The following is a 51198-nucleotide window of genomic DNA, read 5'->3' on the forward strand; positions in this document are numbered from 1 at the left end:
CTGGTCAACTTCCTGGTCATGTTCGGCGTTATCGAGGTGGTGTACCGCCCGCTGCAGCGCATCTTCCACATTGGTGCCGATGCCCTGACCGCCGCAGGTGAGGCCCTGACTGCCATGGGCATCAGCTTTACCACCGTGACCCGCGACACCAACATCATTGCACAGGTCATTGCAGGCGAGAGCACCGTTTCCTCCTGCTTCACCCCGGATCAGGTGGCTACCATCACCGAGTTCGGCCAGCACATGGATTTCTTTGGCATCGACCTGACCCGTGTGCCCCAGTACAGCCTGGCTGCAGAGAACTTGCCCCTGCTGATCCTCCCGGTCCTGGCGATCGTGACCATGTTTCTGTCCACCCACATCAGCATGAAGGCCAGCGGCCAGGAGATGCAGGGCAGCATGAAGCTGACCATGTATATGATGCCGCTGATGTACGTCTTCTTCTGCTTCACCGTGCCCAGCGCTTTCTCTCTGTACTACGTTGTTTCCAACATCCTGATGACCGTGCAGAGCCTGTTGATGAAGAAGATCTACGACCCTGAGAAGATGAAGGCAGAGGTCGCCGCCGAGATGGCTGCCCGCAAGAAGGAGCAGAAGCGCGGTGTAAAGAGCACCACCATCAAGGTCACGGATGAAAAGACCGGCGAGGTCGTGGAGAAAAATATCTCCGCCAGCGAAATGAACAAGCGCCGCCTGGAGTATGCCCGCAAGCTGGATGAGGAGCGCTATAAGGACGAGCGCACCGTTCCGCTGAGCGAGCTGGAAAACAAGAAGGAGGATTGACGGTTATGATCCGTACTCAGGAAGCGACCGGCAAGACGGTCGATGAAGCCCGCGCAAAAGCCTGCGCCCTGCTGGGCGTGCAGGCCGACGACCTGAATGTGAGCTATGAAGTGCTCGAAATGCCCCAGAAAACCGGTTTTCTGGGCCTGAAGACCACCCCCGCCAAGGTGCGTGTGAGCGTGGAAGAGCCCGATGCCCCGGCCGCTCCCGTGGTGGAGGAGAAGGTGGAGCCTGAGGTGAAGCCTGTTGTGGAGGAAACTCCCGCTGAGGAACCCAAGGCCGAGGAGCCTGCCGCTGCCCCTGTGGCAGAGGAGGCCGCTCCTGCTGAGGAGACTGCTGACCCCGCCGCAGAGGGTGAGGAGCCGGAAGTTCCCATCAACATCGAAGAGAACGCCAAGGTCAAGGCCGCTGTGGACTACCTGAAGGAAGTCATTGCCCTGATGGGCGTGGAGAATGTCACCTTCAGCGCCGTGCAGAAGGGCGAGGCTACCATCATCCGTCTGGATGGCGAGAAGCTGGGTGCCCTGATCGGCCGCCGCGGCGAGACCATGGAGAGCCTGTCCTATCTGGCAAGCCTGGTGGCCAACCGCCTGGAAGGCGATTACATCAAGCTGGGCCTGGATGTGGCCGGCTACCGCGATAAGCGTGAAAATGACCTGACCGTGCTGGCACAGCGCATTGGCAACAAAGTGCGCAAGACCGGCCGCAGCTTTGCCATGGAGCCCATGAACCCCTACGAGCGCCGCATCATCCACTCTGCCATCGGCAAGATGGAGGGTGTGCGCAGCGAGAGCAAGGGGGAGGGCCGTGACCGCCGTGTGGTCATCTACTCCACTGCTCCCGATGCCCAGACCGACAACACCTACGGCGAGCGCCGCCCGCGGGGCAATGGCCGCCGCCCCGGCGGCAACCGCAATGGCGGCTTCCGCGGCGGACGCGGCAGCAGCCCCCGGAATGGCGGTCCCCGGAATGGACGTCCCGCAGGCAGCCGCGGTCCCCGTCCTTCCAGCGTGCCCGAGCGCACCTATGCTCCCCGTGACGCAGAGACTGCCGCACCCGTGGCACCCAAGCGCACCGAGCGCGTGGATGATTTTGCCGATTTCAGCTTCGGCAAGATCGAGCTGTAAATCCTGCTGAGTTTTGCACAATGCAGCCCCCTTCCGGTGGAAAACTGGAAGGGGGCTTTTTGTCTCTTTCCTTTTTCGTCGCTTCGTGATACAATAATTCTGATTTGAGAGCGGAGGGAGAGCACCAACATGGAACATTCAACGATCGCGGCCATTGCAACCGCGCCCGGCGCAGGCGGCATTGCCGTGGTGCGTCTTTCCGGCCCGGAGAGCTATGCCGTGGCGGCAAAGGTGTTCTGCCCGGCCAATCCCGATAAGCGGGTGGAGGAGGCCAAGGGCTACACCGCTCTGTTTGGGCATTTCATGGAAGGGGAGGAAGCCTTTGACGAGGGCGTGGCCCTCTTCTTCCGGGCTCCCCACAGCTACACCGGCGAGGATGTGGTGGAGCTTTCCTGCCACGGCGGCAGTGCGGTGGCCCGGCGGCTGGTGGAAAGCTGCATCGCAGCCGGTGCCGCCCCCGCCGCCCCCGGCGAGTACACCCGCCGCGCCTTCCTCAACGGCAAGCTGGGGCTGACCCAGGCCGAGGCCGTTATGGACCTGATCTCTGCCGATGGCAGACAGGGTGCGGCGCTGGCCAATGCCTCCCTGAACGGCGCGCTGGCGAAGAAGATCGGGGCTGAAAAGGATGCCCTGACCGCCCTGCAGGCCCATCTGACTGCCTGGGTGGATTTCCCCGAGGAGGACGTTCCCGCGCTGGAGGATGCCCAGCTGGTATCCACCCTGACTGCCGTGAAGGGAGAGCTGGACACCCTCATCCGGAATTATGATGCCGGTGCAGTCCTGCGGGAGGGTGTGGACTGTGCCATCGTGGGGCGGCCCAATGCGGGCAAGTCCACCCTGCTCAATCTGCTGGCCGGGTTCGACCGGGCCATCGTCACCCCCGTGGCGGGCACCACCCGGGATGTGGTGGAGCAGGCCGTCCGGCTGGGGGACATCCGGCTGAACCTGTTCGATACGGCCGGTCTGCGGGAGACCGAGGATGCGATCGAGGCCGAGGGCATCCGCCGCAGCTGGAAAAAGCTGGAAGAGGCGGGGCTGATCCTGGCGGTGTTCGATGGCTCTGAGCCCCTGACCCGGGAGGATCTTGCGTTGGCGCAGCGGTGCGCTGGCCGCCCGGCCATTGCACTGGTCAACAAAGAGGACAAGCCCACTCAGTTTGACGCAGAGATCATTGCAGGCGATTTTGCCATGGTGCTCCCGGTCTGCTGCCAGGAAGAGGGGAGCCGCAGGGTGATCGCTGCAGCCGTTGCCCGCCTGCTGGGCACCAACAACATCGACCCCCACGCTGCCAGCCTCTCGGGCCAGCGCCAGCTTGCCGCCGCCACCCGCGCGCGGGATGCAGTGGCCGGTGCGCTGGATGCGGTCAGCGGCGGGTTTGGGCTGGATGCTGTATCGGTCTGTGTGGACGATGCGCTGGATGCCCTCTGTAACCTCACCGGCGAAAATGCGTCGGAGAATGTCATCAATGAAGTGTTTGAGCGGTTCTGTGTGGGGAAGTAACGGAGGGCAGCCCGTCTGGCAGCTTTCTCCTCGGACACGAAACGGGCCATTCCATCGCCCGCCCTATTGCCTGCGGCAACAGGGTCCCACCCCAGCGGACGGTCCTCGGAGAAACTTCCAGCCGCTCTGCCGGGTAACAGCAGATTGAACCATAGAGGAAAGTATAGGAAAAGTATGAATCATCTTGGAGATTACGATGTGATCGTAATAGGCGCGGGCCACGCTGGCATTGAAGCGGCCCACGCTGCTGCCACGCTGGGTGCCAAAACGGCGGTGTTTACCATGAGCCTGGATGCCATTGGCAACATGCCCTGCAACCCCAGCATCGGCGGAACTGCAAAAGGAACGCTGGTACGAGAATTGGATGCGCTGGGCGGTGTGATGGGCCTTGCGGCGGATGCCACCTACCTGCAGAGCCGGATGCTGAACAAGGGCAAAGGCCCTGCCGTTCATGCCCTGCGCGTTCAGACCGACCGCAAGCGCTACCACGAATATATGAAGCACGCCCTTGAACTCACGCCCGGCCTTGCCATCCATCAGGCCGAGGTGGTGGGCATTGAGGTGGAGAACGGCCATGTCAAGGGCGTAGTGACCCAGCTGAACGGGGAGTACAGCGCAAAGTGTGTGGTCATTGCCACGGGCACCAATCTGGGCGGCAAAATTTTTGTCGGTGATGCGTGGTATGCTTCCGGCCCTGACGGGATGCACGCCGCCAATGCCCTGACCGAAAGCCTGAAAGCCGCCGGTCTGCCTCTGCGACGGTTCAAGACCGGTACCCCTGCCCGCGTCCACCGGAGAAGCATCGACTTCTCCAAGCTGGAATGCCAGCCCGGCGACCCGGACAGCGAGCTGCAGCCCTTCAGCTTTCTGACGGATGCACCCATGCACAACAAGGTCGAATGCTGGATCGCCTACACCAACCCTGAGACCCACCGGATCATTCTGGACAACATCCAGCGCAGCCCGCTCTATGGCGGCATGATCGAGGGGGTTGGCCCCCGGTACTGCCCCTCCATTGAGGACAAGGTGGTGCGCTTTGCGGGCAAGGACCGGCACCCCATCTTTGTGGAGCCCTGCGGCGAGAACACAGAGGAGATGTATCTGCAGGGTGCGTCCAGCAGCCTGCCTGAGGATGTACAGAACGCCTTTTACCGGAGCATTCAGGGGTTTGAACACATTGAGATCATGCGCCCGGCCTACGCCATCGAGTATGACTGCGTAGACCCGACCAGCCTGGAAGCCACGCTGGAGAGCAAGGTGGTGCGGGGCTTGTATGGTGCAGGCCAGTTCAATGGCACCTCCGGCTACGAGGAAGCCGCCGCGCAGGGTCTGCTGGCCGGTCTGAACGCTGCCCGCAGTGCAAAAGGGGAGAGCCAGCTGATCCTGGAGCGTCAGACCAGCTATCTGGGCACGCTGGTGGATGACCTTGTCACCAAGGGGGTCATGGACCCTTATCGCATGATGACCAGCCGGAGCGAGTACCGCCTGACCCTGCGGCAGGACAACGCCGATCAGCGGCTGACCCCCATTGGCCGGGAGTATGGTCTGGTGCAGGATGACCGCTGGGCAAAATACCAGCACACCCAGAGCATTCTGGAAGCGGAGCGCCGCCGCCTGCACGAGACCCATCTGCGCACTGCTGACCTGCGCGCTGCCATGGAAGCAGCCGGGCTGACCCCTGCCGCGGAGGGCGGCATTGCCGAAGAGCTGCTCCGCCGCCCCGAGATCAGCTATCCGCTGTTGGCGGGTGTGATCGGCTGGGGCGAGGGCATCACCCCCATGCTGGCCGAGCGGCTGGAGACCGAGATCAAGTACGCAGGCTACATTGCCCGACAGGATCGGATGATCCGTGACGTGGCCCGCCACGAAAAGACCCTGATTCCCGCAGATTTCGAGTATGCGGACCTGACCGGCCTGACGCTGGAGGCCCGTGAGAAGCTGACCCGCATCCGCCCGAAGAATCTGGGGCAGGCGGGCCGCATCCCCGGCGTTTCGCCCTCCGATGTGGCGCAGCTGAGCATTGCGCTGGCTGCTGCAAAACGATAAATGGGGTCGCCCTCTCCGTCAGTGCTTTGCACTGCCACCTCTCCCAAAGGGAGAGGCTCTGGCGGTTTGATCAGAACGTAGAATCAACCCTGCCAATGGCTCCCCCTTTGGGGGAGCTGGACGCGAAGCGGCCTGAGAGGGCGAGGATGGTAAGAAAGAAGGGTTACTTTATGGAATTGGTTCTATACAAAGGCCGCCCTGCCGATTGTACGGGCCGGCTTGAAAAAGAGATCCGCACCTATGATCTGCTGGACGCGCTGGGGCTGGAATACTGGCGCACTGACCATGCCTTTCTGCGGGCCGACACCATGGAGGACTGCGTGGTCATTGATGACTGCCTGGGTGCCACGGTCTGCAAGAACCTGTTCCTTTGCAACCGGCAGAAAACGAACTTTTACCTGCTGATGATGCCGGGGGACAAGCCCTTCAAGACAAAGGAGCTCTCCCATCAGCTGGGCATTTCCCGCCTGAGCTTTGCCTCCCCGGAGGATATGGAGCAGTATCTGGATTGTACGCCGGGCTCCTCGTCTGTTATTGGGCTGGCGAACGACAAGGAAAACAAAGTCCAGCTTCTCATGGATGAGGATGTGGTCAAGGGGGAGTTTCTGGGATGTCACCCCTGCATCAACACCTCCTCGCTCAAGCTGTACACGAAGGATGTTCTGGAAAAGTTCCTGCCGGCGGTACACCATGAGCCTGTTTATGTTGTTTTGAATGGAGACTGAGTTCTCTTTTGCGTGCCAAAAGAGAACCAGAAAAGCACCCGCTGCTTTCGAGGCGCGGGAGGCACGAACCAGGGGTTGCTCGCCCCTGGTGACCCCAAAGAAGAAGGCTTCAAACAAAAATGCTGGAGATTCGTGCATTCGCACGAAAATCTCTTGACCGCATTTTTGTTCTGCGCCGATTTGAAATCGAGAACGAGAGGTGCGAAATGATCGATAAAGCGAGACTGGAGCAAAAATGTTCCATGTGGAACATTGCGCTGACCGGGGACCAGCTGGACCAGCTGGATGCCTTTGCGCAGATCTTGGTGGACTACAACCAGAAGGTCAATCTGACCGCCATTACCGACCCGGAGGGCATTGAGGACAAGCACTTCCTCGACAGCCTGCTGTTTGCCAGCCAGCCCGAGGTAGCAGGGAAGATGGTGGACGTGGGTGCCGGTGCCGGATTCCCAGGCATCGTGACAAAGATCTACAAGCCCGAGCTGGAGCTGACCCTGATGGAGCCCACCGGCAAGCGGGTGGAGTTCTTGAAGTATGCCTGCGCTCAGCTGGGCCTGACCGGGGTGGAGTTTGCCAAGGAGCGCGCCGAGGAAGCCGCCCGCAAAGCATGGCGGGAGCAGTTTGATCTGGCCTCTGCCCGTGCGGTGGCGGCTCTGCCCATGCTGGCCGAGTACTGCTTACCGCTGGTCAAGGTGGGTGGCAGCTTCCTTGCCATGAAAGGCGCTTCCGGCGAGGAGGAGCTGGCTGCAGCCCGCGGTGCCATCCGGAAGCTGGGCGGCGAGTACAAGGAGACCCGCACCCTGCATCTGCCGGGCGGCGATACCCGGACCCTCATCCTCTGCAAAAAGATTTCGCAAACTCCGACAGCCTACCCCAGAAACGGTGGAAAGATCGCAAAGTCTCCGCTGAAATAACGCAAAACCGCAAGATAAATGCCAAGCCCTGCCGAACGATTCTTCTGGCAGGGCTTTTTGATTTCTGGTACACTGGAACTGCAATGAGCGATTTTTCCACCGTTTCCCGGGAAACAGTGGAAAACTGTGTCACATTTCAGCGAAAGGGGAAAGAATCATGTTTGAATGGAAGAAATCTGCCGGAAAGATCTACACTCTGCCTGTGGAAAGCATCCGTCCCTCGCCGTTTCAGGCTCGGACTGTTTTTGATGAAAAGGAGCTGGCGGGGCTGGCCCAGAGCATCCGGGAAAACGGCCTGTTACAGCCCATCTCGGTGCGGAAGGTCGAGGGTGGTTACGAGCTGGTGGCAGGGGAGCGGCGGCTCCGCGCCTGCAAGTTGGCCAGGATGGAGACCATTCCGGCCATCCTCTGCGACTGCGGCGACCAGCGGACTGCGGCACTTGGTCTGCTGGAAAACATCCAGAGGGAAGACCTGAACCCCTTTGAGCAGGCACAGGGGCTGCGGGATGTGATCGCCCTTTGGGACTGCACCCAGGCCGAGGCGGCCAAGCGGCTGGGCATGGCACAGCCCACCCTTGCCAACAAGCTGCGGCTGCTGCAGCTGACCACCGACCAAAGGCAGTTCGTGCTGGACAATGGCCTGACCGAGCGCCACGCCCGGGCTGTCCTGCGCCTGCCCGAGAACCGGCGGAGCGAAGCCCTTATCACCATTGCCAAGCGGCGGATGAATGCCCGGCAGACCGACCTGTACATTGAGCAGGTGCTCAATGCCGCCGCCCCGGGCAGACACCGCATCTCCATGGTCAAGGATGTGCGCATCTTTGTCAACACCATCGACCATGCCATCCGGCTGATGACGGACAACGGTGTGCCTGCCACGGCCCACAGGGAAGAGCGGGACGGCTATATCGAATACACAGTGCGCATTCCAACCGCAGCCGCGCAAAGATAAAACGCATCGCAATTTTCACAAAAAATGCAATTCCACAGGGTTTTTACGCAAAATAATCAGGAAACAGGTTCAAAAAGCCGCGCTGATGTGCTATACTAGTCTTTAAAGGGGCTTTGCTGGCGGGAAAACAGCGGGGCCCGGCCTCGAATGTTCCACGTGGAACAAATAATTTTCCCGGGAGGAAACAAAGAGCGTGGCTAAAATCGTTGCAATTGCAAACCAAAAAGGCGGCGTGGGCAAGACCACCACGGCCGTGAACCTTTCGTCCTGCGTTGCGGCTCTGGGCAAAAAGACGCTCATCGTCGATCTGGACCCGCAGGGCAATACCACCACCGGTTACGGCATTCCCAAGCGGAGTGTCGATGTGGGTACTTATGAGCTGCTGATCGGTGAGGCGGAGGCAAAGGATGCCATCCGCAAGACCGAGTTCCGCACCGATGTCATCGGTTCCAACACCCGGCTTGCGGGTGCGGGTCTGGAAATGATCGATCTGCCGGGCCGCGAAAGCCGCCTGCGCAAGGCGCTGGCCTCGGTGCAGAAGGACTACGACTTCATCTTTGTGGACTGCCCGCCCAGCCTGGATCTGCTCACCCTGAACGGTCTGTGCGCCTGCGACAGCGTGCTTATCCCCATCCAGTGTGAGTATTACGCACTGGAGGGCCTGTCGGAGCTCATCAGCACCCTCAAGACCATCCGCAAGAAGTACAACCCCTATCTGGACATCGAGGGCGTGGTGTTCACCATGTTCTCCGGGCGGTTCAACCTGACGCTGCAGGTGGTGGATCAGGTCAAAAAGTATTTTGGCTCCAAGGTCTACAAGACCACCATCCCGCGCACCATCCGGATCTCGGAAGCGCCCAGCTACGGCCAGCCCATCAATTTTTATGAGCCCAAGGGCAAGGGCAGCGAGGCCTATATGGATCTCGCCATTGAGTTCGTAAAGAACAACCGCCCGCATGAACCGGCACGCCGCCGCACAAAAGGGAACAGTGCCCCCGCCGAGCAGAAAAGCGCACTGGAACAAGTGAAGCAGGGGGAAGCGTAACCTATGGCAAAAAAAAGAGGAGGACTGGGCCGGGGCCTGGAAAGTCTGTTTGAGGACACAGCCCCCAGCTTTGAGTCCGATAACCGGATCGAGACACTGCCCCTGCGGGAGATCGAGCCGGACCCGGCCCAGCCCCGCAAGACCTTTGATGAGGAAACGCTGGCAGAGCTGGCGGCCAGCATCTCAGAGCACGGTTTGCTGCAGCCCATCGCGGTGCGGCCCCACGGGGTAGACCGCTATCTCATCGTGGCCGGTGAGCGCCGCTGGCGTGCCTGCCGGATGGCGGGCCTGACCGAGGCACCCGTCGTCGTGAAGGATGTCACAGATGAGCAGGCCATGGAGCTGGCGCTGGTGGAAAACCTTCAGCGCGAGGATCTGGACCCGGTGGAAGAAGCACTGGGCATCCGGGAGCTGATGACCCGCTGTGACCTGACCCAGGAGCAGGCCGCCCGCAAACTGGGCAAGAGCCGCAGTGCACTGGCCAACAGCCTGCGTCTGCTCAACCTGCCCGAAACGGTGCTGGAGCTGCTGAAGGGCGGTTTCCTCACCACCGGCCACGCAAAGGTGGTGCTGGGCCTGCCCACCCCGGAGCTGCAGGAGCAGGCGGCACAGATCATTGCCGACCATGAGCTGAATGTCCGGCAGGCAGAGGCCCTGTGCAAAAAGCTGGCCAAGCCCCCCAAAGAGCCTGTGGAGCCCGCCCCGCGCGGCACCCTGCCTGTGGAGGTGGAGGAGAGCCTGAAGCAGGCGCTGGGCAGTGAGGTCAATGTGGCCTACCACGATGGCAAGGGCAAGCTGACCGTCCACTTCTACTCGGATGAGCAGCTGAAGGCTTTTGCAAACTTATTAGGGCAATATCAGGTTGAGGATTAAACCTCTCCGTCATTGTTGTTGCCCAGTAGGAGAGGCATTGGCAGCCGATGAAAGCTTTTCGTATACGCCAGAGGCTCCCCTATTAGGGGAGCTGGCGGGCGCAAGCCCGACTGAGAGGTTGTACGAAGGCAAGCCTGCCCGAGAAGAAAAACATAGCGATCTAAGGCGGCACGCCGCCTTTGAACGGCATGGGAAAGGGCCCACCCGCCCCATGCGAACCGAAATAGAGTAAGGAGAGTAAATCATGCTTGATATCAAATTTGTCCGTGACAACCCGGATGCTGTCAAGGAAAACATCAAGAAGAAGTTCCAGGATGCCAAGCTCCCTCTGGTGGATGAAGTCATCGAGAAGGACGCAAAGTACCGCGAGTGCCTGAAGGAAGTTGAGAGCCTGAAGGCTGCCCGCAACAAGCTGAGCAAGGCCAACGGCCCCCTGTTCGGTCAGCTGAAGAAGTGCACCGACGAGGCCCAGAAGGCCCAGCTGCAGGCACAGATCGATGCCAACAACGCCGCCGTCAAGGCCGATGCGGACAAGATGGCAGAGCTGGAAGCCGAGGAAGCCAAGCTGGCTGACCGCATCCAGGAGATCATGTACACCATCCCCCAGATGATCGACCCCAGCGTGCCCATCGGCCCCGATGACACCTACAATGTGGAGGCTCAGCGCTTTGGCGAGCCTGTGGTGCCCGATTTCCCCATCCCGTACCACACCGAGATCATGGAGAGCTTTGACGGCATCGATATGGACGCTGCTGGCCGCGTTGCCGGCAATGGCTTCTACTACCTGCTGGGCAACATTGCCCGCCTGCATGAGGCTGTGCTGGCTTATGCCCGCGACTTTATGATCGACAAGGGCTTCACCTATGTCATTCCTCCCTTTATGATGCACGGCAACGTGGTGCAGGGCGTGATGTCCTTCCCCGAAATGGATGCCATGATGTACAAGATCGAGGGCGAGGATCTGTACCTGATCGGTACCAGTGAGCACACCATGATCGGCCGCTTCATCGACCAGACCCTGGACGAGGCTACTCTGCCCCTGACCCTGACCTCCTACAGCCCCTGCTTCCGCAAGGAGAAGGGCGCACACGGCATCGAGGAGCGCGGCATCTACCGCATCCACCAGTTCGAGAAGCAGGAGATGATCGTGGTCTGCCGCCCCGAGGAGAGCGCCGACTGGTACGAGAAGCTCTGGAAGAACTCCGTGGAGCTGTTCCGCAGCATGGAGATCCCCGTGCGCCAGCTGAACTGCTGCTCCGGCGATCTGGCTGACCTGAAGGTCAAGAGCTGCGATATCGAGGCCTGGAGCCCCCGCCAGCAGAAGTACTTTGAGGTCTGCTCCTGCTCCAACCTGGGCGATGCACAGGCACGCCGCCTGCACATCCGCGTCAAGGGCAAGGACGGCAAGACCTATCTGGCCCACACCCTGAACAACACCTGCGTGGCTCCTCCGCGTATGCTGATCGCCTTCCTGGAGAACCATCTGCAGGCCGATGGCTCCGTGACCATCCCCAAGGTGCTGCAGCCCTACATGGGCGGCCTGGAAGTTATGGTTCCCACCCACAAGAAGGGCTGAGCCTGAGCTTTTCCACAAAGCACTCATAAAATGTTGAAAACCCCGCCGTCCGCGTGATGCAGACGGCGGGGTTTTGTTGTGTAGAAAAACAAAAAGAAAAAAGCTCCTGATTTTTCAATCAGAAGCTTTTTGGTGACCCGTACGGGAATCGAACCCATGTTACAGCCGTGAAAGGGCCGTGTCTTAACCGCTTGACCAACGGGCCTCAAAAACACAGAGCTTCGCTAAAACCTCCGACATCCATCATCCACTACTGCGGACGACCGTCCCCCTTATCTTAGCGAAACTCTGTAACGTGGTAGCGGTAACTGGATTTGAACCGGTGACACTTCGGGTATGAACCGAATGCTCTAGCCAACTGAGCTATACCGCCATATTTATTTTGTGCACTTGAACAGTGCTTTATTATTATATCCAATCGACCGCGATTTGTCAACAATTATTTCGCAAAAATTCAAAAATTTCTGAAATATCTCCTTTCATGGCGTAAAAAAGACGCTGTAACAGAAAAAAGTTACAGCGTCTTGCGTAAATCATTCCCGATATTTCTCCATCATTTCCTTGAACAGCACAGCCGGAGAGGGCGGCGTATAGGTAATGGCGTTGGCACCCGCCGCAATGGTGGCGGAAATGCTCTCGCCGGTCTTGCCGCCGCTGGCGATGATGGGCACATCCGGGAACTGCTCCCGGATCTTTGCCACCACCCGGGGCGTGTCGGTGCTGCAGGCCACATTCAGGATGGATGCCCCGGAATCAATGCGGCTCTGGATGTTGGTATCCTCTTTTGTCACTGTGATGATGACCGGGATGTCCACCACCCGCGAGACCGCCAGCAGGTTCAGGTCAGAGATGGGGGAATTGAGCACCACGCCCATGGCACCCTGGCTCTCCACGTCGCGGGCAAGGTTCAGGGTGCGCACGCCGTGGGTGGTGCCGCCGCCCACACCGCAGAACACCGGGATGTAGGATGCCTTGATGATGGCATCGCTGATGGCCTGCTGGGGCGTGAAAGGATAGACCGCGAACACCGCGTCCGCGTCGCAGTTGCGGATGATGGCAAGGTCGGTGGTGAATACAAAGCTTTTCAGCCGCCGCCCGTTGATTACGATGCCGCTGGCGGCATACACCTCCTGGGGCATTTTCAGGATGTTGTGGCGCAGGCGGCTCTCTACGTTGGGGGAAGTTTTCTTTTCAGCTGCCATGGGCAAGTCCTCCGTTTCTCCATTGTTTCAAATAGGAACTATATTATAGGAAAACAGGGGAGTTTATGCAAGAAACATCCTGTGAACAGTCTGCAAATAAAAATCGACCCTCTCCGTCCGTGCTTCACAGCACCGGAGAGGGTCGTTCCTTTAATGTGTTCTAACGTATTCTAAAATATCCTCAGGCACGCCGGCCAGTGCATCGGCTCCGGCAGCAGTCAGCTCTGCGCGGCCCCGGAAGCCCCACAGCGCTCCCATGGCAGGCAGACCGGCATTGTGCCCGGTCAGGATATCTACATCGCTGTCGCCCACAAACAGGGTGCTGGCAGGGTCTGCGTGCAGGTCCTGCATCAGGCTGTAAACACCGGTGGGGTCGGGCTTGGTGGGCACGCCCGGGCGGCTGCCCCGTACCAGAACAAACCGACCTGCCCCGAAATAATGCTCGATGATCTTGCCGCACAGCGGGTCAGCCTTGTTGGAGAACACCGCGCACTGCACGCCTGCGGCGTTCAGCGCGTCAATGAGGGCAGCAATGCCCGGGTAAGGCGCGGTCTTGTCCTCCTTGTGGGCATCGTACCGGGCGGTAAACTCCGCCAGCGTAGCGGCCAGCTGCTCCGGTGTGCGGGCATCGGCGGGCGAAAACCGCTCCACGAGCTTCGGGATGCCGTTGCCCACCATGTGCTTGAACTGCTCCACCGTAAACTCCGGCCACCCGTGCTGTGCGCACACCCAGTTGCCTGCATCAGCCAGGTCGTCGATGGTGTTCAGCAAAGTGCCGTCCAAATCAAATAATACCGTATGAATCATAACAATTTTACTTCCCCTAAGAACAAATAGCTTTATCTTTATGCCAAGGACTCCCCCTATTGGGAGAGCTGTCGCCGATCGGCGGCTGAGAGGTTTAATTCGTTTCCATAAATCTGAAAAATTTCTCCGCATCCCGCAGCGGTACGCTCCTCACCTTGAGCTTTACCCAGCCGGGAAAGGTCAGGGTCAGATTGGTGCGGCCCACACTGGCAGCCCAAGGGCTTTGTGCTGCGGTCAGGCAAACATCCGGGTGAAACACACAGATGCAATGCAGGTAGAGTCCCTGCTGCCGCCGCAGGGTCATGCGGCCCTCCCGCAGCCAGAGGCCCTCCCGCCGGTAGCCGGCTGCGGCTCCGGCCAGCAGTGCCCCAAAGAAGAAGGTGGGGATGAGCAGGGTCACGGTCAGCTGGGGCAGCACTGTGGCCGAGACCAGCGTCAGCAGGAGGCAGAGGGCAAAGGGAATGCCTGCCGGTGCAAAAAAGATGAGACTGCGCTGCTCGGTGCGGGCCAGCAGGTCGGGCGGCATCCGGAACTCCGGCAGCAGCTCCCGGAACAATGCCTCCTCGCCGCTGTGGTAGACGAACAGCGGCAGCTCGGGGGAGCAGCCGCCCGCCGTTACAAAGACCGGCCAGCGTTTCATCAGCCGGGCGGCGGGGGAGATGCGGACATCTGCAAAGCTGATCTCGCTTGTCCGCACCCGGCACTCGAAGTGCTCCAGCCAGCCGCCCCGGCTGCCGATCTGGTCGGCCGTGTGCCAGACAGTGTAGTGCACGGTCTGAGCAAAGCTGCGCATCAGGCTGGCCCCCAGCAGAAAGCCTGCAGCCGCCAGCAGCCATGCCGCGCCTGCAGGGAGCCACCGCGCCGCGAATCGGGCCAGAAAGCTCACCTGGATCTGGGCAAAAACGGCAGGGTTCCAGTCCGGAACATCCCGGGTCTGGTGCACGGCCAGCACGAACAGGGCCAGCGTGGAGAGGCCGTTGGCCCCCAGAAAACCCAGCGCCGCCCGCTCTCCTCCGGCGGGCCGGTGCAGGGTAGGCTTTACCAGAGGCATCAGCTGGTCTGCCACCGCCTCGGCATCGGCTTTGGGCAGGCAGACCGAAAGGGTGTGCTTTTGCGCCGCGCCCACTGGGTAAAGGGTCAGGCGGCTTGCCCCGGCCATCCGGTAGAGCAGGGGCCGGTCGATGGTCAGTGCCGCCAGCATCTCGCCCCGTAGGGCACGATTCAGCCGGATGCCCAGCCGCCAGTGCAGATGAAAGACTCCGGTGTCATCCATGCTCCAGCTGCTCACACGCAGGATGCCCCAGCTCACTGCGCAGAGCAGAAGGAACAGCAGCGCATCCTGCCGCAGCGCCGTGTACAGGGCTGTCCAGTTCCGCTCAAACAGCACCTGAACCAGCGGCAGCAGATAGACCACCAGCGTCTTGCGCAGAAACCGCAGAACGGTAAAGGGGTGCAGGCGGCGTTCGTTCATCGAATCTCCTCCGCAAGGACATGGGTGAGGGCAGAGGCCTGCTCTGCCGGGACCGCCGGTAAAATAAGCCGCGTGCCCGGTGCCGTGATGACGACCACAGATCCCCCTGCCAGCCGGAGCAACGGCGTGCGCAGCTGGAACAGCCCTGTTACGGCCCTGCGTCGGATCGCCCGCCGCAGCGGGAAGACGATGCCGGAGTACACCGTCAGGGTCTCCGCGCCCAGCGCAGCGGCATAGCTGCAGGCGCGCTGGTACACCACCGCCACCAGTGCGGCCCAGAGCAGGCAGAACACCACCCCGGCGGGCATGCTCTGCCAGAACACAAAGGGAGCCGCCAACAGGCCCGGGATGGCGGCCCAGCAGCAGAGCACAGCCCGGCCCCGGGGCGGGATGATGAGCGCCGTGCGGCGCAGCTCCCGCTCCGTCACTTGCTGTTCAGCTCCCAGGCATCGGTCAGCAGGTGCAGGGTATCGTCCTGCGTCAGCACCAGGATGCGGTCCCAGGGCAGCAGAACGGTGTTGCCGTGGGGGATGATGAACTCGGTGTCGCGGGTGATGCTGACCAGAATGGCATCGCCGGGAATGGGCACATCCATGATGGCCTTGCCCGCAAACTTGAAGTTCTCAGGCAGCAGGATCTCGTTCAAGCTGGCTGTGCCGCCGCCCAGGCTGAGCAGCTGGCGGATGGTATCCGTCTCGATCTCTCGCTCCAGAATGTGGCTCAGGTTGTCGGTGCCGCAGACCACGGTGTCCACGCCTAAGGTGTGCAGCAGCTCCCGGTTCTTGGGGTTAGAGGCCCGGGCCACGGTGCGGTCCACGCCGAACTCCCGCTTGGCAATCTGGCAGGCCACGAGGTTGTCCTCGTCCGAGCCGGTCACGGCCACAAAAGCGTTGCAGCTGCCAACATCGGCGGTGCGCAGGGTGTCCACGCTGATGGAATCGCCGCAGATCACGGGGATGTCCAGCGAATCTGCCAGCATCCGGCACTGGGCCTCGATGGGTTCAATGATGACCACCGAATGGTGGTTCGTCAGCAGGCTCTGGGCCAGATACCGCCCAACACGCCCGCCGCCTGCAATACAAACTTTCATATTGATACCTCACATTACTTTGGGTAAAACTAATTTGGGATAAAACCTCACTTCGCCAGCGCACGGAACACGGCCTGTTCTGTCAGGATGGTGGGGCAGATCGTGTCCAGCTCGTAGGTCTTGTGGTAGAGCACCTGCAAATGCGGGTCAGAGACGCGGCAGATGACCTTTTCGCGCCGGAAGATGTTCTTTGCGATCTGTGCAGCCATCAGGTTCACGGAGTCATCCTCGCACACAGCGGCCACCGCGTCGCAGTTCTCCACGCCGCCCTGCTTGAGGATGTCGGGATCGGTGGGGTCGCCCACAAGGGCTGTGCCGCCAAAGGAATAATCATCAAAGCTGTCCAGCCGCTTGAGCTGCTCGGGGTCCTTTTCGATCAGGGAAATATCATGGCCGATGCGTTCCAGATCCCGCACCAGTGCCGCGCCCACCTGGTCGCAGCCGATCACCAGAATATTCATGGATGTCACCTCATTGTTCAAAATCTGTTTTTATCTGGCCCGGCATTCCGCGTCAGAAGGAAACACAGGGAAAAGCGTTGTGTCCAGTATAGCATATTTCCCGCGGCAGATAAATACAGAAAAAGCAGACAGTGCTCCTGTATAAAATTTGTGATTTTTCGTGCGCAGGCTCTCAGAATATGATATACTGGAAAGCGAACCCAATCTGAATGTGTGCAGAGCGCCTGTGCCGCTTTGCAGGGAGGAGAACCCATGTTTCTTGAAATACTGAAAGCCATCCTGATGGGCATTGTGGAGGGCATCACCGAGTGGCTGCCCATCTCGTCCACCGGCCATATGATCCTGGTGGAGCAGGTGGTCAAGTTCAACGCCAGCGAGGAGTTTATGTCCATGTTCCGCGTGGTCATCCAGCTGGGTGCCATTCTGGCCGTGGTGGTGCTGTTCTGGAATAAGCTCTGGCCCTTCGGCCTGCGCCATGGCCGCGTCTGCTCCAAACCTGCCGTCTGGCAGCTCTGGTTCAAGGTGGTGGCCGCCACCATCCCGGTGCTCATCATCAGCCCGCTGGACGACTGGTTTGAGACCCGCTTTTACAATTACATCACGGTCGCCGCCATGCTGATCCTGTACGGTGTCCTCTTCATCCTTGTGGAGAACCGCCGCACCGCCCCGCATGTCACCCGGCTGGAACAGATCACCTACCGCGAAGCCTTCATCGTCGGCGTGTGGCAGATGCTGGCCATCATCCCCGGCACCTCCCGCTCTGGTGCCACCATCGTGGGCGGCCTGCTGCTGGGTCTGTCCCGTGCCTGTGTGGCCGAGTTTACCTTCTTCCTCGCCATTCCGGTTATGGCGGGCGCGTCCCTGCTCAAGGTGGTCAAGTTTGTTCTCTCCGGCGCTGCGATGACCGGCACCGAGATCGCTGTCCTCGTGGTGGGCTGTGTGGTCGCCTTTGTGGTCAGCCTTGCCGCCATCCGCTTCCTGATGGATTACGTCAAGCGCCATAACTTCAAGTTCTTCGGCCTCTACCGCATCGTGCTGGGTCTGATCGTCCTGGCTGTGGCCGCCATCACCGCCATTGCGTAAATCCCTCCCGAACCCCCCAGCCGCCCGCCCGGGCGGCTTTTTTGCGCCCTGGGGCAATTGCACCGGCCCCGGCCTTGTGCTATACTGGAGCCATAAAGAGAGAACCCGGCAGCGGGAAAGTGCCGCGCCTGAAATTGTCAAAAACGGAGGAGATCCCTATGGAAGCATCGACTGTATATTACACCGACTTCCGGTGTCCTGTGGGCACCAGCCTGACCGAAAAACTGCGCCGCCTGTGCATTGCGGCGGGCATCAAGAGCATTGATATGGACGGCAAGTTCGTGGCCATCAAGATGCACTTTGGCGAGCTGGGCAACCTGGCTTTCCTGCGCCCGAACTACGCCAAGGTAGTGGCAGACCTGTGTAAGGAGCAGGGGGGCCAGCCCTTCCTGACCGACTGCAACACACTGTACCCGGGCAGCCGCAAGAATGCGCTGGAGCACCTGAGCTGCGCGCAGGAAAACGGCTTCTGGCCCATGACCACCGGCTGCCAGATCATCATTGGCGATGGCCTGCGCGGCACCGATGAGCTTGAGGTGCCCGTGCCCAACGGCGAATACTGCAAGACCGCCAAGATCGGCCGCGCCATTATGGATGCCGACATCTTCATCAGCCTGACCCACTTCAAGGGCCACGAAGCGACTGGCTTCGGCGGAGCCATCAAGAACATCGGCATGGGCTGCGGCTCCCGTGCGGGCAAGATGGAGCAGCACTCCTCCGGTAAGCCCGCCGTGCAGGAGGAGCTCTGCCGCGGCTGCCACCGCTGCGCCAAAGAGTGCGGCTCCGATGCCATCCGCTACAACGAGAACAACAAGGCGGTCATTGATTACGAAAAGTGCAAGGGCTGCGGCCGCTGCATCGGTGCCTGCAACTTCGATGCCATCTATTCCATCGACAGCAGTGCCAACGAGGAGCTGGACCGCAAGATGGCAGAGTACGCCGCCGCCGTCTGTGCAGGCCGCCCCTGCTTCCACATCAGTCTGGTGCAGGATATCAGCCCCAACTGTGACTGCCACGGCGAGAACGATGCCCCCATCCTGCCGGATATCGGCATGTTCGCCTCCTTTGACCCCGTGGCGCTGGATCAGGCCTGTGCCGATGCCTGCCTGAACGCACAGCCCCTGCCCAACAGTCAGCTGGGCCAGAACCTTGCAAAGCCCGGCTGGAACTGCCACCACGACAACTTCAAGGATTCCAACCCCAATGTCGAGTGGAAGGCAACGCTGGATCAGGCCGAAAAGATCGGTATGGGCACCCGCCAGTACACCCTGAAGAAGATCTGAACATAAAAATAAGCCCGACAACGTCGGGCTTATTTTTATGTCTCTTGCATTCAGGGGCAGACGGAACGATCAATACTCGCTGGAAGCCGGGACCAGTACGTCAATGACATCGGCCAGGGCTTTCCAGTTTTCCTCGGAACAGCCGGGCAGCTCTTTGGCATCCAGACCGGCATCCTCGATGCGGCCGGTCATGCTGTCCTTGTCGGTCAGCAGGGTCTCGGCATCGGCCTTGATGAGCGGCCAGGCATCGGCAAAGCTCTGCTGGTCATCGGCGCTCAGGCTGTCGAACCACTGGGTATAGGCATCTTTGATGTCGCTGACCGGCTGGATGCTCATGTTGCAGCCATCGGCCCATTTCAGCAGGGAAGCCGCCGCGATGACGGATTTCAGCGAGCAGCCGGACACGCCGGGGCCCCAGCCAAGGCAGGGGGCAAAGGCATCGTCCGGGTCAGAGAGGGAGAACAGGGAGTTCTCGCCTGCGTCCAGCGGGCCCACCTTGCCAGTGTCGGCGGTCACGGTGGAAGAGGGGATGCTCTCGCTTGCAGAAGCGGAAGAGCTGGAAGCGGCAGTGCTGCCAGAAGAGGTGCTGCAGCCCGCCAGCACGCCGCACAGCAGGGCGGCGCAGACCAGCAGGGAAAGAATACGCTTGCGAATCATAGGAAAGCCTCCTTTTATCGTGTTCCGGCCCATCTGCCGGAGAAACTGCTCTGGTACATTTCTAGTATACTGTTCTGCCGGGCTGTTGTCAATCGGCGTGCGCAGGACGATTTTTCACCCCGGCTGTGCAAACTATACAAACTTTTGTCGTTTTTTTCTCAGTCGGGCGGGATTGACATTTTTTGCGCTGGCGCGTATAATCCGGCCATGGTCAAACTGGGAGAAACGGGTGAAGAACCGGGAAAAGGGGGAGAAACGGATGCAGAAATTTCTGCGGCGGCTGGAACGCTTTTCACAGTCGCTGCTGTCGCCGCTGTCTTATCTTTCGGCGGCGGGCCTGCTGCTGGTGCTGGGAGCGCTGCTCACCAGCAAGCCCCTGTGTCAGGCGCTGCCGGTGCTGCAGTGGGCTCCGCTGCAGCTGGTGGGTCAGCTGCTCTACAACGGGATGATGGTGCTCATCAACAACCTCAGCGTCATTCTCTGCGTGGGGGTGGCAGCCGTGCACGCCAAAACCGAAAAGCAGGATGCCGCCCTGCTGGCGCTGATGGCCTACCTGGTGTTCCTCACAGCCAACCACACCGCGCTGGAAGCGCTGGGACTGCTTGCCCAGCCGAACGGGATGACCGGCCTTGCGGGCACGGGCCAGACCACCATTCTGGGCATTCAGGTGGTGGACACCGGCGTGGCAAGCGGCATCGTGCTGGGCTTTGCGGCGGCGTGGCTCTTCAACCGCACCTGCGAAAAGCAGTTTTATGGCATGATCACCCAGCTTTATTCGGGTCTGCGGTGGTCGTTTTTGTGGCTGTCGGCGCTGGCGGTGGCACTGGGGCTGGGGTTCTGCTTCGTCTGCCCGCCGCTGCAGCGGGCGGTCAGCGCCCTCACGGGCTGGATCGCGGCTTCAGGGAACGCGGGTGTGTTCCTTTACGGCTTTCTGGAACGGCTGCTCATCCCCACCGGCCTGCATCACCTCATCTATATGCCCTTCCAGTTCTCCTCGCTGGGCGGCAGCCTGACTGTGGGCTCTGTGACCTACACAGGTGCTTACGCCGTCTGCATGACTGAGTACACCATGGGCCTGCCCCTCTCAGACGGCATCGTCTGGATGTACACCGGCTTCACCAAGACCTTTGGCTATCTGGGCATTGCAGCGGCCTTCATCTTCACGGCCCGCAGGGAGAACCGTGCCCGTACCGCCGCCGCTATGATCCCGCTGGCGGTCACGGCCTCGGTGGCCTCCATCACCGAGCCCATTGATTTTCTGTTCTGCTTCGTTTCGCCCCTGCTCTGGGTGGCTCATGCGGTCATTACGGGCGGCTTTATGGTGCTGCTCCATGTCCTGCACGTCCGGGCCTTTACCTCCAACCTGCTGGGGTCGCTGGTGTTCAACCTGAGCGCCGGGGAGCAGCTGCAGAACATGCCGCTGCTCTATCTGCTGGGCCTTGCGGAGATCCTGACCTACTTTGCCGTGTTCAGCGTCCTCATCAAAGCAAAGGATCTGCCCACCCCGGGCCGGGAAGCTGCCCTCTCCGCAGACCAGTCCCCGTACGCCGACCCGCAGGAGGTGTGCCGGTTCATCGCCGCGCTGGGTGGGCCGGAGAACATCGCCCAGCTGGGAAACTGCTTCACCCGCCTCCGGCTCACGGTGCGGGATGCCTCGCTGCTGGATATGGGGGCTCTGCTCTCCCTGCCCCATAAAGGTCTTGTGGTGCAGGGCACCCGGGTCCAGCTGGTCTGCGGCCTGCACGCCGCCCAGCTCCGCCATGCGCTTGAACAGCAGCTTGCCGAGATGGCCCCGGTGTGATTGCTTTTTGATAAGAGAAACGGTATAATTGTGGCGAAACCTCTCAGTCGCCTGCGGCGACAGCTCCCCTAACAGGGGAGCCAAGAAAGGTGGCATTGCGAAGCAATGACGGAGAGGTTTAGCAATGGGCAACCTGAAAATAAAGGAGAACATAAAATGCAGAATAACACCTTTTCCGTCGAAGGTCTCTTCGATTTCCTGAACGCCGGTGTCAGCGCCTTCCACTCCACGGCTGCGGCTGTGAAGATTCTGGAGGAGAACGGCTACCAGAACTGCCCCGAGAGCGCAGCCTGGGAGCTGGTGCCCGGCGGCAGATATTACACCACCCGCAACGGCTCTGCCGTGCTGGCATGGCGGATGCCCAAGGGCGAGCTGACCGGCTGGCATGTCACCGCCAGCCACAGCGATTCTCCCACCTGGCGCATCAAGCAGCTGGACGGCGGCAAGGACGCAGTCTTTGCCAAGGCGGAGACCGAGGGCTACGGCGGCATGATCATGCCCACCTGGCTGGACCGTCCCCTGAGCGTGGCGGGCCGCATTCTGGTCCGCACGGAGAACGGCATCCGGAGCCTGCTGGTCCACCCCGACCGGGCGCTGGCTGTCATCCCTAACCTCTGCATCCACTTCAGCCATGACCTGAACAACGGCATGAAGTACAACCCTCAGGTGGATCTGCAGCCCATCTTTGGTGAGGCAGGCTCCACCCTGCGGGACGCTCTGGCTGAGGAAGCCGGGGTCAAGGCTGAGGACATCGTGGACGCTGACCTGGTGCTCTGCACCCGCGAAAAGGCCGAGCGCGTGGGCCTGAAGGGCGAATACTTCATGTCCGGCCGCATCGATGACCTGGAATGCGCCTACACCACCCTGTGGGGCTTCCTGCAGGGCCGCGGCGAGGAGGAAGGCCGCGGTGATATGTGGGTCATGTTCGACAACGAGGAGGTGGGCTCCTCCAGCCGGCAGGGCGCACAGGGCACCCTGATGGCCAACGTACTGGCCCGCATTGAGGAAAAGCTGGGGGTCACCCGGGAGCAGAGCATCCGTGCTTGCACCAACAGCCTGCTGTTGAGCGCCGACAATGGCCACGCCACCCACCCCAACCACCCCGAAAAGAGCGATCCCGCCAATGTGGCGGTCATGGGCGGCGGTGTGCTGCTGAAGTACAATGCCCGCCAGACCTACACCACCAGCGGCTTTACCGGCGCTGCCTTTGCCGAGATCTGCAAAAAGGCCGGTGTGCCGGTGCAGGTGGCCGCAAACCGCGCGGATGTTCCCGGCGGCTCCACGCTGGGCAACCTGCTGGGCCACCAGATTCTGATCCCCATGGTGGATATCGGTCTGGCACAGCTGGCCATGCATTCCGCAATGGAGACCGCCAGCTGCAAGGATGCCGAGTACATGGCAAAGGCCATGGCCGAGTTCTATAACACGCCCATCTCCCAGCCTGTGGACGGCGAGTGGAAGCTGGGCCTGTGAGCGCTGTGACCGGGCGCTTTGCCCCCAGCCCCAGCGGGCGGCTGCATCTGGGCAATCTGGCCTGCAGCCTGCTGGCCTGGCTCAGCGCCAGAAGTCAGGGCGGGCGCATCGTTCTGCGCATTGAGGATCTGGATGCCGAGCGCTGCCCTCGCAAATATGCCGACGCACTGGAAGAGGACCTGCGCTGGCTGGGCCTTGTCTGGGATGAGGGCGGCAGCAGCGGCGGCCCCAACGGCCCCTATTACCAGAGCGAGTGCGCCGCCATCTACACCGAGAGCTATAACAAACTGGAAGCACAAGGCCTTGTTTACCCCTGTTTCTGCTCCCGTGCCCAGCTCCATGCCGCCAGCGCACCCCACACCTCCGACGGCAATGTGATCTATCCCGGCACCTGCCGGGGGCTGACGGCGGAGCAGATCGCCGAAAAGCGCAAAAAGAAAGCCCCGGCCTATCGTCTCATGGTGCCCGATGAGGACATCACCTTCACCGATGGCTGTATGGGCCCCCACACCGAGAACCTGCTCCGCGACTGCGGGGATTTCTACCTCCGCCGCGCCGATGGCGTGTTTGCCTACCAGCTGGCTGTGGTGGTGGACGATGCCCGGATGGGGGTCACAGAGGTGGTGCGGGGCGCGGACCTGCTCTCTTCGACCGCGCGGCAGCTTTATCTTTACCGTCTGCTGGGCCTGCCCGCCCCAAAGTTTGCCCATTGCCCGCTCCTGCTGGCTCCCGATGGCCGCCGCCTGTCCAAACGGGACGGGGATCAGAGCCTGGAAAATCTGCGGGCAAAGTATACGGCGGAAGAGATCGTGGGCAGGCTTGCCTTTGCCTATGGTCTCCAACCTGAACCGGCTCCCCGCACCCCGGAAAGCCTGATCCCAGACTTTTCCTGGGACAAGGTGCCAAAGCAGGATATCTGCCTGCCGGAAAATCTGTTTTAAGCAAACCCACGATTTTTGCCATGCCTGTGCAAAGATCGTGGGTTTTTTCTTTACAAAAAAACAATCTATGGTAGAATATAACTAGAGATTTTGCTGAAACAGAAAGGAGCCTGTTATGCGTAAAATGTTAAAAGCCTTGAGCCTGCCGATCTGCGCAATGCTTTTGTTCAGCGCATGTGCAAGCTCTTTGAATCTGGGACCGGGACCTTTCCGTTCGGAAATGCAGGATGTTTTCGTTCAGCAGACGACACTTACGGTTCCGGCCAGTCACGCCGAGCATGGGGAGGATTATGTCATTGAGTGGCAGGACCCTGTGATGGAAAAGCACGTCCGGAAATGGCTTGACCGCCCGAAGGGAGATATCTATCACAGCGATGTCTGGGATTATCAGCGGGTCTCGATAAATTCCGGAACCGGCGTAGGGGATCTCATCGTCAAAGATGCACCGGATGGGGTGGACATTGGAAGAAACGTCAACAGCAATGAGCAGCTGGCAGCCTGCGCAGTCAGCGTAGAGGGAACGTATGATCCGGTGACCTCTCTGGCAGACCTGCGGCATTTTGACAGCTTGCAGGTATTGTCGGTCAATAATAGAAGGGGAGCCCCACCCATTACAGATCTGACAGGTCTGGAGGAATGCAAAAATCTGATGCTTTTGAGTGTGCCCAGTGTGGAGAGCAGCGCATTCCCGACCTTTGCAAAGCTGGATTCTGTGGTAGAGCTGAAGTATGGCAGTGACGGGATCCGGGCGGATTCCAATGTCTCCGACCTTTCGGCGCTGGCGCAGATGAAGTCGCTGAAGATGCTGTGGATCACCGGCAGTGAGGTCGATCTGACCCAGCTGGCCGGAGCTGACTTGCGGGTCCTGAGACTGGACGTGACCCGGATCGGTTCGCTGGAACCGCTGAAGCAGATGGAAAATCTGAGCTTTCTGCAGCTGTGCCAAGGGCCGGAGATCGACAGCTTTGCCCCGCTGGCGGAGAGCAGTGTGCAGTATCTGAGTATGTCTCTCTCTCAGGGTGCACAGGAAGCCTACAAGGACATGGATTATACTCCCCTGACCCAGATGCCGCAGCTGATCTGGCTGGATCTGACCAACAACATCACGTTTGATACGGAAACCTGCAAAAAACTGCTGGCAAACGATACAGCCCTGAAATATCTGAAAATTTCCTATACATCAGCGGCCAAAGATGCCGAAGAGCTGGATACAGCGCACCTGAAAGAGTTCACTGCTCCGGCTCCGTAATGCCCCAAAATGCAAAAACGCCTCTGTCGGCCGACAGAGGCGTTTTTTCTATGTGGATTCACAGCCGCTGCAAGGCTCTTGCGTCGCTGCGTTCCAGTGCGGTCATGCCGGTATCCAGCGCCATGGCCAGGAGGATGCCCAGCAATACATCAATGCAGCTGTGCTGCTTGAGCAGAACGGTGGACGCAATGATGGAAACGCAGAGCACGGCGGAGGCAGGCCGCATCCAGCGGCGGCCCGGCGTTTCAAAAATGTGGCTGCGGTAATAGGCCATCATCAGGGTGACGGAGTTGAACACATGGATGGAGGGGCAGACATTGAGGGGCGTGTCGGTGGCATAGAGCATCCGCACGGCCTGAGCAAAGAGGTCGCTGCCGTACACCCGGTAGGGCCGCAGGTCAAGGCCGGTGGGCAGGATGACATAGCAGGCCAGCGCAATGGTCATGCCCGCAAACAGGGGCAGGCAGAGCCGCCAGAAGTCGGCCCTGGGCGCTTTCCACAGCAGGTAGAACAGGGTGAACGGGATCCACAAAAACCACGCAAAGTAGGGCACGATAGCATATTTGCAAAAGGGGATCAGGTCGTCCAGATGGCAGTGCACCAGAACATCGGGCACGGCAATATGGACTTCGAGCCAATGGAACGCCGAAAGGTAAAACAGGAGATAAAACGCCATGAACGAAACGGGATGGCGGGAAAACCAGTTGCGCATGGAACACACTTCCTTTTCTGGAATGGGGGCCGCAGCCCCGCCTAAAGTTCTTTGCAGCGTATGATTATACCGCGCAAAGACGAAGAAAACAAGACAAAAAGCTGACAAAATCGTGAACACATCCGCGCGGAATTTGGTATGCTTTGGGGAAGCGGATGCAGGGGAGAGAAGCTTCTGCCTATTGATACGAGACAGGATGCGGGTTTCCTGCACAAAAAAGGCCCTCCCCGCCAAAACTGCAATGGCGGAGAGGGCCGGATATACGGAAACTCAGATCACCTTTTGTTCCATCCACCTGCCGCGGACAAAGCGGACGCAGAAGAACAGCGAGCGCATGGCCCAATCCAGGAACATGCCCATCCAGATGAACAGCAGGCCGCAGTGGAACCTGAGCACCATCAGGTAGCAGAAGGCCACCCGGAACACCCACATGGAGATGACGCTGACCGTCATGGTAAAGGCGGCATCTCCGGCGGCGCGCAGGATGTTGGGCAGGGTGAAGCTGGAGGGCCACAGGATCAGCGATACAGCATTGAACCAGACCATCAGCTCCAGTGCCATGCCGTAGGCCTCCGGCGAGAGGTTGAACCAGGAGAGCGCCAGCTTGTTCAGGAAGAACAGGCCGGAAAGGTTCATCACCCAATCCCCGGCGTAGGCAGTCAGGAGCAGCAGGCGGGAATAGCGCTTGGCCTGCACCTTTTCCCCGGCACCCAGACACTGGCCCACAACGGTCAGTGCACCGATGCCAACGGCGGAGGCGGGCACGTTCAGGAAGCTGGAGATGTTGCCTGCCACGGCGTTTGCCGCAATGGCGGCGGTGCCCAGCGTGCTGGTCAGGCTGGAGACCGACAGCTTGCCGATCTGGAACATGCCGTTCTCGATGCCGGCGGGGATGCCGACTTTCAGGATGCGCTTGATGAGGTCGAGGTCAGGCTTCAGGTCGGTGAGGTGGTCGATGCGCAGCGCACAATCCGGCTTCTGCAGCAGGAACATCACGGTGAAGCAGGCGATCATCCGGCTCACGAGGCTGGCGGTGGCCGCACCCATCACGCCCATGCCGAACCGGTAGATCAGGATGGCGTTGCCGCCAATGTTCACCACGTTCATCACCAGGCTGGAAAGCATACTGATCTTACTGTTGCCCTGGGCGCGGAACAGGGCCGCACCGGCGTTGTACACGCCAATAAAAGGATAGCTCAGGGCCGAGAGCAGGAAATAGGTCTCGGCGTAGCGCATCACATCCGCGTCAATGGAGCCGAAGATGCCCCGCAGGATGGCGTGCCGTCCCACCGCCACGATGACGGCGGTGACCACGCTGAGCGAGATCATAATGAACATGATCTGGGCGGCACTGGCCTTTGCCCGTTTGGGCTCCCGGTGGCCGATGTACTGGCTGGCGACCACCGCGCCGCCGGTGGCCAGTGCGCTGAGCAGCTGGATCATCAGTACGTTGAAGGAGTCCACCAGGCTCACGCCCGAAACGGCGGCTTCGCCCACCGAGGAGACCATCAGGGTGTCCGCCAGACCGATGGAGATGCTGAGGGCCTGCTCTGCCACCAGCGGCAGGAAAAGTGAAATGAGCTGTTGGCGGTTGAACAGCGGTCTTGATGTGGTCGATGCGTCTGTCATGGTGTCCTCCCTTGGCGCGTGGATTCAAACACACCCATGATAGCGCGGAATGACGTGAAAATCAAGATGTTGTATCCAACAAATCAAAAAATCAGGCAAACTCTTTGCTGGGGGTCAGGCTGGTGCCGTAATAAACGATGTAGTCGTAGGGGATCTGGGGGTTGTACGCGGCCAGATCGCCGTACTTGGCCAGAATGTCGTTCCGCAGGTTCTCCGGGGTGTAGGGCTGCCCGGCGGAAAGGGTGTCGGCGCAGACAGCGTTCCACATGCTCTCGGTAAAGGCGGCGCAGTTGAAGTAGGCCGACCAGTGGTCAGATTTGGCAAGGTTGCGGTTGACCACGTCCAGCTGGCCCTGATCCAGCGAGGTCTGGACAGCATAGATGTTCTGGTAGTAGGAATCGGCCAGATAGCGCTTGTAGTAGCCCTCCAGATTGTACCAGATGCCGGTGTGCTCCCAGCGGTTGCCGCGGGGGCTGAAGGTCATCTCGGTGTCGGGCGCGATCCGCAGGCCGCCCACCTCGATGTCATGGTCAGAGACGTTCCGCACCGAGAGGAAGGAGTGGCCGCTGGAATTGATGGAGGCATCGCCCCGATCCTCGGCCCGGGCGTAGATGCGCAGCAGGGCCACGGCACCCTCGGCGGGTTCTGCACCGTAGGCCTGCACGGCAGATCTATGGTCGGCCTGTTCAAAATCGTAGGGGCCGCCGGTGCTGGTGGTGAAACCGACGATGTTGCGGATCTGATCCTCAAGGGGACTTACATCGGTGATGACACGTTCGTCCTGGGGGGCGGGCGTGGCGGCGGGAGCCTCGGCCAGCGCGGCGGTGCTGCCGGACACGCACAGGGCCAGCGTCAGGCAGAGGGAAAGGGCGCGGGACAGCTTTTTCATGGGGTGACCTCCAAAGAGAAAAAAATTCAGGTCAAGAATAGACGATTTTTGGGACGCTGTCAAGAAAAAGATATCTGCCGCCTTTACCCCCGGGGCCGGTTGTGTTAAAATGAAGCTGGCAGCCGTGCCCGGTGGTTTGGGGTATGGGGCCGATCGGAAGGTAAATGAATCTGACCCAGAGAGGGGAACAACCTATGCCAAAAGAAGCACACAAGGTCGTGGTCATCGGGCACCGCAACCCCGATACCGATTCCATCTGCTCCGCCATTGCCTATGCGGAGCTCAAAAACCGCACCAGCACGCTGGTCTGCGAGCCGCGCCGTGCCGGTAAAATGAATCAGGAGACCGAGTTCGTCCTGAAAAAATTCGGTGTCACGCCGCCCCGGATGTGCACCGACGTGAACCCCAAGATCCGGGACGTGGATTACCGCGAGATGCCGGGCATCCCGGGCTCCACCAGCCTGCGCCGCGCATGGAAGATCATGCGCGACCAGCAGATCGACACCCTGTCCATTACCAGCGCGGACAACGAGCTGGAGGGCATCATCACGGTGAAGGATCTTGCCACCGCCAACATGGACGTGTTCGATACCGCGGTGCTGGCCAAGAGCCGTACCTCTTATAAGAACATCCTTGAAACGCTGAACGGCACCATGGTGGTGGGCAATGCCGACGCGGTCTGCACCACCGGCCACATCAAGATCGGCACCGCCACCCCCGAGATGCTGGAAAGCAGCGTGGAAAAGGGGGATATCGTCATTCTGAGCAACCGGTACGAAAGCCAGCTCTGCGCCATTGAAAAGGAAGCCTCCCTGCTCATCATCTGCAATGGGGCCAAGGTGGGCCGCACCATCCAGCGCATTGCCGATGAGACCGGCGTTGCCATTATGACCACCCCTGTGGATACCTACGCGGCGGGCAAGCTCATCAGCCAGTGCGCCCCCATCTCCTATTATATGACCCGGGACAACATCCTCAAATTCACCCTCGTCACCCCTGTGGCCGATGTGCTGCGGGTGATGGCAAAGGTGCGCCACCGCTATTTCCCCATCCTCGATGAGGAAGGCAAATACTGCGGCATGGTCAGCCGCCGCAACGTCATTGCCCTGCGCAAGCGGCGCATCATTCTGGTGGACCACAACGAGGCCACCCAGGCCGTGGAGGGCTTTGATCAGGCCGAGATCCTGGAGATCATCGACCACCACCGCATCGGCAGTCTGGAGACCAGCGGCCCGGTCTACTTCCGCAACCAGCCCGTGGGCTGTACCGCCACCATCATCACCCAGATGTACGATGAAAACGGTGTGGACATCCCACCCCAGATCGCGGGCCTGCTGCTGGCGGCTATCCTTTCGGATACGCTGGCCTTCCGCAGCCCCACCTGCACCCCCGTGGATGAAAACACCGCCAAACGTCTGGCCAAGATCGCAGGCGTGGATATCGAAGAGTTTTCCACCGAAATGTTCGAGGCTGGTGAAAAACTGGACGGCAAGACCCCCGAAGAGGTCTTTTTGCAGGACTTCAAGGTGTTCATGTGCGGCGATATCCGCTTTGGCGTGGCGCAGGGCAGCTACATGACCCGCAAGAATCTGCAGGCCGCCCAGGCGCTGCTCCAGCCCTATCTGGAGGAGGCCCGCAACAAGCAGAACGTGGAGGACCTCTATATGCTGCTGACCGATGTGCCCAAGGAGGAGAGCGTGGTCATCTGCACCGGCCGCTACGCCGCCGAGGTGCTGAGCAACGGCTTTGAGAGCCGGCCCGCCGCCGACGGCAGCTGGACGCTGCCCGGCGTGGTCAGCCGCAAAAAGCAGTTCATCCCCGCCATGATGAGCGCCTATCAGGAGCTGTAACCCCCGATACAAAACACGAAGCCCCCGGAACCCTGCATGTTCCGGGGGCTGTTGTGTTTTGTAAGGGAGCGTCAGGCTGCGACTTTTAAGGGAGAGTTATCAGTCCAGATGGTGCCATCCAAAAGCTTTGTTACGGCCAGTGTGCCGTTCACGCTGACCCGCGCGGGGTCCAGCGCATAGAAATCGCTCTCCCGCAGGTTTTCGGGGTCTGCCGTGGGGGAGATGCCCACCACGCACACCCAGTGTCCGTAGGTGCTGCTGGTGGCGATGTGGGGGTAATTGACCTCTTTCCAGCCGGAGCCGGAGAGGTGGTATTCATAGCTTGTCACGCGGTTGGTGTGCTTGGACACGCCGCTGACAGCGGTGTTTTTCAGATGTACAATGACGGGCCGCCCGGCCTGCAGCTCTTCATACAGGCGGGAAAGGCAGCCGGAAAGGGAGCCGCTGTAAGCGTAGTACCCGGCGGCAGACCATACCGCGCCGTTCGACCACATCCCGCTGCCTGAGCAGGGCTTGCCATCCAGAATGGTGCGGGCGTAGCGCAGGGCGTACCAGCTGCACCGGCCCGAGGTCTGGTTGCCGATGGAGACGATCTGCTGGCTGTCGAAGGACAGCAGCGTGATGCCGTTCACATTCTGCAATTGTGCCGCCGCAGCCTTTGGCGCGGCCAGAAAGCTCAGGCACAGCAGAACTGCTGCCATGAAAACGCGCACCGGAGCGCGCAGGGAACCATGCTGCATGGGGCAAACTCCTTTTCCTTGTTCAGGAACGGCACCCGGCGGTTCCCATTGCCTTAAGTTTAGCACCAAATCGTGGTAGAATTGTGTAAACGCCGGAAATATTTTCCGGTTTTTGCCCCGGGCGCGGCAAAGGATCTTTGCGAAGATTCGTTTTGGAAAAAACAACAAAAGCAGGAGAAAATGTTTGGTGAAGCTGGCAATTGACAAAAGCGACAGTCGTTGGATAAAATAAAGCCAGAAGGGGTCCTGTTTCAAAATGGAAAGGCACCCTGCATATTATGAAAAACACAACAAAACGACTGGAGGTCCCGACATGAAAATGCTGAAAAAACTGGCCGCTTTGATTCTGGCGGCGACCATGGTACTTGTTCTGTTCACCGCCTGCGGCGGTGATACCGCCCAGAGCCCCGAGGCTCAGGCGGAAGCTCAGATGATGAGCACAATCAATGCAAATCGCCCAGAGGGAAAGAAACTGGAAAATAACGCACAGTGCAGAGCGATTGCAAGCCAACATATTGATGAGGTAGCAAATGGAGATTTGAATTTCTCGCTGAATCTGTTTGGCTATTCGTCTAAGGTTTGGTTCAAAATTGATGGCCCCAAAGATGGTAAGTGTGCAGCTACATTTGTGACGACATTTGACTATGATGGAACAAAGCTGAATAAGTTTGTTCAGAAAATTGCCGAAGGCGGCAATCTTGGAAACGCGAATATCGCACAGAGCACGAAATGGACACAGGTTGGCGTTGTTGTCAAAGCTGTGAATGGTCAGACCTACATGGCTATCTCGGTGGCTATTGATACAAATGCCTGAGCAAAACAAATTATATGATTTTTCCCCGGAGCGTGGCTGAAAGGCCGCCCTCCGGGGCTTTTTGTATTTGTGGCAAAATCCTTCTGATTGTGGTACAATAAAAGATAGATTTTATCGAAAGAAAGGAACCTTTGGATGCAGCTGTTTGAACTGGTCAGCCCGCGGCTGTTCCGCCCGCTGGCGGGGCCCAACCGGGCGTTTTATGCGGAGCTGCTGCTCCTGCTGTGGGAGGAGTGCCGCCACACAGCGGATTACTCCATCTCCCGGGCAGAAGCGGTGAGCCGGGCCGAGGATTACTTTGCGGCGCTGGCAAAGCCGCTGGCACTGGATGCCGATGACGCGGGCGATGAAGCCGAACAGCCCACCCGGGACCCCCATACCCTTGCGCTGGGCTTTCTGCTCCGCCTGCGCCGCACCGGCTGGCTGGAAGAGCAGCCCGGCAGCTATGAGGAAGAGCCTGCCCTTGCCTTTGTGCCCGAGGTGGCCCCTCTGCTGGAAGCGCTGGAAGAGATCCTGAACCCGCGCGTTGTCACCTACACCGGCAAGCTGTACAAGGCATGGCAGCTGCTGCAGAACATCGGGGAGGAAAAGAGCCCCTATGAAAATGTTCTGCGGGAGGTGGCCTCCGATCTGGAAACACTGAACAAGTCCCTGCGGGCGCTGAATGCGTCCATCGGGCATTATATCGACCGGCTCACCCGCAACCGCACCCCGCAGGAGGTGCTGGAGCTCTTCGACCAGTACGAGGAAAAGGTGGTGGCCGCCGCTTACCACCGCTTCAAGACCAGCGATAACCTGTTCAACTACCGTGCCTATCTGGAGGAGGAGCTGGACGACTGCGAGGCAGAACACCTGCCCCGGCTGGCGCTGGATTACGCCCGGGTGGAGCGCTGTGCCCCCGGCGAAGCCGCCCCTGCCGTGCGTGCCCTCATCCAGAAGCTGCGGGATTCACTGGAAGAGATGAGCACCCTGATGCGCCAGATCGACCAGAGCCACATCCGCTACCGCAAGCGGGCCGTGCAGCGGGCACAGTTCCTGCTGCTGAGCGACCGCTCCTCGCAGGGCAGTGTCACCGCCCTGCTCCGCCGCTATGCCGAGGAGATCAAAACGCCCGATCAGCTGTTCGCGCCGGATGACGGCCCGGTGGCAAAGCACCTGCACCTCTACCCGGCGGCGGTGTTCGGGGCAAAGCCCCTCTACCCGCCTGCCGCGCCCCGCAGCGAAACGCCGCTGGCTCCGGTGCGGCAGGCCGGGCTGGATGCGGAGCAGCTGCGCAAAGAACAGCAGCTGCTGCTGGACTACGCCCGGATGGCAGTGACTGAGGAAAACGTGGGCCTGCTGGCAAAACAGGCTCTTGCCGCCCGCAGTGCGGTGGCCGCTTCCACGCTGGCGGAGGAATACCCCCGCGATTTTGCCCGCATCATCGGCCTGCACACCTACTCGCAGTCGCCGCGCCGGGCTTACGATATCACCCTTACCGGAAACTGGGTCGAACGGGGCGGCTTCCGGTTTGAAGAGTTTATTCTGACACCCCGCAGGGAGGACGCTGACCATGGCCGAACCGAATAAAATGCTGGAAGAGACCGCAAACTATCTGCTCAACCACTGCTTTGTGCTGGGCGGCGTGGAGGATCAGCGGGCAAAATACCTCTATGTGCAGGATCATCTGCCCGAGGTGCGGGCCGTGTTCGCGCCGCTGGGCTATGCGGTAACGCTTTACCCGGCTCCGCTGCAGGCGGCGGCGCTGGTCAACGAGCATGAGGGCAGCCAGGCCCGGCTGCTGAAATACGAGAGCATCCTGCTGCTGGTGCTCCGCCTGCTCTACCTGCAAAAGCGGGAGAGCCTTGCCGCCAGCGCCGATCAGGTGCTGGTCACGGTGGAAGAGGTGCAGACAGAGCTGCAGAAGATGAACCTGCCCCGGCGGCTGGACCAGCGCACGCTGGAGGAACTGATGCGCACCCTGCGCAGGTATAATCTGGCCCGCCCGGTGGGGCGGCTGACCGGTCTGGACAGCCGCATCGAGGTGTTCCCCACTGTGCTGCTGGCTCTGCCGGACGCAGACCTTGCCGATGCCGCCGCCGAGAGCAGCCGCACCCGGGAGGAACTGGCCCTCTACGAGCGGCCTGACGGAGATGCCAGCGGGGAGGAAGAAGAATGATCGAATTAAAGCGCCTGAAACTTATCAACTGGCACAACTTTGAAAATGTCACCTTCGATTGTGCCCGTCTGACTTATATGATCGGTGTCAACGCGGTGGGCAAGACCACCATTCTGGATGCCATCCGCTACTGCCTGACCACAAACCGCAATTTCAATGCCCTGGGCAATAAAAAGAGCGGCCGCACCCTGCAGGGCTCTGTCCACGCCAAGCAGCGCGGCGAGAACGCCTACCGCCGCCCGGGCCGCACGGTGGCGTATATCGGTGCAGAGTTCTGGGATACCGTCAAGCGAACAAACTTTGTCATCGCTGTCCGGGTGGAATCCGAGGGCCCCATGCAGGAGCTCCACCCCGGTGACCAGACCTGGTACATCTCCGAGGACGGCATCACGCTGGAAAAGCTGCCCTTCCTTGATCCGCGCACCGGTGCCCCCAGCGCCAAGGAGGACTTCAAGCCCGCCGTGGGCCGCCTGTCCTACACCCGCAGCCCCAGTGAGGCCCGGGACCGCATCTGCCGCGCCCTGGGCATTGGCCGCGCCTCCAGCCCGCTGGGCAAAAAGTTCAACGAAGTGTTCCAGATGGGCACCAGCATGGACGAGATCCCCAACTTCCGGGAGTTCCTGTACCAGTACATCCTGCCCCAGCCGGAGCTGGATCTGGAAGCGCTGCAGGGTGACCGGGTGGAGCTGGAAAACCTCCACGCCGTTCTGGCCGAGGCCCAGACCCGTGCCGCAGCGCTGGAACAGATCGTGGCGTATGGCCGGGAAGCTGCTGCCAAAGAAACGGATGCCCTTGTCAACCGGGGTGCGGCCCTGCTGGCCCGCGCCGAAGCGGATGCCGGTGAGGATGCCTCCTGGCAGAGCCATCTGGATGCAGGCCGCCGCCAGCTGGCCGACCTGAACGCAAAATACGAGGCTGCCAAGAACGCCGAAGCCGAAGCCCGCCGGGCCTATCTGGCGGCCCACGGCGCGGCCGGTGACAGCGGCGCGGGCCGGGCACTGGATGCCCTGACCGAGGAGCTGGCCCGGAAAAAGAGCGCGCTGGATGCAGCAGCCCGGACAAGGAACGGTCTGGAAGCAACTGCGGATACCATCACCGGCCTGCTGACCCAGCTGAACCGCAGCGGCTTTGCGGTGGAGAAGGAGCTCTGGCCCCAGCGCCTGACGGCGGAACATCTCCCCGCCCTGACCGAGGCCCTGGCCCGCATCGAAAAACCGCTGGAGGAGCAGTATTTTGCTGCCCGGCAGGCTTCGGCGGATCTGGCAAAAGAGCAGGAGGCCCTGCGGGCCGAGCTGAACGCCGTGTCCGGCGGCAAGTGGGTCTACCCCCACGGCGATGCCGCCACCAAAGTGCGGGATGCCGTGAACGCCGAGCTGAAAAGCCGCGGCATGACGGCGGATGCAAAGATCTTCTGTGAGCTGCTGACCGTGGCCGACGAGAGCTGGCAGGACTGTGTGGAGGCCTGCCTGGGTGACCGCCGGTTCGATATCCTTGTGCCGCCTGCCCATTATGCCGCCGCCAAGAGCGCCTTTGTGGCGCTGGGCGACCGGGTGGGGCCCATCAGCCTGCTGGATACCCCGGGCATCCGCAAGGCGGACCGCCATGCGGAGACGGCCCCCGCCGACAGCCTTGCCGCCCAGGTCACCAGTGAGAACCCGCTGGCCGCACAGTATGCGGACACCATTCTGCGCCGCATCGTCTGCTGCGACACCCCCGATACGCTGGAGCATTTCCCCGACAGCGCCACCCGGGACCTGCTGCGCCATCATCCCTTCCGGCTGGAACGTCTGCGCAGGCCCCAGCGCTATATCGGCCTGGATGCCCGCAGGGAGCGTGCCGACGCGCTGGAAGCACAGCTTGCCGCCCAGGCCGACCGCTGCCGCGAAGCCGCCCAGACCGAAAAGACCCTGAAATCTGCCTACGACCAGTACCAGAACGTCCTGCGGGGCCATGCGCTGGAACAGCTGGCCGAACTCTGGGCCAGCCGGGCCGCGCTGGATGCCGCCCGTGCCGACTACGCCGCGCAGGAGCAGAAGCTGGCGGACTGCCGTGAGAACCCCATGCTGCAGCAGCTCTACCGCGAGGAAGAAGCCCGGGAAGCTGCATGGGAGACTGCCCGCAAGGCCGTGGAGCAGGTGGGCGGCGATATCCGCGTCTGCGAAAAGCAGATCGCATCCTGCGAGGCAGAGCAGGGTAAGGCGGTGGAGACCGCCGCACAGAGCCGGGAGGCGGCAGAGGCATTCTTTGCACAGTATCCGCTGCTGGAACCTCTGGCACAGGAACGCAAAAAGGGCCTGATGACGGGCGGGCGCACGGCCCGTGCCGCCGCGCAGACTGCCGAAAAGGCACAGACCAGGCTGGACGATGCCCTGCGAGCTTATCTCACTTCCACGCTGGAACCCGCCCAGAGGGATTACAACGAGCACTATGTCTGCGATTATCCGCTGGGTCTGGCCGGGGTGGAGCAGTACCGCGCCCAGCACGACAGTCTTGTCCGCATTGATCTGGAACGCTACGCCGCCCGGCTGGAGCAGGCACAGCGGGACTGCAAGGATCGCTTCCGCAAGGATATCCTCTTCCGGATGAAGGATGATATCTTCAACGCCCGCCGCCAGTTCCGGGAGCTGAACAAGGTGATGGAGCAGCTGACCTACGGCGAGGAAGTCTACCGCTTTGAGCTGGAGCCCAGCCGTGACCCCCAGCTGGCCGCCTTCTATCAGGTCATTGTGGACAAGGGCAACCAGCAGATGACCGACGGCGACTCGCTGGACAACCTTGCCGCCACCGCCGACCCCGTCTACGAGCGGCAGGTGGACGCGCTGATGGAAAAGATCATGGCCGATGTGGACGAGAACACCCGGGCCCGGCAGGAGGGCCGCACCACCTCCGGTGCCACCCTCTCGGATTATGTGGACTACCGCACCTATCTGGACTATGACATCAAGGTGACCAACACCGTCTCGGGCCAGCAGGCCTATCTTTCCCGCGTCAGCCGCGATTCCTCCGGTGGCGAGAATCAGGCTCCCTTCTATGTGGCCATCTGCGCCAGCCTGCTGCAGATCTACCAGAAGAGCGAGAACAGCATCCGCCTTGTCCTGCTGGACGAGGCCTTCAGCAAGATGACCAGTGACCGCATCCGCCCCATGATGGAGCTGTTCCGCCGCCTGCAGCTGCAGGTGCTGCTCATCTCCACCGTGGAAAAGAGCACGGCCATCCAGCCCTACTGCGACATTACCTATTCCATCGTGCGCCACGGCGATGCCAACGCCATTGCGCCGTTCTACCGGGCCGGCACCCTTGCCGATGCCCCGGAAAAGGAGACTGAATATGAATAACACCCTTGCAAACATCTGGCTCTTTGCCACCCACTGGACCAAGCTGGATGCTTTTGATACCGAGGAAGAGCTCAACGATGAACTGGAGCTGCTCCAGCGCCAGAGCCTGCCCACCAAAGTCCGTCAGGTCACGGACAAGGAAGGCAGGGAACAGTTCCTCCTTTACGTCAAACAGGCCGACCGCGATTACGCCCGCTATTGCACCGGCTGGCGGCCCGGCGGGATGATGTGATCCACCCCTGCAAAAAGGAGAATCCATGTCAAAACAGAAAATCCAACTTTCGGATCACTTTGATTATTCACGGCTGATCCGTTTTGTGCTGCCCTGCATCGGCACCATGCTGTTTACTTCCATTTACGGCATTGTGGACGGCCTGTGTGTCTCAAACTTTGTGGGCAAAACGGCCTTTGCGGCAGTCAACCTCATCATGCCCGTGCCCATGCTGGTGGGTACAGTCGGCTTTATGCTGGGCACCGGCGGCAGCGCCATTGTGGGCATCACGCTGGGTGAGGGCGATAAAGCCCGTGCCGACCGCTATTTCAGCCTGTTTATGTCAACGGCGCTGATCGCCGGCATCGTGCTGTCCGTGCTGGGGATGCTGCTGCTCCGGCCGGTGGCCCTGATGCTGGGTGCCGAAGGCGAGATGCTGGACTACGCCCTGCGCTATGGCCGGGTGCTGATGCTCAGCCTGCCTACCTTTATCCTGCAGAATATGTTCCAGAGCTTTTTTGTCACCGCCGAAAAGCCGCATCTGGGCTTTTATTTCACGGTGGGCGCGGGCTGCACCAACATGGTGCTGGACGTGCTGCTGGTGGGTATCCTGCACTGGAGCGTGGAGGGTGCCGCCATTGCCACCATGCTCAGCCAGGTGGTGGGCGGCTTGCTGCCGGTGTTCTACTTCCTCAACCGGAAAAACACCAGCCTGCTCCACCTCTGCCGCACGCAGTTTGAGGGCGGTGTGCTGCTGAAAGCCTGTGTGAACGGTTCCTCTGAGCTGATGACCAATCTTTCCATGTCGCTGGTGAACATCCTGTACAATTATCAGCTGCTCCGCTTTGCGGGCGAGGATGGCGTGGCCGCCTATGGTGTGATCATGTATGCATCCTTCCTGTTCGTGGCAGTGTTTGTGGGCTACGCCGTGGGCAGTGCGCCCATCGTCAGCTACCATTATGGTGCCAATAACCGCAAAGAGGTCAACAACCTCTACCGCAAGAGCCTGAAGCTTATCGGCGTGGTTGCGGTGGTAATGACCATCGGCTCCATGTTCATCATCCCCCATGTGGCTCGCTTCTTTGTGGGCTATGATGAAAACCTGCTCATTCTGACCACCCGGGCCTTCCGGCTCTATGGCCTGAGCTTCCTCATCATGGGCTTCAACGTCTATGCGTCCTCCTTCTTCACGGCCCTGGGCGATGGTGTGACCAGTGCACTCATCTCGTTCCTGCGCACCCTGCTGTTCCAGGTGGCGGCGGTTCTGCTGCTGCCGCTCCTGCTGGGCATTGACGGCATCTGGCTGGCCGTGACTGCCGCCGAGCTGGCCGCTCTGCTGGTCAGCATCGGCCTGTTCATCACCAGAGACCAGCAGTTCCATTACCGTAAGGCGGAATAACCGCAAACAAAGAAAGGACCCTCGGCGGGTCCTTTCTTTGTTCAGAATGTAAACTCCACGAACTCGCAGTTTTTGATGCCTGCCGCCGCGTACTCCTCGTTGGTCATATCGTAAAAATAGGACTGCACCACCCGGGCAATGCCGTTGTGGGCCACCAGCAGGTAGGTCTTGTCGGTGTCGGCCCGGAGCTCGTCCAGCAGGTTGTAGATGCGCTGGGCCAGCTGCATCATGCTCTCGCCGCCGGAGTAGCGGTCGGCAAAGTGGGTCTTGGAAATGCGGAACTCTTCGCCGTCCCGGGGCGTGCCCTCGTAGCGGCCAAAGCACTGCTCCCGGAGCCGGGGCTCACACCGGGCAGGAATGCCGGTGGCCTCCGCAATGGCCCGGGCGGTGTCGGCGGCGCGGGACAGGGGAGAGTACAGGATCTCATCGATCCGGAGACCGCTGGTCCGGAGTTTTTCGCCCAGCTCCCGGGCCTGTGCGCGGCCTTTTTCGGTCAGGGGGCTGTCGGTCATGCCGCAGATCTTGTTTTCCACGTTCCACACGGTCTCGCCGTGGCGGGTGAAATAGACCTTGTGCACCGCCTTGGCCAGCCTGTGATCCCGCAGGGTGACAGTGCTGCCCTCGTTGATGTCCAGCCGGGTCAGCTCGGCATCCGGGTAGGGGAGAACCCGCTGCGTGCCATCGGCAGCCTCCAGCAGGACATCACAGAGCACGGGCTGGCCCTCGGGCAGCTCCTCGCAGCCATAAAGCTGCTCCTCAATGCGCAGAACGCGGTAGTTTTTTTCTTCCATCCTCTTCGACCTCTTTCGGGCAGATTGTTTCTTACATTATAAAACGGCAGCGGGGCCCCGTCAACGCTTGACAGCCCCGTGTGCCGCCTGATAAACTAGGCGCAAGGGATAAAAACGCCAAAAGGAGAGAAAAAGTTGAACATTACAGAACTGCGGTATCTCGTCGCCATCATGGAATGCGGATCTGTGAGTGCGGCGGCAAAGCGGCTGTATGCCGCTCAGCCCAACGTGAGCAAGGCGCTGAAAAATCTGGAAGAAGAATACCATCTCCGCATTTTTGAGCGGTCATCCACCGGCATGATCCCCACGGAGCAGGGGCGGCACTTCATCGAGCAGGCCGAGCGGGTGCTGCGGGAGGTGGACCGGCTGGACCGGAGCGTGCAGGAGGAGCAGGAGCGCTGCGCCGAACTGCGGGTAATGATCCCCCACGCCACCTATGCCTCCTATGCGGCGGTGGATTATCTGGAGCAGGCGGCCTCCATTGAGCGGCTCCACATCCACATCCGGGAGGGCGGCTCCATGGAGGCACTGGATCATGTCCTGCGGCAGGGGTATCATCTGGCTCTGCTGCGGTACGCCATGGAGGATGACGAGCACTATACCCATTACTGCGCCCGGCGGGGCCTGAAAATGGAACCCATTATGGATTTTGAATACAGTCTGCTGACCAACCGGGACGGCCCGCTGGCCCGGAAGGAGATCCGCGACCTGTCTGAGCTGGACAAGTATATGGAGATCCTCCACGATGATTTCCAGCTGCCCGGTGAGGAGGGCGGCGACGGTGTGCGCTGGCATGTCAACCCGGAGCGCCGCATCCATGTGTATGAGCGGTGCAGCCAGTTCTCGATCCTGCAGCGGCTGGCCACGGCCTACATGTGGGCATCGCCCATGCCCCGCAGGGCACTGGAGCAGTACCATCTGGTGTTGAAGAAGTGCCCGGCCCAGCGCCAGCAGATGCGGGATGTGCTGGTCTACCCGGACAAGGGCCGCCTGCGCCCCGAGGAGCAGGCCTTTGTGGATCTGCTCCACAAGGAAGCGGCTTCCACCGTGAAATAAAGGGGCTTTCCGGCTAAGGCACGGCAAAGGTTGCTCCCTTCGGAATTGACAGAAAAACCAATAAATGGATGCAAAACCGGGCGAAAATGAGCGCCCGGTTTTATTTTTGCTGATAAATGGTCAAAAAATGAACGGAAAAGCGGCAAAAAATCTTTGCAGCTATATCGGAAACCATATGGCCCCATGCCGGAAAGATATTTCTCCGCTGGAAAAAAGTGTGCTACCATGAGGCCAGAAAAGAGCCCCGGGTATGCGGCAGAATGGGGCCGCGGCCGGCAGGGGCAAAAAGGAGGTTTCTGGTATGATTGGTTTCCTGCTCTGTCTTGCGATCCTGGTGGGCGGATACTTCGTCTATGGCAAGATCGTGGACAATACCTTCGGCCCGGACGACCGTGAAACGCCTGCTGTGCGCATCAACGACGGCGTGGACTATGTCGTGATGCCCCAGTGGAAGCTGTTCCTCGTCCAGCTGCTGAACATTGCGGGCCTTGGCCCCATCTTTGGTGCCATGCAGGGCGCTCTGTGGGGCCCCGTTGTGTTCCTGTGGATCACCTTCGGCACCATCTTTGCCGGTGGTGTGCATGACTACTTCTCCGGCATGATGAGTGAGCGCAACGACGGTGCTTCCATCGCGGAGATCACCGGCAAATACTTAGGCCCTGTGATGCAGAACGTGATGCGTGTGTTCTCTGTTGTGCTGCTGATCATGGTGGGCACCGTGTTCGCCGTCGGCCCTGCCGGTCTGATCGTTGAGCTGTGCAGCCAGAGCGGCGCATCCGGCGTGATGACCTCGCTGCTGTTCTGGCTGGTCATCATTCTGACCTACTACTTCATCGCGACCTTTATCTCCATCGATACGGTCATCGGCAAGATCTACCCCGTGTTCGGCATCTGCCTCATCATCATGGCCATCGGTGTCATCTTTGGCATCTTCACCAACCCGGCTTATACCATCCCTGAGATCTGGGATCACTTCGGCAGCATGCACCCGTCGGGCACGCCCATCTGGAGCTTCATGTTCATCACGGTTGCCTGCGGCGCGATCTCCGGCTTCCACTCCACCCAGTCGCCTCTGATGGCCCGCTGCATGAAGAGTGAGAAGCAGGGCCACTTCGTGTTCTACGGTGCCATGGTCTGCGAGGGTGTCATTGCCCTGATCTGGGCCGCTGCAGGCTGCTCTCTGTACGAGGTCACTGATGGCCTGAACACCGGTCTGGCACAGGCACTGGCAATGGGTCAGTCCAAGGCCATCTATGATGTCTGCTCCAAGACCATGGGCGGCGTGGGCATCGCACTGGCCATGATCGGCGTGGTCGTCTGCCCCATCACCTCCGGCGATACCGCCTTCCGTTCTGCCCGCCTGACTCTGGCCGACTGGTTCAAGATCGATCAGGACAGCTACGGCAACCGCCTGAAGCTCTGCGTTCCCGTTCTGGGCGTGGGCGCATTCCTGGGCATCGGCAATGCGCTGGGCTTCATCAACTACACCGTGATCTGGCGTTACTTCAGCTGGACCAACCAGACGCTGGCCATGATCGTTCTGTGGGCCGCTTCCATGTACCTGTTCAAGGAGAAGAAGAACTACTGGATCACCGCAGTGCCCGCTACCTTTATGAGCGCTGTGTCCTGCACCTACTTCGTGCTGGCTCCCGAGTGCCTGGGCGGCCTGCTGAACCATAAGACTGCCGAGCGCGCTACCATCTATAACACCGCAGTTGCTTACCCGGTGGGCATCCTCTTTGCGATCGCCATGCTGGCGCTGTTCCTCTATGCGACCAAAAAGCAGACGGTGAAAAAGACTGCATAATTGACATTTCCCCCTCTTCAACCTTCCCGATACCCATTCACAACCGCAAAAGCCGCCTGCCGGGCCGTCCGGCAGGCGGCTTTTGCTTGTGCAGAGAAACAACGAATTGCGGCAAAAAGAACAGGAATGCAGACAAGATGCACAAAAATATGCCAAAAAGTTTGGCAGGGTGCACTGAAAACGGAAAATCACCCGCTGAAACGATTTCGGAAAAGAAGTTTTGCCGAGGATACGTTAAAAAATATTTGCCGGGATTCCCGGGAACGGCTGACTTATATAGTTTTTGATATAAGGGCCATTCTGGAAGGATATTACCAGATTTATGAAGATTGTGTTAACATAGGGCCAAGGAATGGCCGTGACGGGGCAGAATGGGGCTCCGGGCACGGACGATAAAAGGAGGTTTCTGGTATGATTAGTTTCTTACTCTGTCTGGCGCTCCTGATCATCGGCTACTTTGTCTATGGCAAGATCGTTGACAATACGTTCGGACCGGACGACCGCGAAACTCCTGCTGTGCGCATCAACGATGGCGTTGACTACGTTGTGATGCCCCAGTGGAAGCTGTTCCTCGTCCAGCTGCTGAACATTGCAGGTCTGGGACCCATCTTTGGTGCACTGCAGGGTGCTCTGTGGGGCCCCGTGGTGTTCCTGTGGATCACCTTCGGCACCATCTTTGCCGGCGGCGTGCATGACTACTTCTCCGGCATGATGAGCGAGCGCAACGACGGCGCTTCCATCGCTGAGGTCACCGGCCGCTATCTGGGCCCCGTGATGCAGAACATCATGCGTGTGTTCTCTGTGGTGCTGCTGATCATGGTCGGTACCGTGTTCGCAGTTGGCCCCGCAGGCCTGATCGTGACCCTGTGCAAGAACGGCGGTATGTCCGGTCTGCTGACCACCACCCTGTTCTGGCTGATCATCATTCTGGCCTACTACTTCATCGCAACCTTTATTTCCATCGATGCCATCATCGGTAAGATCTACCCCCTGTTCGGCATCTGCCTGATCATCATGGCAGTGGGCGTTATCTTTGGTATCTTCACCAACCCCGCCTACACCATCCCCGAGATCTGGGATCACTTCGGCAGCATGCACCCGTCGGGCACGCCCATCTGGAGCTTCATGTTCATCACCGTTGCCTGTGGTGCTATCTCCGGCTTCCACTCCACTCAGTCGCCTCTGATGGCTCGCTGCATGAAGAGTGAGAAGCAGGGCCACTTCGTATTCTACGGTGCAATGGTCAGCGAGGGCGTTATCGCTCTGATCTGGGCCGCTGCCGGCTGCGCACTGTACACCATCACCGACGGCAAGATGGTCGGTCTGGCCGAGGCTCTGGCTGCCGGTCAGTCTGCCGCTATCTACGACGTCTGCCTCAAGACCATGGGTAAGGTTGGCGTGGCACTGGCTATGATCGGTGTCGTTATCTGCCCCATCACCTCTGGTGATACCGCCTTCCGTTCCGCTCGTCTGACCTTGTCCGACTGGCTCAAGATCGATCAGGACAGCTACGCAAACCGCCTGAAGCTGTGCATCCCCGTGCTGGGCGTTGGTGCCTTCCTTGGCATCGGCAATGCACTGGGCTTCATCAACTACACCGTGATCTGGCGTTACTTCAGCTGGACCAACCAGACGCTGGCTATGATCGTCCTGTGGGCTGCTTCCATGTACCTGTTCAAGGAGAAGAAGAACTTCTGGATCACCGCAGTGCCCGCTACCTTTATGAGCGCTGTGTCCTGCACCTACTTCGTGCTGGCTCCTGAGTGCCTGGGCAAGATGATCAACACCTATGCAGACGGCAAGCTGGTGGCTTACAACACCGCAGTTGCATATCCCATCGGCATCGTCTTCGCAATTGCCATGCTGGCGCTGTTCATCTATGCAACCAAGAAGAACACCGAGAAGAAAGCCGCATAACCCATTCATAGCGGCAATTTCTCAGTAAAACAAACCGGCCGCTGTCAGCTCAGCGGCCGGTTTCCTGTTTTTGGCTAAGAGTGCGGGCTGGGCCTTGCATTTTCTTTGCCGGAGTGGGAAAATGGGTACAAACAAAAACGCAAAAGAGGGATGAACGTTATGCTCTTCAAACCTGCACAATTGGGCCTTGCCAGGCTCGACCCCGCCGAGCTGGCGGCTGACCGGAAAGCCTGCAAAAAGATCGGCCCCTGCGGCGTGGGCAAAAAGGCCCTGTATCTGAACAGCTTTTACATCGACCGCCGCTACTACCTGCCCTACACCAGCATCACCCGCGTGTTCAAGCGGGTGGCCATGAGTGCGGGCGGCTTTACCGGCAAGGGAATGTTTGCCTCCATGGCTTACCTTGTGGTGGAGTACGACGGCGGCAAACAGAAGCAGTGCAACTTCAAGGACGAGCGGGACGTGGATGCCCTGCTGGAGCTGCTGGCAAAGCAGCAGCCCCAGATCCGGCTGCTGAGTGCCGCCGGGGAGCAGGCGTTGCAGAAAAAGGCTGAGGAAAAGGCCGCCCGCAAGCTGCCGGAGCTGTCTGACGATGCCAAACACACCGTGACGGTCCTGCGCAAGGCAAAGGAGTATCTGGACGCAAAGCCCGAGCTTTCCAATGAGCTCAGTGCTGCCCAGCGCCGCAAGCGCGCCCAGCTCAAGAGCAAGCCGGTCTACCGCTATGTGGCCCTTGCCATCTTCCTGTTCGGCACTGCCGCCGCGGCCTACGGCCTGTACGCGGTGTTCACCCACACCGGCAGCTACGGCGTGTACTTTGCACTGTTCGGCTTTGCAGCCATCTTCCTCTTTTCCAGCTACAACATGCTGCCCACGGCGCACAATAACAACAACGCCATTATGAAGCGGGCCGATCAGGCCGATGCCGCTATGGCGGAGTATGTGAAGCACTACCCCAACGGCAGCTTCCCGGTGCCCAGCTGTTACGCCCACCCGATCGTCCTCAAGCGGATGATCGATGCCGTGGAGGAAGGTCAGGCCGTGACCACCGCCGAGGCGCTGGATGCCGTCAAGGCCCGCCTGCAGACCGTCAATGCGGATGTGCAGGTGGAGCAGGAGGAGTACGACGAGATCGTCGCCATCAAAGCGCTGTTCCTGAACCACGATTATCAATAAAACTGACCCTCTCTGTCATCGCTGTGCACTGCCACGCTTTGATGGAGAGGGTTTTTCTTGCCTTGTGGGGCACTTCGTCTTATAATGAGCACAGAGAGTATTTTTGGAAAAAACAGGAGGTTCCCTATGGATATGGTCACATTGGGGCGCACTGGCATCATCGTGAACAAAAACGGCTTTGGTGCCCTGCCCATCCAGCGCATTTCCCAGGAGGACGCGGTCTTTCTGGCCCGCAAGGCTTACAAGGCGGGCATCCGCTTCTTTGATACCGCCCGCGCCTACACCGACAGCGAGGTGAAGCTGGGCGAAGCCTTTGACGGCATCCGTTCCGAGGTCTACATCGCCACCAAGACCGCCGCCCAGAACGCGGAGGAATTCTGGAAGGACCTGCACACCTCCCTGAACAATCTGCGCACCGACTATGTGGACATCTACCAGTTCCACAACCCGTCCTTCTGCCCCAAGCCCGGTGACGGCTCCGGCCTGTACGAAGCCGCACTGGAGGCCAAGGAAAAGGGGATGATCCGACATATCGGCATCACCAATCACCGTCTGTCCGTGGCCAAGGAAGCCATTGAGAGCGGCCTGTACGAGACCCTGCAGTTTCCGTTTAGTTATATTTCCGGTGAGCAGGAGCTGGAGCTGGTGCAGCTGTGCAAAGAGCACGAGATGGGCTTTATCGCCATGAAGGGTCTGTCCGGCGGTCTCATTACCAACAGCGCCGCCGCCTATGCCTTTGAAGCGCAGTTCGAGGGCGTTCTGCCCATCTGGGGCGTTCAGCGGGAAAAGGAACTGGACGAGTTCCTCTCCTACATTGATAACCCGCCCCGGATGGACGCAGAGCTGTCTGCGGTCATCGCCCACGACCGGGAGGAGCTGTGCGGTGAGTTCTGCCGTGGCTGTGGTTACTGTATGCCCTGCCCGGCTGGCATCGAGATCAACAACTGCGCCCGCATGAGCCTGCTGCTCCGGCGCTCGCCTTCGGCAGAGCATCTGAGCCCTGCCGGTCAGGCCAAAATGAAGAAGATCGAGGGCTGCCTGCACTGCAACCAGTGCAAGGCCAAGTGCCCCTACGGGCTGGATACGCCCGCCCTGCTGGCCCGCAACTATGAGGACTACAAGCGGGTCCTGGCCGGGGAAGTCAAGGTGTAACAGAAAAAACAAAAAAGATGGATGCCGCACGACATCCATCTTTTTGTTTTACAGCGAAGAGGGGATCGGCTCCCGGAAGATCTTCATGGCCTGCTTGTAGCAGCGGATGAAATAGAGGATCTCCGCAATGGCGGTCAGAGCCCAGGAGCAGGGGTAGAGCAGGTAGAGTGAGGGGATGGTGTGGAAGTGGGCGAAGATGGTGTATACCCAGATCACCCGGAACACACAGGAACCCATGATGACGATGACAGTGGGTACCACGGTCTTGCCCAGACCGCGGGAAGCGGCGATGGTGCAGTCCATAAAGGCCGAAATGCAGTAGGCCAGCGCCATGACACCCACACGCTTCATACCGGCATCGATGACGGCGCTCTCGGTGGTGAAAAGGGCGAGGAACTGCCGCCCGAACAGGAACAGGCCGCCGCCCAGCGCCAGACCCACACCAAAGGAGTAGGCCAGCGAGATGAAGTAGCTTTTCTTGACACGGTCGGGCTTGCCTGCGCCGTAGTTCTGGCTCATAAAGCTGGCACAGGCCATGTAGAAGGCGGCCATGCAGTCGTAGATGAGCGGGTCGGCGTTTGCGGCGGCGCTGTTGCCCTTGACCATGAGGGAATCAAAGGAGTTGACACCGGCCTGGATGAACAGGTTGGCGATGGCGAAAATGGCGTTCTGGAATCCGGCAGGCAGGCCCAGCGCCAGAATGCTTTTGGTCATGGCGGGGTCGAGCTTTGCTTCCTTGAAATGGAGGGCGTAGCAGTCCTGCACCCTGGTCAGGGCGTGGAGGATGAGCCCGGCAGAAACACACTGGGAAATGGCACTGGCCAGCGCCACGCCTGCCACGTCCAGGTTGCAGACGATGACAAAGAACAGGTTCAGAAGGATATTCAGCACACCGGCAAAGCTCAGGATGTACAGCGGCTTTTTGGTCTCACCGATGGCGCTGAACACGGCGTTGCCGAAATTGTACAGAGCCAGCGCCGGCATACCCAGAAAATACACCCGCAGGTAGAGGATCGCACCCGGCAGCAGGTCCTCCTTGGTGTTCAGCAGCCGCAGCATGGCAGGGGAGCCCAGCAGCCCCACAACCAGCAGGATCACGCCTGCGATCAGGCTGACGATCAGGGCCGAGTGGACGGTGTCGTGGACATCGTTCGGGTGTCTGGCTCCGTAGAAGCGGGCCACCAGCACGTTGATGCCGTTGCCCAGGCCGATGAGAAAGCCGGTGAACAGCGTGACAAAGATGCTGGTGGAGCCCACCGCGCCCAGCGCTGTGGAGCCCGCAAACCGCCCCACCACGGCCACGTCCGACATGTTGAATAAGACCTGCAGCAGATTGGATAATGCCAGCGGCAGGCTGACCAGAAGGATCTGCTTTGCCAGCGGGCCTTCTGTCAGGGATCTTGTGCTAGATTTCATGTTCTCTTTTTCCTTTTCCAGTCCTAAACCGTGCCCGCGCATACCGGGGCACAACACCTATTATAAGAGATGCGCACACTTTTGCAAGATGAATCTTTCAAAACAGAATGCATCAGCGTCTTGCTGGCGCGGGATCGGGCACGGAATCCGGATACAGAGCCGCCAGACGGCTTGATTTTTGCCTCCGGCTGTGCTATACTACATTACACTGGTTTGCCAGTAATGTGCGATCGTAGCTCAGCTGGATAGAGCGTTCGGCTCCGACCCGGAAGGCCAGAGGTTCGAATCCTCCCGGTCGCATGTGTTAATAAAATCCCCGGTACACAAAAGTGCGCCGGGGATTTTTCTTTGTGGCCGGGAGGGTCAGACCTTACTTTAGATTTTCCATAAGTTTTGCCGCCAGCGTTTCGGCTTCTTTGGCCGGAACCCAGATATCCGGGAAGAATCCCCGAAGTTCTTCAAAATAATCGGAGCCATCCGGGGTCAGATAGACCGTGGAGAAAGTCATATCCACCGAACACTTGCTGTTGGGCAATTCGATATGGCCGCTGTTGCTGATCATACTTCCATTTGTGTTCTCTCCAATAATCAGGCTATTGTCTAAATTATAGGAAAGATCCAGTGTGATCTCCGCACAAGATGCAGAGCACTTTCCGCTTAGAAGGATTAGAATGTTGTCATTGCTTGCGCGGGGCGTTTTTGAGGTGGAAGGTGAAGCGACAAGAGAAGCTGGAAGAACGGAATAACGAACTCCAGTGCCAAATACCCGTTGGTGGCTGTATCGGTTGAACCACTGATGCGCAACTTCTTCATAGCCGCCAACATTGGAGCGCAGGTCCAGCATGGAGATCTCCGCATTGCTCATCTGTGCCGCTGCATCATTGGTCTCCTCCAGGAAGGACGGGTCAAAATGGTTAAACTGGAACACCGGGATCCCGTCAGTCTGGCGCAAGTCGGTATTCTGCCCTTTGGGGAGATCTTTGTAATACTGGCTCCAAGTGTCTGCTGTCAATACATCCGTACTGCCATCGGCATAGTGCACGGTCAATTGCTCGTCGCACACATGCTTGTCCCACTCGGTTCCATCAAATTTTGCTTCTTTCAGCAGCACAGGATAGTACACAAGATATCCTTCTTTGGAAATGGAGCGTTTGAACAGTTCATCCAGATCGGGATGATCGTCCACGGATGCAACGACTTTTCCATTGGCATTCTGATAGCTCGAATCCGTTTTTACAAACATCACCTGACGGAAGAAAAACGGAATGTCTTTTTCCGACGGATAGTCCTGATTGATGTTGAAGTGACCGTCCTTGATAAAGGTAAGATGACTTACCAGAATCTTCTGCAAATCTTCACAGGTCAGGCTGTCCCTGCTTTGGACTTCCTGCAGAGTATCAGCCTTTGCCTGATCGAATACAGCGTGTCCGCCAAAATAGTCATAAAAGGCAAAATCATAATAGAATGCGTCGAAGAGATAGTTCACATCTTCTTCGGCTTCTTCCGGATTTAATTCTTTGGCTGCATCGTATTCGCTGTAGGTGTCAGTGAGATAATCGGTTGATTTCTGGGCATCAGCGGGGTCATCGTAATGCCGTAGGTATGGAGTTGGGTCAGAGGAACCGCCCTCATAACGGCGATGCTCTTCGTTGATTTCTGCGAGCAGTTCCGCTTTGGTTGGCTGCGCGTCTTTCACCAGCTGTGTGACCTTGGTACAGCCGGAAAAGCTCACGAGCATGATTAGACAGCAGAGCAGAGATGCAAGTTTGGAATTCATGGTGTAGGACTCCTTTTGATTTTGATATTACCCTTTCCGATTTTTCTGCCAGATGCGGTATAGGCCGTCCGTGATCAGATACTCCCGGTATTCGATCGGCGTGCGGCAGGCCTCCCGGATGGTGCGGGGCAGGTTGCCGGTGGCATAAAAGCGGATATCCGGGCCAAGCTCTGCCTGAAAACGCTCGGCCAGCCCGTCCAGCAGCCCGGCGGTGCCCAGCACAAAACCGTTCTGTAAGCAGGCAGAGGTGTTCTTGCCCAAGATCGAGGAGGAAGCTGGAGCGGAGAGGTCGATCTGGGGCAGCTGGGCGGTTTTTTGCACCAGCGCGGAAAGGGAGAGCTGCGGCCCGGGCAGGATGACACCGCCCACCAGCTCCTGTTTGCCGTTGACTGCCATAATGGAGATGGCAGTATCTGCCGAGATGACTGCCAGCGGTCCGGGCCCCTCTTCCAGTGCGGCCACCGCGCCGCACAGCAGTTCTGCGCCCAGCTGGGCCGGATTGTCCAGCCGCAGCTTGATGCCGCTTTTCAGGCCGGGGCCAACGGTCAGGAAGCGGGCAGAGCAGAACATCCGTAGCGCACCCAATACCCGGCCTGTCAGTGCGGGCACTACACTGCCCAGAATGCCGCCCTCGATCCGCTCGGGGGCAACCTGATATAAGGAGAGCAGATTCAGCAGGTTCATGGCGTATTCGTCCACCGTTGCGGCCGGGCTGGAATGCAGCCGCCCGCTGAACTGCAGGGTGTCGTGTTCGTAGCCGGCAATCGTGATGTGTGTGTTGCCGATGTTGACCGTAAGGATCATGGTTGGGGTCTCCTCCGCTCTATAATGTAATTATATAATATAACACCGCTCCGGAAACTGCAAGGGCTCTCCCCTTGGCAAAGGGGAGACGAAATGGCCGTGGCCATTTCGGAGGGGTTCAAAACCTGCCCGGAAGCACTCATTTTGCGAAATATAGAAAAAACTCAAAAAAGATGCAAAAAAGTGTTGACAGAAGGCTGGGGATGTGGTATTATACTTGAGCGCCAAGGGCCGCCGGAAAGAATGACTTCTGAAAGCGGCAGAAGCAAAGCGAAAGAACCAATATGGATACGTTGAAAAACGAGCCACAAGTTCGAAAAGATCGAAAAGCTTCTGAAAAAAGTACTTGACAAAAAATCACTTCTGTGGTAAAATAAACAAGTCGTCAGCCGCTAAGGCTGAGGCGCACAGGACCTTGAAAATTGAACAATATCGAAAAACTTGTAACGGAACCTATTTTCGTGTTGGAAAAACACGTTAAACAATTCCAAACAAAGTAATTCACA

General features: G+C 59.6%; 45 protein-coding genes and 3 tRNA genes (1 of these 48 only partly in view). 31 read left to right on the forward strand and 17 right to left on the reverse strand.

The features are described from left to right. The 10 genes from P0G09_RS09220 to serS all read left to right on the forward strand — a co-directional run. Nucleotides 1-783, forward strand: partial view of a YidC/Oxa1 family membrane protein insertase gene (locus tag P0G09_RS09220; protein WP_117505974.1) — the 3' portion only. 300 nt of this gene lie to the left of the window's left edge; only the last 783 of its 1083 coding nucleotides appear in the window; its start codon lies beyond the left edge, outside the window; its stop codon occupies nt 781-783. A gap of 5 nt (nt 784-788) precedes the next feature. Then, the gene (gene jag, locus P0G09_RS09225; protein WP_097773094.1) at nt 789-1910 is read left to right on the forward strand and encodes an RNA-binding cell elongation regulator Jag/EloR; all 1122 of its coding nucleotides are present in this window, start codon (nt 789-791) and stop codon (nt 1908-1910) included. Between the two features lie 129 nt (nt 1911-2039). Then, a complete protein-coding gene (mnmE, locus tag P0G09_RS09230; protein WP_275252505.1) occupies nt 2040-3410 on the forward strand; it encodes a tRNA uridine-5-carboxymethylaminomethyl(34) synthesis GTPase MnmE in 1371 nt (456 codons plus the stop codon). A 174-nt stretch (nt 3411-3584) separates the two neighbouring features. Continuing rightward, on the forward strand, nt 3585-5456 hold the full coding sequence (gene mnmG, locus P0G09_RS09235; protein WP_156068947.1) for a tRNA uridine-5-carboxymethylaminomethyl(34) synthesis enzyme MnmG: 1872 nt from the start codon (nt 3585-3587) through the stop codon (nt 5454-5456). A 170-nt stretch (nt 5457-5626) separates the two neighbouring features. Next, nucleotides 5627-6181, forward strand: coding sequence for a prolyl-tRNA synthetase associated domain-containing protein (locus tag P0G09_RS09240; RefSeq protein ID WP_342760528.1), 555 nt, complete (start codon nt 5627-5629; stop codon nt 6179-6181). Nucleotides 6182-6387: 206 nt separating this feature from the next. Further along, a complete protein-coding gene (gene rsmG, locus P0G09_RS09245; protein ID WP_275252506.1) occupies nt 6388-7095 on the forward strand; it encodes a 16S rRNA (guanine(527)-N(7))-methyltransferase RsmG in 708 nt (235 codons plus the stop codon). A 157-nt stretch (nt 7096-7252) separates the two neighbouring features. Then, nucleotides 7253-8047 carry a ParB/RepB/Spo0J family partition protein gene (locus P0G09_RS09250; protein WP_005929172.1) on the forward strand — a complete coding sequence of 265 codons (795 nt, stop codon included), beginning with the start codon at nt 7253-7255 and terminating at the stop codon, nt 8045-8047. Nucleotides 8048-8240: 193 nt separating this feature from the next. After that, a complete protein-coding gene (locus P0G09_RS09255) occupies nt 8241-9092 on the forward strand; it encodes a ParA family protein (RefSeq protein WP_156068944.1) in 852 nt (283 codons plus the stop codon). Nucleotides 9093-9095: 3 nt separating this feature from the next. Continuing rightward, the gene (locus tag P0G09_RS09260) at nt 9096-9965 is read left to right on the forward strand and encodes a ParB/RepB/Spo0J family partition protein (protein WP_097773098.1); all 870 of its coding nucleotides are present in this window, start codon (nt 9096-9098) and stop codon (nt 9963-9965) included. A gap of 244 nt (nt 9966-10209) precedes the next feature. Next, the gene (gene serS, locus P0G09_RS09265) at nt 10210-11541 is read left to right on the forward strand and encodes a serine--tRNA ligase (RefSeq protein WP_005929185.1); all 1332 of its coding nucleotides are present in this window, start codon (nt 10210-10212) and stop codon (nt 11539-11541) included. A 130-nt stretch (nt 11542-11671) separates the two neighbouring features. Here serS and P0G09_RS09270 read toward each other — a convergent pair. The 8 genes from P0G09_RS09270 to P0G09_RS09305 all read right to left on the reverse strand — a co-directional run bounded on the left by P0G09_RS09270 (nt 11672) and on the right by P0G09_RS09305 (nt 16572). Continuing rightward, nucleotides 11672-11746 (reverse strand) — tRNA-Glu (locus tag P0G09_RS09270). Nucleotides 11747-11837: 91 nt separating this feature from the next. Beyond that, nucleotides 11838-11914 (reverse strand) — tRNA-Met (locus tag P0G09_RS09275). 160 nt (nt 11915-12074) lie between these two features. After that, a complete protein-coding gene (locus tag P0G09_RS09280; RefSeq protein WP_097769909.1) occupies nt 12075-12743 on the reverse strand; it encodes a hydrolase in 669 nt (222 codons plus the stop codon). A 150-nt stretch (nt 12744-12893) separates the two neighbouring features. Next, nucleotides 12894-13550, reverse strand: coding sequence for an HAD family hydrolase (locus P0G09_RS09285; protein ID WP_117534284.1), 657 nt, complete (start codon nt 13548-13550; stop codon nt 12894-12896). Nucleotides 13551-13644: 94 nt separating this feature from the next. Beyond that, the gene (locus P0G09_RS09290; RefSeq protein WP_275252507.1) at nt 13645-15021 is read right to left on the reverse strand and encodes a PH domain-containing protein; all 1377 of its coding nucleotides are present in this window, start codon (nt 15019-15021) and stop codon (nt 13645-13647) included. Beyond that, nucleotides 15018-15449 (reverse strand): PH domain-containing protein, encoded by a 432-nt coding sequence (locus P0G09_RS09295; RefSeq protein WP_275252508.1) that lies wholly within the window; start codon nt 15447-15449, stop codon nt 15018-15020. Before P0G09_RS09295 ends, P0G09_RS09290 begins: the two co-directional genes overlap by 4 nt. After that, nucleotides 15446-16111: a TrkA family potassium uptake protein gene (locus tag P0G09_RS09300; RefSeq protein WP_005929193.1), complete on the reverse strand. Its 666-nt coding sequence runs from the start codon at nt 16109-16111 to the stop codon at nt 15446-15448. The genes P0G09_RS09295 and P0G09_RS09300 overlap by 4 nt, the downstream gene beginning before the upstream one ends. A 47-nt stretch (nt 16112-16158) precedes the next feature. Next, the gene (locus P0G09_RS09305) at nt 16159-16572 is read right to left on the reverse strand and encodes a TrkA family potassium uptake protein (RefSeq protein ID WP_097769913.1); all 414 of its coding nucleotides are present in this window, start codon (nt 16570-16572) and stop codon (nt 16159-16161) included. 252 nt (nt 16573-16824) lie between these two features. Here P0G09_RS09305 and P0G09_RS09310 point away from each other — a divergent pair, with 252 nt between their 5' ends. Further along, entirely contained in the window at nt 16825-17655 is an 831-nt protein-coding gene (locus tag P0G09_RS09310; protein WP_005929199.1) for an undecaprenyl-diphosphate phosphatase, read from the forward strand. 158 nt (nt 17656-17813) lie between these two features. Continuing rightward, complete coding sequence (locus P0G09_RS09315; protein WP_215697491.1) at nt 17814-18938, forward strand: DUF362 domain-containing protein; 1125 nt, start codon at nt 17814-17816, stop codon at nt 18936-18938. A 69-nt stretch (nt 18939-19007) separates the two neighbouring features. Here P0G09_RS09315 and P0G09_RS09320 read toward each other — a convergent pair whose 3' ends face one another. Beyond that, nucleotides 19008-19595 (reverse strand): hypothetical protein, encoded by a 588-nt coding sequence (locus tag P0G09_RS09320; protein ID WP_227611717.1) that lies wholly within the window; start codon nt 19593-19595, stop codon nt 19008-19010. A 259-nt stretch (nt 19596-19854) separates the two neighbouring features. Between P0G09_RS09320 and P0G09_RS09325 the strand changes: the two genes are divergently transcribed. The 4 genes from P0G09_RS09325 (at nt 19855) to P0G09_RS09340 (ending at nt 25059) form a co-directional block, all read left to right on the forward strand. Then, nucleotides 19855-21396, forward strand: a complete 1542-nt coding sequence (locus tag P0G09_RS09325; RefSeq protein WP_275252509.1) for a PTS transporter subunit EIIC — start codon at nt 19855-19857, stop codon at nt 21394-21396. A 156-nt stretch (nt 21397-21552) separates the two neighbouring features. Then, entirely contained in the window at nt 21553-22869 is a 1317-nt protein-coding gene (locus P0G09_RS09330; RefSeq protein WP_275252510.1) for a M18 family aminopeptidase, read from the forward strand. Further along, complete coding sequence (gene gluQRS, locus P0G09_RS09335; RefSeq protein WP_275252511.1) at nt 22866-23810, forward strand: tRNA glutamyl-Q(34) synthetase GluQRS; 945 nt, start codon at nt 22866-22868, stop codon at nt 23808-23810. The genes P0G09_RS09330 and gluQRS overlap by 4 nt, the downstream gene beginning before the upstream one ends. A 220-nt stretch (nt 23811-24030) precedes the next feature. Then, nucleotides 24031-25059, forward strand: a complete 1029-nt coding sequence (locus P0G09_RS09340) for a leucine-rich repeat domain-containing protein (RefSeq protein WP_005929212.1) — start codon at nt 24031-24033, stop codon at nt 25057-25059. A 58-nt stretch (nt 25060-25117) separates the two neighbouring features. Here the strand turns inward: P0G09_RS09340 and P0G09_RS09345 are convergent, their stop codons facing one another. The 3 genes from P0G09_RS09345 to P0G09_RS09355 all read right to left on the reverse strand — a co-directional run bounded on the left by P0G09_RS09345 (nt 25118) and on the right by P0G09_RS09355 (nt 28289). After that, on the reverse strand, nt 25118-25771 hold the full coding sequence (locus P0G09_RS09345) for a phosphatase PAP2 family protein (protein ID WP_275252512.1): 654 nt from the start codon (nt 25769-25771) through the stop codon (nt 25118-25120). 270 nt (nt 25772-26041) lie between these two features. Then, nucleotides 26042-27400, reverse strand: coding sequence for an MATE family efflux transporter (locus P0G09_RS09350; RefSeq protein ID WP_275252513.1), 1359 nt, complete (start codon nt 27398-27400; stop codon nt 26042-26044). A gap of 91 nt (nt 27401-27491) precedes the next feature. Beyond that, complete coding sequence (locus tag P0G09_RS09355) at nt 27492-28289, reverse strand: hypothetical protein (protein WP_275252514.1); 798 nt, start codon at nt 28287-28289, stop codon at nt 27492-27494. A gap of 194 nt (nt 28290-28483) precedes the next feature. On the opposite strand from P0G09_RS09355, the gene P0G09_RS09360 reads away from it, so the two are divergent. Beyond that, a complete protein-coding gene (locus P0G09_RS09360; protein WP_156059271.1) occupies nt 28484-30139 on the forward strand; it encodes a putative manganese-dependent inorganic diphosphatase in 1656 nt (551 codons plus the stop codon). Between the two features lie 71 nt (nt 30140-30210). On the opposite strand, the gene P0G09_RS09365 is transcribed toward P0G09_RS09360, so the two are convergent. Next, nucleotides 30211-30879 (reverse strand): hypothetical protein, encoded by a 669-nt coding sequence (locus P0G09_RS09365; protein ID WP_097773107.1) that lies wholly within the window; start codon nt 30877-30879, stop codon nt 30211-30213. Nucleotides 30880-31192: 313 nt separating this feature from the next. On the opposite strand from P0G09_RS09365, the gene P0G09_RS09370 reads away from it, so the two are divergent. The 6 genes from P0G09_RS09370 to P0G09_RS09395 all read left to right on the forward strand — a co-directional run bounded on the left by P0G09_RS09370 (nt 31193) and on the right by P0G09_RS09395 (nt 38796). Further along, nucleotides 31193-31693, forward strand: a complete 501-nt coding sequence (locus P0G09_RS09370; RefSeq protein WP_156066886.1) for a hypothetical protein — start codon at nt 31193-31195, stop codon at nt 31691-31693. Between the two features lie 135 nt (nt 31694-31828). After that, the gene (locus tag P0G09_RS09375; RefSeq protein WP_156062298.1) at nt 31829-33262 is read left to right on the forward strand and encodes a Wadjet anti-phage system protein JetA family protein; all 1434 of its coding nucleotides are present in this window, start codon (nt 31829-31831) and stop codon (nt 33260-33262) included. Then, the gene (locus tag P0G09_RS09380; protein WP_005929221.1) at nt 33246-33851 is read left to right on the forward strand and encodes a DUF4194 domain-containing protein; all 606 of its coding nucleotides are present in this window, start codon (nt 33246-33248) and stop codon (nt 33849-33851) included. Before P0G09_RS09375 ends, P0G09_RS09380 begins: the two co-directional genes overlap by 17 nt. Beyond that, nucleotides 33848-37186, forward strand: coding sequence for an SbcC/MukB-like Walker B domain-containing protein (locus P0G09_RS09385; RefSeq protein WP_275252515.1), 3339 nt, complete (start codon nt 33848-33850; stop codon nt 37184-37186). The genes P0G09_RS09380 and P0G09_RS09385 overlap by 4 nt, the downstream gene beginning before the upstream one ends. Next, nucleotides 37179-37418: a hypothetical protein gene (locus P0G09_RS09390; RefSeq protein ID WP_005929223.1), complete on the forward strand. Its 240-nt coding sequence runs from the start codon at nt 37179-37181 to the stop codon at nt 37416-37418. The genes P0G09_RS09385 and P0G09_RS09390 overlap by 8 nt, the downstream gene beginning before the upstream one ends. 25 nt (nt 37419-37443) lie before the next feature. After that, a complete protein-coding gene (locus P0G09_RS09395) occupies nt 37444-38796 on the forward strand; it encodes an MATE family efflux transporter (protein ID WP_156181974.1) in 1353 nt (450 codons plus the stop codon). Nucleotides 38797-38837: 41 nt separating this feature from the next. Here the strand turns inward: P0G09_RS09395 and P0G09_RS09400 are convergent, their stop codons facing one another. Further along, nucleotides 38838-39374 (reverse strand): histidine phosphatase family protein, encoded by a 537-nt coding sequence (locus tag P0G09_RS09400; protein ID WP_098925261.1) that lies wholly within the window; start codon nt 39372-39374, stop codon nt 38838-38840. Nucleotides 39375-39722: 348 nt separating this feature from the next. Between P0G09_RS09400 and P0G09_RS09405 the strand changes: the two genes are divergently transcribed. The 6 genes from P0G09_RS09405 (at nt 39723) to P0G09_RS09430 (ending at nt 46695) form a co-directional block, all read left to right on the forward strand. Next, nucleotides 39723-40643 carry a LysR family transcriptional regulator gene (locus P0G09_RS09405; RefSeq protein ID WP_275252516.1) on the forward strand — a complete coding sequence of 307 codons (921 nt, stop codon included), beginning with the start codon at nt 39723-39725 and terminating at the stop codon, nt 40641-40643. Nucleotides 40644-40707: 64 nt separating this feature from the next. Beyond that, the gene (locus P0G09_RS09410) at nt 40708-40872 is read left to right on the forward strand and encodes a hypothetical protein (protein ID WP_275252517.1); all 165 of its coding nucleotides are present in this window, start codon (nt 40708-40710) and stop codon (nt 40870-40872) included. 72 nt (nt 40873-40944) lie between these two features. Next, on the forward strand, nt 40945-42450 hold the full coding sequence (locus P0G09_RS09415) for a carbon starvation CstA family protein (RefSeq protein ID WP_275252518.1): 1506 nt from the start codon (nt 40945-40947) through the stop codon (nt 42448-42450). Nucleotides 42451-42861: 411 nt separating this feature from the next. Beyond that, nucleotides 42862-44367 carry a carbon starvation CstA family protein gene (locus P0G09_RS09420; RefSeq protein WP_275252519.1) on the forward strand — a complete coding sequence of 502 codons (1506 nt, stop codon included), beginning with the start codon at nt 42862-42864 and terminating at the stop codon, nt 44365-44367. Between the two features lie 159 nt (nt 44368-44526). After that, nucleotides 44527-45543 (forward strand): ATPase P, encoded by a 1017-nt coding sequence (locus tag P0G09_RS09425; protein WP_275252520.1) that lies wholly within the window; start codon nt 44527-44529, stop codon nt 45541-45543. 126 nt (nt 45544-45669) lie between these two features. Next, a complete protein-coding gene (locus tag P0G09_RS09430; protein ID WP_275252521.1) occupies nt 45670-46695 on the forward strand; it encodes an aldo/keto reductase in 1026 nt (341 codons plus the stop codon). 48 nt (nt 46696-46743) lie between these two features. On the opposite strand, the gene P0G09_RS09435 is transcribed toward P0G09_RS09430, so the two are convergent. After that, nucleotides 46744-48111 (reverse strand): MATE family efflux transporter, encoded by a 1368-nt coding sequence (locus P0G09_RS09435; RefSeq protein ID WP_249257647.1) that lies wholly within the window; start codon nt 48109-48111, stop codon nt 46744-46746. 226 nt (nt 48112-48337) lie between these two features. Here P0G09_RS09435 and P0G09_RS09440 point away from each other — a divergent pair. Continuing rightward, nucleotides 48338-48411 (forward strand) — tRNA-Arg (locus tag P0G09_RS09440). Between the two features lie 70 nt (nt 48412-48481). Here the strand turns inward: P0G09_RS09440 and P0G09_RS09445 are convergent. Both P0G09_RS09445 and P0G09_RS09450 read right to left on the reverse strand, forming a co-directional pair. Next, the gene (locus P0G09_RS09445; protein ID WP_275252522.1) at nt 48482-49888 is read right to left on the reverse strand and encodes a S41 family peptidase; all 1407 of its coding nucleotides are present in this window, start codon (nt 49886-49888) and stop codon (nt 48482-48484) included. Nucleotides 49889-49915: 27 nt separating this feature from the next. After that, the gene (locus tag P0G09_RS09450; RefSeq protein WP_097773115.1) at nt 49916-50692 is read right to left on the reverse strand and encodes a type III pantothenate kinase; all 777 of its coding nucleotides are present in this window, start codon (nt 50690-50692) and stop codon (nt 49916-49918) included. A 93-nt stretch (nt 50693-50785) separates the two neighbouring features. On the opposite strand from P0G09_RS09450, the gene P0G09_RS09455 reads away from it, so the two are divergent. Continuing rightward, nucleotides 50786-50989 carry a hypothetical protein gene (locus tag P0G09_RS09455; protein ID WP_275252523.1) on the forward strand — a complete coding sequence of 68 codons (204 nt, stop codon included), beginning with the start codon at nt 50786-50788 and terminating at the stop codon, nt 50987-50989. Nucleotides 50990-51198 lie beyond the last annotated feature (209 nt).

The organism is Faecalibacterium sp. DFI.5.82, from assembly GCF_029076575.1.
GTDB lineage: Bacteria > Bacillota > Clostridia > Oscillospirales > Ruminococcaceae > Faecalibacterium > Faecalibacterium duncaniae.

What these genes read in the sequence shown, in the direction of transcription:
- jag (WP_097773094.1), top strand. Translation starts at nt 789, where the DNA reads ATGATCCGTACTCAGGAAGCGACCGGCAAGACGGTCGATGAAGCCCGC.
- mnmE (WP_275252505.1), top strand. Translation starts at nt 2,040, where the DNA reads ATGGAACATTCAACGATCGCGGCCATTGCAACCGCGCCCGGCGCAGGC.
- mnmG (WP_156068947.1), top strand. Translation starts at nt 3,585, where the DNA reads ATGAATCATCTTGGAGATTACGATGTGATCGTAATAGGCGCGGGCCAC.
- P0G09_RS09240 (WP_342760528.1), top strand. Translation starts at nt 5,627, where the DNA reads ATGGAATTGGTTCTATACAAAGGCCGCCCTGCCGATTGTACGGGCCGG.
- rsmG (WP_275252506.1), top strand. Translation starts at nt 6,388, where the DNA reads ATGATCGATAAAGCGAGACTGGAGCAAAAATGTTCCATGTGGAACATT.
- P0G09_RS09250 (WP_005929172.1), top strand. Translation starts at nt 7,253, where the DNA reads ATGTTTGAATGGAAGAAATCTGCCGGAAAGATCTACACTCTGCCTGTG.
- P0G09_RS09260 (WP_097773098.1), top strand. Translation starts at nt 9,096, where the DNA reads ATGGCAAAAAAAAGAGGAGGACTGGGCCGGGGCCTGGAAAGTCTGTTT.
- serS (WP_005929185.1), top strand. Translation starts at nt 10,210, where the DNA reads ATGCTTGATATCAAATTTGTCCGTGACAACCCGGATGCTGTCAAGGAA.
- P0G09_RS09280 (WP_097769909.1), bottom strand. Translation starts at nt 12,743, where the DNA reads ATGGCAGCTGAAAAGAAAACTTCCCCCAACGTAGAGAGCCGCCTGCGC.
- P0G09_RS09285 (WP_117534284.1), bottom strand. Translation starts at nt 13,550, where the DNA reads ATGATTCATACGGTATTATTTGATTTGGACGGCACTTTGCTGAACACC.
- P0G09_RS09290 (WP_275252507.1), bottom strand. Translation starts at nt 15,021, where the DNA reads ATGAACGAACGCCGCCTGCACCCCTTTACCGTTCTGCGGTTTCTGCGC.
- P0G09_RS09300 (WP_005929193.1), bottom strand. Translation starts at nt 16,111, where the DNA reads ATGAAAGTTTGTATTGCAGGCGGCGGGCGTGTTGGGCGGTATCTGGCC.
- P0G09_RS09305 (WP_097769913.1), bottom strand. Translation starts at nt 16,572, where the DNA reads ATGAATATTCTGGTGATCGGCTGCGACCAGGTGGGCGCGGCACTGGTG.
- P0G09_RS09310 (WP_005929199.1), top strand. Translation starts at nt 16,825, where the DNA reads ATGTTTCTTGAAATACTGAAAGCCATCCTGATGGGCATTGTGGAGGGC.
- P0G09_RS09315 (WP_215697491.1), top strand. Translation starts at nt 17,814, where the DNA reads ATGGAAGCATCGACTGTATATTACACCGACTTCCGGTGTCCTGTGGGC.
- P0G09_RS09320 (WP_227611717.1), bottom strand. Translation starts at nt 19,595, where the DNA reads ATGATTCGCAAGCGTATTCTTTCCCTGCTGGTCTGCGCCGCCCTGCTG.
- P0G09_RS09325 (WP_275252509.1), top strand. Translation starts at nt 19,855, where the DNA reads ATGCAGAAATTTCTGCGGCGGCTGGAACGCTTTTCACAGTCGCTGCTG.
- P0G09_RS09330 (WP_275252510.1), top strand. Translation starts at nt 21,553, where the DNA reads ATGCAGAATAACACCTTTTCCGTCGAAGGTCTCTTCGATTTCCTGAAC.
- P0G09_RS09340 (WP_005929212.1), top strand. Translation starts at nt 24,031, where the DNA reads ATGCAGGATGTTTTCGTTCAGCAGACGACACTTACGGTTCCGGCCAGT.
- P0G09_RS09345 (WP_275252512.1), bottom strand. Translation starts at nt 25,771, where the DNA reads ATGCGCAACTGGTTTTCCCGCCATCCCGTTTCGTTCATGGCGTTTTAT.
- P0G09_RS09350 (WP_275252513.1), bottom strand. Translation starts at nt 27,400, where the DNA reads ATGACAGACGCATCGACCACATCAAGACCGCTGTTCAACCGCCAACAG.
- P0G09_RS09355 (WP_275252514.1), bottom strand. Translation starts at nt 28,289, where the DNA reads ATGAAAAAGCTGTCCCGCGCCCTTTCCCTCTGCCTGACGCTGGCCCTG.
- P0G09_RS09360 (WP_156059271.1), top strand. Translation starts at nt 28,484, where the DNA reads ATGCCAAAAGAAGCACACAAGGTCGTGGTCATCGGGCACCGCAACCCC.
- P0G09_RS09365 (WP_097773107.1), bottom strand. Translation starts at nt 30,879, where the DNA reads ATGCAGCATGGTTCCCTGCGCGCTCCGGTGCGCGTTTTCATGGCAGCA.
- P0G09_RS09370 (WP_156066886.1), top strand. Translation starts at nt 31,193, where the DNA reads ATGAAAATGCTGAAAAAACTGGCCGCTTTGATTCTGGCGGCGACCATG.
- P0G09_RS09375 (WP_156062298.1), top strand. Translation starts at nt 31,829, where the DNA reads ATGCAGCTGTTTGAACTGGTCAGCCCGCGGCTGTTCCGCCCGCTGGCG.
- P0G09_RS09380 (WP_005929221.1), top strand. Translation starts at nt 33,246, where the DNA reads ATGGCCGAACCGAATAAAATGCTGGAAGAGACCGCAAACTATCTGCTC.
- P0G09_RS09385 (WP_275252515.1), top strand. Translation starts at nt 33,848, where the DNA reads ATGATCGAATTAAAGCGCCTGAAACTTATCAACTGGCACAACTTTGAA.
- P0G09_RS09390 (WP_005929223.1), top strand. Translation starts at nt 37,179, where the DNA reads ATGAATAACACCCTTGCAAACATCTGGCTCTTTGCCACCCACTGGACC.
- P0G09_RS09395 (WP_156181974.1), top strand. Translation starts at nt 37,444, where the DNA reads ATGTCAAAACAGAAAATCCAACTTTCGGATCACTTTGATTATTCACGG.
- P0G09_RS09410 (WP_275252517.1), top strand. Translation starts at nt 40,708, where the DNA reads ATGGATGCAAAACCGGGCGAAAATGAGCGCCCGGTTTTATTTTTGCTG.
- P0G09_RS09415 (WP_275252518.1), top strand. Translation starts at nt 40,945, where the DNA reads ATGATTGGTTTCCTGCTCTGTCTTGCGATCCTGGTGGGCGGATACTTC.
- P0G09_RS09420 (WP_275252519.1), top strand. Translation starts at nt 42,862, where the DNA reads ATGATTAGTTTCTTACTCTGTCTGGCGCTCCTGATCATCGGCTACTTT.
- P0G09_RS09425 (WP_275252520.1), top strand. Translation starts at nt 44,527, where the DNA reads ATGCTCTTCAAACCTGCACAATTGGGCCTTGCCAGGCTCGACCCCGCC.
- P0G09_RS09430 (WP_275252521.1), top strand. Translation starts at nt 45,670, where the DNA reads ATGGATATGGTCACATTGGGGCGCACTGGCATCATCGTGAACAAAAAC.
- P0G09_RS09435 (WP_249257647.1), bottom strand. Translation starts at nt 48,111, where the DNA reads ATGAAATCTAGCACAAGATCCCTGACAGAAGGCCCGCTGGCAAAGCAG.
- P0G09_RS09445 (WP_275252522.1), bottom strand. Translation starts at nt 49,888, where the DNA reads ATGAATTCCAAACTTGCATCTCTGCTCTGCTGTCTAATCATGCTCGTG.
- P0G09_RS09450 (WP_097773115.1), bottom strand. Translation starts at nt 50,692, where the DNA reads ATGATCCTTACGGTCAACATCGGCAACACACACATCACGATTGCCGGC.
- P0G09_RS09455 (WP_275252523.1), top strand. Translation starts at nt 50,786, where the DNA reads ATGGCCGTGGCCATTTCGGAGGGGTTCAAAACCTGCCCGGAAGCACTC.